This is a genomic window from Kribbella sp. C-35 (assembly GCF_046549195.1).
Classification (GTDB): Bacteria; Actinomycetota; Actinomycetes; order Propionibacteriales; family Kribbellaceae; genus Kribbella.
Window position 1 is genome coordinate 1 of the sequence record NZ_JAJPWG010000004.1, and the last position, 55130, is coordinate 55130.

The window sequence follows — 55130 nt, forward strand, 5'->3', positions numbered from 1 at the left end:
CCACTCGCCGGTCCGGTTCAGCCAGCGAGAGGCGAACCACTCGTCGCTGCGCCGGCCGAGCAGCAACGCCTCGGAGCGCAGCGCCTCGTCCGTCTCGTACTCGGCCCACGCCGCGCGATCCGCACCGGTGAACTGGTCGAACCAGCCGCCGTGCTTGAACCCCTCCTGACCGTCCGGGTCCTGGACGACCCCGTCCAGCGAGACGTTCGTCGAGATCACGATCTTTCCCATTGCAGTTCTCCTTGGCTTGGCTTGGCTTGTACCTGCTGGTTGGACACCGAACCGACCGGAAACTGAGCGCTGCCTAGCGTCCAGGAAGTGCCAGGGGCAGACCGAAGGCCTCGAACACGGTGCTCTCGAAGCGGGTCATCGCACAGATCCGGTCGCCGGCGACAGCCACCACGAACAGGCTGGTTCCACGGCGTACACCGTCGGCGCCCAGGACGTACGCGCCGAAGGCAGGCTGCCCGTTGGCGCGCGTGGGCACGAGGCTGTAGGCCCGGCCGAACCTCGTGACGATCGCATCCTCCTGCGGCGAACCGGCCGCGGGTGGCCGGTCCTGCCGTCGCCAGTCGGTTCGCTGTCGCTCCAGGGTCGATCGCGCGCGCTTGAGCGCGCTGTTGACCGACGGCACGGTGGCCAGCAAGCCGCACCCGCCGATCATGGTCGGCGGTGGTGGCGAGGAGAAGATGCTGCGCCTCGTCGCCAAATACGCACAGGCATGCAACGTCTTCAACACCCCCGATCTCGAGCAAAAACTCGACGTCCTCAAACAGCACTGCGAGAACGAGGGCCGCGACTACGACGACATCACCAAGACCGTCTACCACCTGATCGACACCGGGGAGAACGGCGAGAAGACCGGCGAACTGATCGACGAACTCGGCCGCCTCCACAGCCTCGGCTTCAGCGCAGCCATCGGCATGGTCCCCCAGGTCCCACGCCTCGACGTACTGGAGCGCATCGGATCCGACGTCATCCCAGTCGCAGCAGCCTTCTGACTGCCCACTCCATGCCCCTTGACCACCTCGGATAACCAGGCAAGGCACCTCTTTACGCACCTCAATCAGCGCGAAAGGATGGTGAGCGACGAGAACCGACGGACACGAGACCAGCCCCGAATCTCTTGCCAGTAAGAGTTTTCGCTCATAATCGACAAACGATGATCGGCCTCAGTTGGAATTCAGCGGGTTCGGGGTTCGAGTTCCCTGGCGGCGCACCAAAGGCCCAGGTCATGACGGTGACCTGGGTTTCTTCATGTCCGAAGGTCACCTTTTACTCGACCTTTTCAGCCACACATCTCCCCCGCTGACCTGGCCCTGGCCTTCAGATGATCGTGACTGTGCGTCACATCACACCGGTTGGAGGAGACACATGCCGAGGCCACCGCTGCCCATCGGAACCTGGGGAGATATCTCCACCAGGACCACGAAGACCACCAAGAACGGCAAACCCCTCAAGCACCTGGCCCACGCAAAGTTCCGCGACCGCGACGGCAAAGTCCGAGCCGTCACCGCCACCGGAACAACCAAGACTGAACCGCCCCGGGTCGGCTCAAACTAAGGGCGTCCACTCTCTCGCGCACCTATGATGGGGGTCTCTGTGGTGCACGAGGTGTGAGGGGAAGCAGATGGCCGGGCCGGTGGGCATTCGTGAGGTGGCTGCTCGCGCGATGGTGTCCGTCGGTACGGTTTCGCACGTCCTCAACCGGCCCGAGCTGGTCTCGACCGCCACTCTGAAACGGGTGCTCGCCACGATGGACGAGCTCGGCTTCGTGCGCAACGACCTCGCCAGGCAGCTCAAGATGGGCGGCGGTACGACGCTCGGCATGATCGTGCTGAACGTGGCCAATCCGTTCTTCGGTGGTCTGGCGCACGCCTGCGAGGCCGCGGCGGAAGCTCTCGGGCACACCGTGATCTTCGGCAGCAGCGATCAGCTGGACGGACGCGAGGACCGCTACATCGACCTCTTCGAGGAGCAACGCGTCCGGGGCATGATCATCGCGCCACTGGACGGCCAGACCGCGCGGATCGAACGCGTCATCCGGCGCGGGATGCCTGTCGTGCTCTTCGACATTCATGCCAACGAGGGAGACTTCTGCTCCGTCGCACTCGACGGCAACGCCGGCGGCTATCTCGCTGTACGTCATCTGCTGGACGCCGGGCGGCGGCGGATCGCCTTTCTCGGTGGTCCGCTCCATCAGGTCGACGACCGGTGGAAGGGCGCGCTGCGTGCTGTCGCGGAGATCGACGGCGCGAGCCTCACCCACATCGACACACTCGACCAGACCATCTCCGACGGCAGAGCGATCGGCGACCAACTGGCCGTGCTGCCTGCCGGCTCTCGGCCCGACGCGGTCTTCGCGGCGAACGACCTGCTGGCCCTCGGCCTCATGCAGTCGCTCGTGATCGCCGACGACATCGACGTCCCGCGCGACATCTCCATCGTGGGCTACGACGACATCGACTACGCGGCCTCCGCCATCGTGCCGCTGACCACTGTCCGGCAGCCGCAGGACGCGCTGGCCGAGGAGGCGGTTCGCCTGGTTCTCGACCACGCCTTCAAGGGCGAGGCGCACGTCCATGAGCACCTGCTGCTGCCCCCTGAACTCGTCGTTCGAGCCAGTACGACGTCGGCCTGAGTCACCAGGTTCGGCGGACGGTGCTGTAGCCGACGTCCCCGAGGTGGAACGCCAGGGGCACGTCGTCGTCCGCGGATGGCGGCGAGTCCGCCGCTGGCGCCCGAACGCGTACGCCGACCTCGACCGACTCGATCGCGGTCCGCGTGGCCAGAGCCGAGACGTCGACACTCACCCGGTTCCAGCCGGCGGGCCAGATCGTGCCGGTGCCCTCACTCGTGCTGCCGTCGGCACCGCGAACGACGAGGAACGGCTCCAGTGGCCGTTGCGGATTCTCCACACACAGGTCGAGCATCGCGTAGACGAACTTCGCACCGGACCGATCGGTGCCTGTAGCAACGACGGGAAGGCGTACCGACAGCGCCGCGCCCTCTCCGGCAGCGGTGCGTTCGCCGCCACGCACGAGCGCCACGGGTCCGCCCGGCTGCTCGTGAGGCACGGGCATGCAGCACAGGCCGTCCGGCAGCACCACGATGGGTTCGCTGCCTTGTGCCGTGATGGTGTTCTCGGCCAGCGCCCGCTGGAGCCAATCGCGCTCGCCGACGACATCCGGGGAAGGCGACGGCCGGGACGGCGGCCGCCAGGGTTCTTCGGCCGAGTACGTCCTGCGGCGCCTCGTCGTACGAACCAGGGCGGTAGCGATCGTGCGTTGGTGCCACCCGGGACCGAGGATGTCATTGTCCCGTTCAGCGAGTCGAAGGACCGCCTCCGAGCCCACCGGAACCGTGAGCTCGAGGACTGTCTCCGCTCCGCTGACCCGGTATCGCAGCTCGAGAGTCCCCCGCACCGTCCGCGACCTCAGGGACAGCGAGTCGACACCGTCGACGAACTGGGGCGCAACCTCGAACCGTGACCAGCCGGCGGCGATCGGCCGTACGCCGGCGAGCCACTGCCAGGCCCAGCCCGCGAACGGTCCACCGAGGCCGATGTGATCGAGCGACCCGGTGCCGGTGTTCCGCGGATCGATCCACCAACACTCCCAGAACGTGCCGGGGCCGTGGTCGAGCATCGCCCCGATTCCCGGCTCGGCGGGCTGGTGAAGGGCGTCGAAGATGGTCTGCGAGTGGCCGGTGCGCGCGAGTGCTCGGATCGTCGTCCTCGTCGCGGCGAAGCCCGAGGTCAGGCGATCGTTGCGAGCGCGTACGTCGTCAGCGATCCGCCCTGCCGCACGCTCTGCCTCGGCGCCGGTGAGAGCGCCAGATTCCACGGCGATGGCGTTCGCCGCCTGGGTGCCGTTGCCGAACACGTCGCGTTCGTCGTCGTAGTACGCCGTACGCAACGCTGTCCGCAGTACGTCGGCCTGAGTACGTCGTTCCGCGGCGGCGTTCGGACTGCCGGTGGCGTCTTCGAGCGTCGCGAGTGACTCCAGGCTGTCGATGGTCGCGGCCGTGTGGTGCAGGGGCGGCGGTGTCTGCTCGAGGGCAAGCCAATCCGATCCGTAGCTGATCGGAGCGTTGCCGACGACGCCGCCCGCGGTCCGAAGCGTGAGTTGGTAGTCCGCCCAGCGCCGTAGAGCCGGGAGTGTCTCCCGCACGACCCGTTCGTCACCGTAGTGCAGCCAATGGCCGAGGAGCACCCGCTGCAGCGCGGCGCCCCAGACAGGGTCGGGGCTGATCCGGTCGGCCCGGATGTCGGGCGAGATGGCCGGGATGCTGCCATCAGCTTGCTGGCTCGTACGCAGGTCAGCGAGCCACTTCGAGAAGAAGGTCTGCAGGTCGAAGGCCGAGAACTCGAACTCGGTGACCGACGCGGTGTCCCCCGTCCATCCCGCCTGCTCGCGGGTCGGACAGTCCTCCGGGATCCCGTGCACGTTGTTCAGCAACGTACGCCGTGCCGCCCGGACGAGGGCGTTGACCTGCGAGTCGTCGGTCTCGAGTTCGCTCACACTCACCAGATCGGAGTGCAGGCTCCAGGCCTCCACCGTCACGTCGGCGTCGGCCGGAAGCCCGAGGACCTCGAAGTACCGGAATCCGTGGTAGGCGAACCAGGGCTCGAGGACCTCGTGCACGTCTCCCTCGATAACGTACTCGACGGCCTGACGTACCCGTCCGTGGTCGAACGGCATCGTGAGATTGGTGGTGTCGAGCCTGCCGGCCTGGTCGAGGTGTTCGCCGTGGACGACTCGTACGACGGTGCCGGCGGGAACCGGCGACGCCACCGTGAGCCGGGTGCGACCCGCGATGTTGGTCCCGACGTCGTACACCCGGCTGGCGGTGGACCGGCTGAGCTCGGTCACCTCATGCCGTGCGACGCGGTGCAGCGCCGGTGAAGGGTCTGGTGCGATCGCGGTCGGCGGCGTCGCGAAGGAGACCGGGTCGACCTCAGGCGTGAGTACGCGCAACGCATCAGAGGCGCCGAAGACCCCCGCGTCGTCGATCCGTTCGTGGCGCTCGAGGTAGAAGGGCTCTTCTCGGGTGACCTCGGCGCCTGCGGTCTCCATCTCTGCGCCGGTACCCGCGCGGACGATCGTGCCGTCGGCGGCGTGTGCGACCAGTTCGGCCAGCAGGCGCGGGTCCTCGCCGGAACGTTCCCAGTCCCCCAGACCGAGCGCGAACTCGATGGTGTTCTCCCCGACGGTGAGGAGGTCGGTGACGTCATAGGTGCGATACAACGCTCGAGTCGGGTCGGTGCGCGACGGATCGGAGGCATCGGCGTTGACGGCCACTCCGTTGACGGATGCCCGCACCAGGCCCTGAGCGGTGAGGTGAAGTCGGGCCCGTTCCGTCGGCTGCTCGAGAAGCACCCTCCGCCGCAGAACCGTGAGTGCGGGCTGAGCAACCCAGTCGGCGGACCAGTCGTCGTACTGCCACGGTCCGGTTTCGCAGCTCGCCGGAGCTGCCCACTGCGACCACTCGCCGGCTTCGTCACGAGTTCGAACAGTCCACGAGTACAGGCAGTCCGCCGCGAGGTCGGTGCCGAGTTCAGCGAAAGGGTCACCAGCCCCGACCTCGCCACTGTCGAAGACGAGCGAGGTGTCACCACGGCGAGGATCCGACGTTCCCGGACTCACGCGCAGCCTGAAGGCGGTTTGGCGCTGGCCGTTGCGCTCGAGCGGCACGACCCACGAGAGCCGGGGCCGGCGTTCGGAGGCGAGCGCGACGAAGCGGTCGTCCGCTCTGATCGCGGACCCGCCGGGAGCTGGCTGCGCGGCGGCGCAACGCCCGTCCACGCGCAGCGTTGTCGGTGTCGGACTCGTCACTGTGGGACCCTTCGCTGTTGATCAGCCGCAGCCTGGACCAGAACTGTCGCAGCCAGGTCCCCGGTCGGTTTCGCGGTCGTCCAGCGACTCACGGCACGCACTCTTGACACCGTGACGCAACCCACACATCATAGCTTGAAAGCTTTCATCTGAAAGGTTTCAACGCCCGATAGACGCGCTCAGACGCAGTCGGAGCACTCGCTCGCCGAGGACTGGGTTCGGCCTTCGTTCGGCATTCACAGCAAGGAAGGAAGGCTGACATGACGTCACGCACAGCGCGCCGCCGTGTGCTCGTCGCCGCCTCGGCAGCGATGGTTGCCGTGCTCGCGGCGTGCGGCGGGAACGCCGGCTCCAGTTCCGGAGACGCCGGCAAGGTCGACGGAAGTTCCATCGTCCTGACCACCATCACCGCGCTCGAACCGCAGTTCAAGAAGTACGCCGAGGCGTACACCAAGCAGTTCCCCGACCGCAAGGTCGAGGTCCGCAGTACGACGGACAAGGCCGACGAGTACGCGCAGCAACTGGCGACTGCGCGTCTGAGCGGTGAACTGCCGGACGTCTTCTTCAACGTGGACTTCCTGGCAGACACGCTGGCGACCAACAACGTCACCCTGGACCTGTCTCCGGGGCTGAAGGAAGGCAAGCTCAGCGGCCTCACCGCGGACTCGTTCCTTCCGCAGTTCGTCGGCCAGTACCGGCCGCTCGCGAAGCCGGAGCAGATCACCGGCCTGCCGGTGAGTGCCGACTCGGTGGGGCTGTTCTACAACAAGTCCCTGTTCGACCAGCTCGGGGTCAAGGAGTACCCGAAGGCCGACTGGACCTGGGAGGACATGCTGCGGGTCGGGAAGGAGCTCCAGGCCAAGGGCGGCGGCCGCATCACGGGCCTGGCCGCTCCGCTCGGTGACGGCAGCGCGCAGATCGTCTACGGCCCTGTCATCAAGGCATTCGGCGGCTCGGTCTACGACGCGAAGACCGGCAAGTCCGGCATCGGTCAGCCGGAAGCCATCAAGGCATGGAAGCTCATGCTCAGCGCTTACGGAACCGCCTCCGGCGCCTACACCACGACGACGGACGACCCGAAGCTCAGCTTCGGCTCGGGCAAGGTCGCGATGGCCATCGCCTCGCGCGGCTCGGTTCCGCAGGTCAAGACGGCGCTCGTCAACGCGAAGTGGGATGTGCAGGTCCTCCCGACGATCGAGGGCAAGTCGACCGCCGGCGGCGGATCGTACGGACTGTCGATCGCGCAGACCAGCAAGAACCAGGATGCCGCGTGGGCGTTCCTGAGCTGGTTCTACGACACCAAGACCGGCATGAAGGTCGCCCAGGACGTCGGCGGCGTCATTCCGCCGACCGACGACGGCATCGACAACGGCACCTGGAAGGACGGCACCCCGCCGGACAACATCGCCATCTTCGGTCAGTCGGCACGGAGCGCGGTCCTGCTCACCGCCATGCCGGGCTCGACATCGACCGTCATGGCCGACGCCACGAAGAAGGCGACCCAGGAGGTCCTGTTGAAGCATCGCTCGGTCGAGGAAGCCTTCGCCGAAGCGGAGAAGACCGTCAACGCGGCGATCGCGAAGCAGGCCAAGTAACTGACGGATGACCCGGGCCGCCCCACCCGGGTCTCCCTAGCATCGGAGATCGTAGTGTCGACCCCAGCCCTGGATACCCAACCGCTTCGGCAGGACGAGGAGAAACGCCCCCCGGACCTCAGTTACGGCTACCGGCGCGGCAGACGCATCGACGCGCTCACCGCCGTCGCGTTCCTCACGCCGGGCATGCTGGCTTTCGCGCTCTTCGTGATCCTCCCTGCCGTGGGCGGCCTGGTGCTGACCTTCTTCCAGTGGGATCTGTTCGACACACCGCGATGGGTCGGGCTCGACAACGTCATCCGGCTGTTCGGTGACGCCGAGATGTGGCAGGCGCTCGGGGTCACCGCCCTGTTCGTCCTGATGGGCGTCCTGCCGACGATCCTGATCGGCTTCGTCCTGGCCGTACTGGTCAACACGAAGCTCCCGGGGATCGCGGCCGTCCGCGTCCTCTACTTCGCGCCGATGATCGCCTCGGCCGCGGTCTCCTCGCTGATCTGGGTCAACCTGTACAGCACGAACGGGCTGGTCAACCAGGCGCTGTCCTGGATCGGCGTCAACGGACCGAATTGGCTGTCCGACCTGACGTGGGCCCGCCCCGCCCTCGTCGTCATGATGATCTGGGGCGGCCTGCCGCTGGTCATCATCTTGTACCTCGCCGGGCTCCAGCGGGTGTCGGACGACATCTACGCCGCGGCGTCCCTCGACGGCGCGAGCAGGTGGCGGCAGGTCTGGTCGATGACGTGGCCGAACGTCTGGGGCACGACCGTTCTCATCGCCGTGCTCCAGGCCGTCAGCTTCGTGAGCGGTTCGTTCGAGATCGCGCTGATCATGACCGACGGTGGCCCGCTCGGCTCCACGCAGTCGATCGCGCTCTACTCGTACAAGGTCGCCTTCGGCCAGCGCGACATCGGCTACGCCAGCGCCCTGTCGCTGTTCCAACTCGTCCTGATGATCGCCATCGTGGTTCTCGTGCGTGGGATCGTGCGATTCCGGAAGGAGCGCAGCTGATGCGCACGCCTCGTTCTCACAGCGTCCTTCGTTACCTGGCGATCGTCTTCGCCGGCGTGGTGATGGCCACCCCGCTGCTGTTCATGGTCTCCGGCTCGCTCAAGTCCGCCGCGGAGATCAACGCCTTCCCGCCGCCGCTGCTGCCCGAGACTCCGATCTGGCAGAACTTCGTCGAGGCCTGGAACTACCTGACGCCCCGGGTGATCGTCAACACCTTCATCTTCAGCCTGGGCATCGTGGGTCTGCAGCTCGTGCTCTCGCTCCCCGCCGCCTTCGCCCTCGCGAAGATCCCGTTCAAGTGGGCGGCAGCGGTGGTCGCGACGCTCGTCGTACCGTTGTTCATCCCGGGCAACCTCACGCTGATCCCCCTGTTCGTCGTCACGTTCCAGCTGGGGTGGCTCAACACCTATGCCGGCCTCATCATCCCGATGGCCGCCCAGTGTGCGTTCGCGATCCTGATGTTCCGGGAGTTCTTCGCGGGTCTGCCGGTCGGTCTCATCGAGGCGGCGCGGATCGACGGGGCGAGCTGGGGGCGGGTGCTGACCGCCATCGGCATTCCGCTGGCCAAGCCCGCGCTCGCCACCTTCTGCTCGATCAGCTTCCTGACCGCGTGGAACATGTACATCTGGCCGCAGGTCATCGCCCCGAACCCGGCCAACCGGGTGATCAACGTCGCGCTCGCGCCACTGGCCGGCGGCGAGAACTCGATGATCTCCCCGTCCGTCGGTCTCGCCGGAGCGGTGATCGCCATGCTGCCGGTGCTGATCGTCTTCATCGTGTTCCAGAAGTGGTACCTCAAGGGCATCGTCGGAACGGGCCTCGAGTGAGCCCTCGGCCTGGAGATGAGTCTGGTACGACCGAGGCGCCTACGGGATCGTGGACGGGTGGTTGCCGGGTTCATCCACCTCGGTGGAAGTTGGCCACGGCAACCACCCGTTCAGCTCGGTCCTAGAGCTCGTCTGAACCGATCCGCACCGTCTTGCCCGACTTGTACCGGCGCTTGACCGCCATGCCCTTGCCTGTCACGGTGACTGTGTCGCGCGTGACCTGCACGTCGAGCTGCCGTCCGCGCCAGTGGAGGTTGCGGACGCCGGCGTCGGACAGGGCCGAGGGCAGGTTCGGAGTGATGACGAGGGCCTCCGGCTCGGCTTCGACCCCGACGAAGGCGTACAGGAAGCTGGCCGGCGCCAGTCCGCTCTCGGGGAACGGGATATCCGTTCCGACCGAGTGTGCTCCGCCCGGCGCGTCGACCGTTCCCTCGCCGCGGTACAGCGGTGCACCGCCGCAGATGTGGTCGGGTTCGCTCCACCGATCGAGTATGGCCGTCATCCGGGCCCACGCGTCATCGGCGGATCGGTAGCGGGCGCGCGCCATCACGTCGAATCCCGAGGTGTAGAGGATGGCTCCGCCGTCCTGCACCTCTTCTCCCCAGGGCGTCGTGAGGTGGGTCAGGAAGAACCAGTAGCTGTTGCGGCGCGTCGTCGACCTCGGAGCGAAGACCCACTTCGAGTAGATGTCGGCGGGCCCCTCGACGTACTCGCCGAGTGCCACCACGTACCTGTTCGACGCATCGGTCGCGGGTTTCCCGTCGGCGTACGCCCTCGCACCGGGCACGCTCTTTGCCGTCGACCACCAGGCGAGCGTGCCGGTGACCTGGGAGACCTCCAGGTAGTACACACCCGGTGGCTGCTTCGGCAGGTCGAGGTGCGCCACCCGGCCGTCGAACCAGTCGCTGAACTTCCGTTCCGCGATCTTGACCGGCGCCTCCTCCGGCAGGCCACGGTAGAGCGTCATGGTGAACGCGGCGCCGCGCTCGGCGTAGGTGGCGAACCGCGCCGCGACGGTGACGAACTCGGCATCCGCCGTGAAGCTCTGCCCCAGCGTGTGGCCGACGGTGATCTTCGGAGCCAGGCCGCCCTCTTCGATCTGGACGACCGCTTCCTGCAGCTCGGTCCGGCCGTGGTCCAGCCACTCGAAGATCCGCGCTGCCTGGTCCTGGGTGGGGAGGCCGAACGACGCCGCCTCGAGATTGACGTAGGTCGAGCCGTAGTCGTGCGCGACGCCGTCGGCGTCGATGGACTGCACGTACCGGCCGGCCGTCCGGTTCCAGAACAGGCTGTTGTAGCGCTGACGCGTCAGCCGGCGCACGGTCCGCAGCTCGTTGGCTCTCGCCGCGCCTCCAACGTGCTCCTCGAGCTGGGCCATCGCCTCGAGCGCGCCGTAGAAGTAGGCGTTGAGGAAGGCGTCCTGATACCCGAACGACGTGACGTCCCAGTAGTTGGAGGGCAGACAGCCGTCCCGGCCGCTGTGGTCGGGCGAGTCGATCGTGACGATCCCACTCTTGCCGTCGAGCGAGTCGAGGTAGAAGTTCATCGCCTGCCGCACCCGCGGCAGCATCGTGGCGAGGAAGTCGGTGTCACCAGTCCACGAGTAGTACCGCCAGGCGCCGAGGATGTACATCGCGTTGGACGTGAAGTGCCGGGCGTCGAACTGCTTCGGATCGGGGAACGGCCACCCCGCCGAGTTCGGCCAGGACCAGACGTACCCGTTGGGCTCCAGCTTGGTGCTCAACAGGGAGTCGGCCTGTGCGCCGCGTCCCGCCGTCGCGGTCCAGTCCAGGACGCGCCCGTTCCAGTCGGCCCAGTCCATCGCGTGCCCACTGAAGCGGAAGCTGAACGCACGCTCCCAGTAGAAGGAGGACACCTGCGACGCCCTGCGCTGATCGGAGGCCGTGAACACGGGGAAGACCGCCGGCAGCGCGTCCGAATGCGGTTGAACCTCCACCGCGAGCGATCGCGAAACGGTCTGCGCCGCGTCCGCGATCCCGGAGTTGAGCGACATCACCATCGACTGGGCAGTCATAGTGCCGTCGAGGACAGGTTCGTCGCCGATGAACCGCAGGTCGTACGGGCCGTTGCCTCCGGCCGTGACCGCGTGCGATCCCGACACGGGGTTCGTCCAGGCGTCCCGGCGCTTCAGCTGCTCCGACGGCATGTAGATGCCCTGGTCGCCGTAGAAGCGGTTGAACAGCACGCCGTCCGCCGCGGCGACGGAGTACCCGTCACGGCGCCACGAAGTGGTCAGCGTCAGGCCGGGATCGGCCCGTGCGTCGTTCTGCCACTTGATGTCGTACGCCATCGCCAGGTTCCGGCCGGACAGATCCAGCTTCCACGACGCGATGCCGTCGACGTCGAAGCCCGCCACCTCGATCGTCATCGTGCGATCCGTCTGCACCTGACGGTCCTGGTACGCCGAGCCGCCCACGCTGACCGTTGTCGCGCCGAGTTGGCTCCACCAGCCGGGGGTCCCCGCGGTGTGCGAGATCTCCAGGTAGTAGGACCCGGCGGGCTGATCCGGGACATCGAGGTAGGCCCATCCGTTGTCCTTCAGCGGGTTCACCTCGCGACTGGCGATCTCGGTGAGGCCGACCGCCGGAGTTCCCGCGAAGAGCGTCATTCGCAGCCCCGCGTTGTTGCTGCTCCAAGTGGGAAACTGGCCGCCGACGCGGGTGAACCGGTACATCGACGCAATGAATGACTGGCCGATCGTGTGACCGGCGTTGAGCGGGACGGGTGAGTTTGTCTGCGCCTGCTTGAGACTCTTTGCCGACGGCAACTGAATGCCCGCCAGGCTCAGCGACGTCCCGGTCGCCGTCCAGGTGACGTCCTTGTTGAACCCGGCGTCGAAGAAGTCGGTCGCGCCGAGGAACACCGAGCCGAACGACGTAGGTTGGTGCTGGCCGGAGCCCGTCGGATCGCAGGCGAACCGGGTCAGCTTTCCGTACGCGCCGGAAAGACTGATGAACCCGTTCTCGAGCTGGTAGGTCGCGGCCGTGGTCGCGGTGGCCTGGAGGGGTCGTGCCATCCCGCTCGCGGTCAGGAGCAGGCCACTGCCCGCCCCCTGGAGGAAGAGACGCCGACTCGGACGGAAGCGTTTGTTGCCCATGGCCATGGGGTCTCCAGTCGTTCGTTCGCGGAGTGATCGGTGGCAGGCCGAAAGCCACAATGACCGCGTCGGAAGGGGCGTCGGCACGCCAGCCACTGAGGTAATTGAAAGCTTTCAGGTAGAGTCACAGGCGAGCCTGACACTGTCAACCGCCTAGGCCCCGACTGTCCGACTGCGGTCAGAGGCAGGCAGATTCGTGGACCTCGTTGATAGGAAGACGTCATGATCACGCGCAGAACGTTCGTGTCCGGGTCTGCTGCCGCAGCCGCAACGGGCGTTGCCGCGTCCCAGACGTCACCCGCGGCATCGGCCGCCGCGCCGAACATTCCAATCGACAGGCAGGCAGTTGTGGCCCGACACCGGGTGGTGCGCGACGCGATCAACACGCACAGCCCCCTCCAGGTCGGCAACGGCCGGTTCGCGTTCGGGGTCGACGTCACCGGCCTGCAGACGTTCGTGCCGTTCAACACCATGTCGGAGTGGGGATGGCACAGTTTCCCGCTGCCACCCGGACAGCAGCCCTCGGACTTCCACGGCGAGGTCTGGGACACCCACGGCCGTGCGGTCGAGTACCCCATCCCGAACCCGACCCAACCTGAACTGTCCCGCTGGCTCTACGCCAACCCGGCACGCATCAACCTCGGCCGCATCGGTCTGGAACTCACCCTCCCTGACGGCCGCACCGCCGTCGCCGGCGACCTGACGGGCATCCGGCAGGAACTCGATCTGTGGACCGGCATCATCGACAGCCGCTTCGAGCTCGCCGGCCAACCGGTACATGTCCGCACCTGCTGCCACCCCGACCAGGACGCCGTCGCCGTGGAGATCGACTCGCCACTCGTCGCGGCCGACCGGCTGGCCGTCTTCCTCGACTTCCCGTACGCCGATCAGCAGGAGTTCGCCGAGCACGTCGGGACCTACGGCGAGCCGGACGCCCATCGGACGACGGCTACGACGCACCGCAACCGTGCCGACATCACCCACCGGATGGACTCCACCGAGTACCACGTCGAGGTCACCTGGCAGGGACGCGGCGTCTTCGCGAGCGAGGACACGAACGGCGGTGAGCTCGTCATCCGCACCGCCCAGTACGGCACCGACGGCCACTGGGCCGACGTCGCCGGCAAGCTCTCCGAGCTGGTCGTGGACGACTCGCTCACCGCGCTCGTCGACTACCGCCTCCTCGGCGACCCGGCTCCGGGCCAGGCCAAGCGCCTGGTCCTCGCCTACACCTACGGCGGCCGGGACTTCGAGATCGTTGTCCGCGACAACGAAACCCTCTCGATCGGTGCCGCGGCCGGCCGGCATCGCTACCGGCTCGCCGCGGCCGGCGGGACCGATCGGCTGCACTTCGTCTGCACGTTCGCGCCGGCTCCCGCGGCCCACTCTTCTTCGGCCCACTCTTCTTCGGCAGAGTCTCCTTCGCCACAGGCGTCGCCGGCCGCGACCTCGAGCGCGACCTTCGCGGCGAGCGTCCGCAGCTGGCGACAGTACTGGCTGTCCGGCGGCGCGGTCGACCTGTCCGAGAGCAAGGACCCGCGCTGGCGTGAGCTGGAGCGGCGGATCGTGCTCTCGCAGTACTTGCTGCGCGCCAACGAGGCAGGCTCACTCCCACCGCAGGAGTCCGGCCTCGTCAACAACGGCTGGCACGGCAAGTTCCACATGGAGATGTACTGGTGGCACGGCGCGCACTGGGCGCTGTGGAACCGCTGGCCGATCCTCGAGCGCAGCCTGCCCGTCTTCGACCGCTTCCACGACTCGTCGCGCGAACGCGCGCAGGAACAGGGCTTCCGGGGGGCGCGGTGGCCGAAGTGCACGACGGCCGACGGCAGCGAGGCGCCGCACGTCATCAATGCCCTGCTGACCTGGCAGCAGCCGCACCCGATCTTTCTCGCCGAGCTGGACTACCAGGCACATCCCACCAAGGCCACGCTGAGGAAGTGGCGGGACATCGTTGCCGACACCGCCGACTTCCTCGCCTCCTGGGCATTCTGGGACGACAGCACGAGCCGCTACGTGCTCGGCCCGCCGATACACCTCGTGTCGGAGAACACCGATCCCAAGACCACCCAGAACCCCACCTTCGAGCTCTCCTACTGGCGTTTCGGCCTCCGCGTCGCACAACAGTGGCGCGAACGTCTCGGTCTGCCCGGCGATCCCCAGTGGCAGCGCGTCCACGACGGGCTCGCGGCCCTGCCGGTCCAGGACGATTCCTACGTTCTGCACGAGGGCGTCGAGAACATGTGGACGGAGAAGAACTACGAGCACCCGGCGCTGATCGGTGCGTTCGGCTGGCTGCCGGGTGACGGCGTCGACATCCCCACGATGGACCGCACCGCCGACCGGGTCTTCACCGGCTGGAGGTTCTCCCGTACCTGGGGATGGGACTTCCCGATGCTGGCGATGTGCGCCGCGCGACTCGGGCGCTCGGACGACGCGGTGGACTTCCTGCTCCACCCGTCCGACGGCTTCCAGTTCGACGACGCCGGCCTCGCCACCGGCGGGCCGTTCCCCTACTTCCCGAGCAACGGCGCCTTGCTCTACGCCATCGCCTTCATGACCGCCGGCTGGCACGGCGCACCGGACCGCCCCGCCCCCGGATTCCCTGCCGACGAGCGCTGGCTGGTGCGTTCCGAGGGGCTGACCCCAGCCCTATGAGTCCAGCCGGCCGGAGGTCAGCGTCCCGAGCCGGGGAGCCCGCCTTGCAGGCCGGCGAGGAAGTACTTCGACAGGAACAGGAACAGCAACAGGAGAGGGATGCTGGCCAACGCGTAGCCGGCGAACAGCGGTCCGTACTCCGTGGCGTTCTGGGTCTGGAAGAACTGCAGGCCCGCCGACACGGTCCGCAGGTTGTTGTCGGCGATGGTGAGCAGCGGCCAGAAGAAGTCGTTCCACACCCCGATGACGGTGACCAGGGAGATCGTCCCGACCACCGGCAACGACAGCGGCAGCATGATCGACCAGAACATCCGGGGCCCCGACGCGCCGTCCACCCGGGCCGCGTCGAACAGCGCCTGCGGGATCTGCTCCACGAACGTCTTCATCAGCAGCGTTCCGAGGACCGCTCCGCCGGCGACATGGGGGATCACGAGCACCAGCCGGGTGTTCAGGATGCCGAGATCCCGCATCAGGACGAAGAGCGGGATCAGGCTGGAGATCCCGGGCACCATCAACAACAGCGCCACGAGGGCGAAGAGCGCTTTGCGGCCGAAGAACTCGTACCGGGCGAAGACGAACGCTGCCACCGTGCTCAGCAGCAGGGTTCCGGCGATCGCGGCCGCGGCGACGAGCAGTGAGGTGACGAAGTAGGGCTGGATCTGTTGCCAGGCGGTGCTGTAGTTCTCCAGTTGCAGCGGCAGCGTCGGCCGCCAGAAGGTGTCGTAGTACTGCTGGTTGGTCTTCAAGGACGTCATCAGCATGAACAGGAACGGGAACAACCCGATGAAGGCGATCAAGCTGAGGGCCAGAACCACCAGGGGCTGACCACTGCGCCGCCGTCCGCCGCTCGCGGTCTCAGAGCGACTTGACATCTGCTTTGTCCCCTCGCTTGATGAAGACCACGACGATGCTCAGTACGACGGTGATCAGGAACAACGCGGTCGACAGCGTCGCCGCGTAGCCCCATTGGCTGCCTTGGAACGCGACACCGAGCATCCGCAGGACGGGCACCTGGGTGGCGTTGTCCGGTCCCCCGCCGGTCAGCAGGTAGGCAGCGAAGCCGTACTGGAGAACGCCGATGGTCGCCAGGAAGACGAGCAGCTTGACCTGCGACGCCATCAGCGGAAGGTCGACGCTCCAGAAGCGGCGCAGCCTGTTCGCGCCGTCCAGCGACGCCGCCTCGAAGACCTCCTTGGGAATGCCCTGCAACGTCGCCAGGAAGATCAGGAAGGGCAGCCCGGCCACGAACGGGAATCCGATGAACAACAAGGCGAGCAGCGCGGTGTTCGGGTCACCGGTCCAGTTGTGAGCCAGGGAGTCGAGCCCGACCGATTGCAGGGCGCGGTTGATCACGCCGTTGTTCGGGTCGTACATCGCCGACCACAGCAGCACGGTGACCACGCCAGGGAAGGCCATCGGCGCGATCAGCGCGGTCCGGAAGAAGAACTGCAACCGTTCGCTGCGCAGCGAGATGACCAGCTCGGCGGCCAGCAACGGCAGCGCCCACGCGACGGTGACCTGGAAGACGAAGATGTAGCCCAGGTTGCGGAAGGACTGCCACCACAGGTCGTCTTGCCACATCGCCAGGTAGTTGCCGAACCCGACCCACGGCGACTCGAACCCCGGTCGCCAGTCGGAGAAGGAGTGCCAGATGCCCGATGCGGCCGGGTAGTAAGAGAAGACACCGAGGACCGCGAACAACGGCAGCAAGGCCAGGTAGGCGGCCCACGGCACCCGCCGCCGACGACGCCGAGGCGAGGTCGGCGGCGCAGGGGACGCGGGGGTGGCCGTTTCCACAGTCGGTGCGGTCATCGGCATTACTTCTTCGCCCAGGGCTCGGACTGCCACTTGTTGTCGGTGACGGCCTGTTTCTGGGCCTTGGTCCACATGTCCTGCAGGTAGTCGAGCTCCTTGTCCAGCGACCGCGTACCGAGCAGCCAGCCGTCCCAGAGGCTGAGTTGTGTCACCCCCGGCGGCGGACCGGGCAAGCTGAAGGGAATCGCCTCACCCCACGATCCTTCCGCGAAGGCGCTGGTCTTGGCCGCGCCCTTCGCCCCCTCGACCGCCGGGATACCACCGGTCGCGGCGAGCCAGGGCTGGATCTTGTCCGGTGCACTGACGAACTGCAGGAACTTGACGGCGGCATCGAGCTTGGCGCCCCTCGTCGCGCTCGGGATCATGTAGCTTGTCCCGCCGGGGCTGGCGCCGAACCGCGCGGGCGCGTCGGTCGCCAACGGCGACGAGGCGGTGGTGATCTTCGGGAACGGCATGCTGCCGACCTCGAAGGGGACCTCGGACAGCGCGCTGACACCGAAGTTCACCCCCCAGGCCATCGCCGCCTTGCCTGCCGCGAAGTCCTTGAGCCCGATCACCGCCCCGTTGTCACCGGCGACGCCGGACCAGTTCTTGTCGACGCAGGCGTCCCACAACCGCTTGAGCAGGTTGAGCGACTCGGTCACCTCGGGCTTGCGGCTGTCGAAGGCGCCGGACAGGACCGCGCGGGCCACGCCCTTCTCGGTCACGGTCGGGGCCTTGCCCGCCGATCCGTCCGGCGCATAGACGTTGTACTCCTGGGCGTACTTGTCCAGCAACATCCCGCTGATGGTCCCCATCGTCCAGCCGGGGCCGAGATTGGACGCGTCCATCGCCAGTGGCGTGTAGCCGCCGGCCTTGAGTTTCCCGCAGCCCGCGATCAGGTCCTCGTAGTCCTTGAACGGCGCTTGTACGCCGGCCTTCTGGAACGCCTCGTTGTTGGTGAACAGGCCGATCCCCACCAGGTTGAACGGCACGAACTCGATGTTGCCGGCGGCATTGCGGCTGTTGCCGTTGCCGAATCCGTAGAACTTCTTGCGGAAGACGTCGATCCACTGTTTGTTGCCTTCGACGTACGGGTTGGGCTTCTTCAGGTAGTCGTCCAGCGCGACGACCATCTCCGGCTTGTGCGGCGCCTGGTTGAACACCAACTCGGAGGCGGTGCCGGCCGCCAGCTGGGTGGAGATGGTCTGACCGAAGCTGTTCAGCGGCAGGACGACGGTCTTGACCTTGATCTTGGGCTCCTTCGCCTCGAAGGCGGCCACGAGCTCCTCCCAGGGTTTGCCGAAGCTCGACCCCGAGCTGTTCCACTGGTTCGGTCCGGAGATGGTGATGGTGACCTCGTCACCCGACTCGCCGGATCCGCTCGAGCCGCCGCAGGCCGCGACCGTCGTCATCGCGACGACCAACCCGATGCCCAGTGCCGCGCCGCGACGCCTGGATGCTGAGGGAGTTGCTCTCATCGGTGTGCCTTTCGGGTGGGGCTTGATCAGTTGGTGAAATAGCCGAGATCGTCGACCTGGAACTTGGTGCTCCAGTTCGGGTAGTCGGTGCCGACGGCCGCGAAGGACACATGGACCGACGTCACGGACGCTCGGGACGCCCACTGGCTCACGTCGATCGAGAGCTTGTTCCAGGAGTCGGGCGAGAACCCGGTGTCCGTCGTCGTCTTCGTGGTGCCGTCCGCCGCGGTCAGCGTGAACGTCGCCACGTAGCCCGTGGCGCCGGGAGCTCCGCCGTACGAGTCCATCCACACGAACACCGTTGTGGCCTTGCTCAGGTCGAGTGGAGTGCTCGGTGTCACGCCGACAGTCCGGGTAGCCGTCGCCGGGGCGACCGCGGCCGTGGCTTCGAGCGCGCCGGATCCCCCGCGCGGAGCGCCTGGCCCGTTGGCGAACCCGGTCACCCGGGCGACGGAGTTGACCCCGGCGCCTGCCTTCCATCCCTGGACGTCGGTCTCGAAGTCGTAGACGACGTGCTCGGGCGGAGGCGGAACGGTCACCGGGACCTTCACGGTCTGGCCGCGAAGCTGCACGCAGGCCGTCGTGGGACTCCCTCGTACGGCGGCCACCTGAAAGGTCACCTTCGCCACACCGCCGAACGGCGTAGCGGGAACCGTCACGCCGTTCGGTTCCACGTCGAAGTCGCCACAGCCGTCCGGAATCTGCGCGGCACCCTGGAGCGTGTCCATGTCCAGGTTGGTGATGCCGACCGTCAGCTTCGAGCCGACCACCTCTGAGCTGTCCGTCGCGGCGGTCATCAGCACGTTGGGCGACTGAGAACGGCTGACCCCGTCGGACTGCGTCACGGAATCCAGCTCGAACGAGGTCTGCGGTTCGCTGGTCCCGGTCCCCCGAACGCGGACCTTGACCTTGGTCAGCGTGTCCGCCGCGACCGCGGCAGGCAGCTGCAGCGCTACCGCGTGGAACCTACCGTCGGCGGGGACGTGGGCATCCCCCTCGACGATCCGTCCGGACGACGTCGTGGCGGTGATCCGGGCGATCGTGTCCGGCCCCAGTCCCGTCGCGCTCGGGATCTTCACCGCCGCGTTCAGCCAGCCCCGCGCGCGGGGAGCATCGGTGGCGGTGAACCTCTTGACGACGCCGCGGAACTGCTTGGCGAAGGTCTTGGGCGCATCGGCGACCTGCAGGACACCGCCGGCCGCGGTCGCCGACGACACGTTGTCGGAAGGCAGCCATCCATCGGTGCCGGTGTCGAAGGAACCCAGCGGACGGGAGCCGGACGCCACCCCGTCGAGCCGGGTCCCGGCCGTAGTCGTGATCGGGCGCTGGTCGAGCGCCGCCGGATCGAAACCGTCGATCACATCGGCCCAGTCCTTGATGCCGATGATCGACTTGGCGAAGTCCGTCACCTCGAGCGAGCGCGCGGTGTCGATGTACTTGAAGACGTTGTAGCTGTACTTCTCGCGCAGTGGCGCGTTCGGGTTGTCGATCGAGAAGTCCACTGCCCACAGCCCGAGATTCAGTCCACCCTCCAGCTTGTGATCGACGTGGCGATGCAGGATGAAGCTGTCGATCGAGGGCAGAAAGCGGATCTTGTAGTAGGCGTAGGCGAAGCAGGCGGCTTGCAGCTTCTCCGCATCGAGGGTCAGGTTGCTGCCCGATCCAGGAGTGTGGCACCCCTGCTCGGAGAGAATGATGCGCCGCGGTTCGCCCTTGTAGAGGAGCTCTTGCGACGACAAGTACTGCGGCAGAACCTCGATGTTCTTGAACGTGATCATCTCGGTGTCGACCGAGTCCGTCGCCCTGGTGTCGTTCCAGAAGTCGGGTTTGAACAGATCCTGCGGATACGGGTGGTAAGCGAGGAACCAGGGGAAGTCGCCACCCTGTTTCGAGATCGCGTTCAGCCGGTCGATCACGTCTCTGGCCGGGTAGAAGCGTTGGGAGTTCCCGCCGGCCGGTACGGTCCAGTGCTGGGTGAGCGTGGTGTAGGTGCGTGCTTTGTCGTAGTACTTTCTCGAGGCCAGCGACATCACGCGCAGCGCGCGTGAGTAACCGTTCAGGAACTCGTCGATCGTCTTCTCGCCGGAGTTCGACCAGATCCACTGCGCGTCCACCTCGTTGCCGACGATGAAGCCGACGGCGCGGCCGAACTTCTGGTCCGGGCGTGCCCAGCGACTGGCGATGAACTCCATCGCGGCGGTCGTGTAGCGCATGCCTTCGTCCGTGACGGTGTTGAAGCCGTAGACCGGGCCCGCACCGGCCTCGCGCGACGCGTCCGGATGAATCAGGATGTTGGCCGCGCTGTTCGGCTCGTTGTCGTGCCGGTACAGCAACACGATCAGGTTCACCAAGGTGCCGTTGTCGGACACCGCCTTGATCTGCGTGTCGAGAGCGGCCACCGCCGCCGCGTCGAAGTAATAGTCGATCCCGCTGCTGGCGAACGTGATGTTCTGCTCGCTCGTCTGCTTGTTCAGCATGATCTTGGCGAGATCGAGGTTGATAGCCGCGTGCTGGACGCCCAAGCTCTCGGCGTCGTCCGACATCTGAACCTGCAGGCCCTTCTTGTCCAGTACCTGGGGGAAGGGCGCCGTGTTGGGTGCAGTGAACCGCAGGTCGTCCGCGAAGTGCGGAGCACCGACGGCAGCCCCGCCGACGGCGAGCGTGAACTGTCCGAACAGCTGGTCGGTCCCAGTGGCGTCGACCCGAGCGCCTTGCACCGAGAACGCACCGTCGGCGCCGGCGACGGCGCGTCCGAACGACTTCGCGTCCGCTGCGGTGGCCGACGACTGCGCACCGGAGACGAACACCTCGACGTCAGTGCCCGCCTGGGCCGCGTCGACGGAGCCGGAGACCGTGATCACGTCGTCCGCCACTGCGACCGAAGCGATCCCATGCTCGGCGGCCGCCGCCGTCGGATGATCGGTTCGCACCACCGAATCGGGCACCGACACAGCAACCTGCGCTGTCAGACCGCTCAGCAACAATGCGGCTGCCGTTGCGACCGCAACGACACCCCATCGGCGTCTTCTTCTGGCATGCATCGTGTTTCCTCCCAGGGCGGCGTCAGATCACGGCTACACAGAGTGCCGATCCCCGTGGGGGCTGACAAGCCTTCACTGCCAAGGTGTCCGCATCTGGACACCGCCGGTCTAGTTGCCGATGGCAAGCTTGTGGAAAACGGGTGGGAACACCGCCACTGACCCGATTCTCCATACTTTGACGAGCTTGTCCCTGCCCTGCGATCTGCACTGATTCCTAGACTGCCGAGAAACCGCGGCATCTCAGCCCGGTCCTCGAACCGTCCTCTTCCAAAGGGAAATCAGAAGGAGCCGGACGGCCGGCAGTTCGATCACGAGGAAGTGCAGATGAAGTCATCCAACGCTCCGAGGCGCCTGGCCGCCCTGATCGGATCCATGGTGGCCGTGCTGTGTTCGGCGGCGTGTTCGGTCGGCTCCCTCGGCACCGGCGACGAAGCCGGCGGCGACACGACCATCAGCTATCTGGTGTTCAACGAACCCAGCACCGTCAAAGCCGCGAACGCGCTGATCGCCGCGTTCGAGAAGGACAACCCGCAGATCAAGGTGAAGCTGGACACGATGCCGACCGGTTCGGACGGCGACAACGTCGTGAAGACCCGGCTGAGCACCGGTGAGATGAGCGACGTCTTCTCGTACAACTCGGGCTCACTCCTGCAGGCGATCCGTCCGGACGAGTACCTGGTCTCCCTGTCCGATCAGAGCTGGGTCAAGGACCTCGACAAGTCGTACCTGCCCGCGGTCAGCACGGCGCAGGGACTCTACGGGGCTCCGACCGGCGGAACCACGCCTGGCGGCGTGGTCTACAACAAGGCGGTCTACGCCAAGCTCGGGCTGAAGATCCCGAAGACGTGGGACCAGTTCCGGGCCAACAACCTGCTCATCAAGAAGAGTGGGATCGCGACACCGGTCGAGCAGACGTTCGGCGATGCCTGGACCGCGCAACTGGTGATCCTGGCCGACTTCGCGAACATCGCGGCAGTGGCTCCGCAGTGGGCAGCCGATTACACCGCGAACAAGGTGCACAACGTGGACCAGCCCGCACTGACCAGCTGGCAGCATCTCCGTCAGCTCCACGACGACGGCCTGCTGAACAAGGACTTCGCGTCGGCGACGTACGACAAGGGAGTGCAGGCGCTTGCCACCGGCAAGGCGGCGCACTACCCGATGCTGGCCGGCGTGATCGACGCCGTACGTCAGAACCACCCGCAGTACCTCAAGGACATCGGCATGTTCGCGATGCCGACCGCGACCGGGACCGACAGCCACCTGACGCTGTTCCTGCCGTCGGGCTACTACATCCCCAAGACGTCGACCGGCGCGAAGCTCGACGCGGCGAAGAAGCTCGTCGCCTTCACCCAGACGGCGAAAGGCTGTGAACTGCTCATCCAGAGCGGTTCGTACGGGCCCTTCGTGAACCGGCTCTGCGAGGTCCCGGCGGATGCTCCGGCGGCGATCAAACAACTGCAGACCTATGTTGCCGCCGGCAACACCGGACCCGCCCTGGAATCCGTGAGCCCGATCAAGGGTCCGGATCTGCCGCAGCTCGCGGTCGAGGTCGGCTCAGGGATCCGGACGGCGGACAGCGGCGCGAAGCTCTACGACCAGAACGTGAAGCAGCAGGCCCAGCAGCTCGGGCTCCCGGGCTGGTGACTGCCGGCCGCGTCTGACGCGGTCGTCCATCGTGGCCCCGCTGCCCCAGGAGAGGTTCGCACATGACAGTAGGCACGACGGCAGTGGCGCCGGCCGCTCCAGCCCTGTCCGGGCATCCGCCGCGACGCCGGCAACGCGGCAGATCGACGAGATCGCGGTACCCGCTGTGGTTCTTGCTGCCGGGCGGCGGCCTCCTCGTCCTGCTGTTCGTCGTACCGACGGCGACGTCGTTCTACTTCAGCCTGACCCGGTGGACCTTGTTCGACTCGACCTTCATCGGCCTGGACAACTACGCCACGTTCTTCCAGGATCCACAGCTCTTCGGCAGCTTCGTCCACACCCTCGTCTACGCCGTGATCACCAGCGTCGGCAAGGTGGCGGCGGGGCTGGCGCTCGCGATCCTGCTGAACGGCAGAATCATTGCCCGCGGCTACCTCCGGGCCGTCGTCTTCTTCCCGGTGCTGGTCTCCGCGGTCGGCGTCGGCATCACGTTCAAGGTGTTGTTCGACCCGTTCGACGGGCTGATCAACCGTGCGCTCGGGGTCGTCGGTATCGACGGCCCCGGCTGGCTCACCAATCCGGATCTCGCGTTGGCCTCGGTCGCCATGGTCGACATCTGGAAGGGCGTGGGGGTGTCGACGCTGATCTTCATGGCCGGCTTGGTGGCGATTCCCAGGGACTACTACGAGTCGGCGCACATCGATGGAGCAACCGACTGGCAGCGGTTCAGGTTCATCACCCTGCCGCTGGTCGGTCCGGCCACGATGACCGTGGTCATTCTCAACGTGATCTCCGGCCTGCGCTCGTTCGAGCTGATCTGGACGATGACCGGAGGCGGTCCCGGATTCACCAGCGACGTGCTCGCCTCGGTGATCTACAAGAAGTACCAGGCGGGCCTGTACGGCCTGTCGACCGCGGGCAACGTGGTGATGTTCGTCGTCGTGGCGGCGATCACGATTCCGCTGTATCGCTGGTTCCGGCGCCGGGAGGTCGCGCAATGAGATCGCACAGCCACATCGTCCGCGGACTGGTGGCGCTCGCCGTCTCCACGATCGTGTTCCTGGTCCCTTTCGCCTTCATCGTGCTGACCGCGTCCAAGACCGCGGCCGACGCGTCGCGGTTCGAGTTCAGCTGGCCGGGCGACTTCGTCCTGCTGCAGAACATCGCGGAAGTGTTCAAGGTCCGCGACTTCGTCATCGTGCGCGCCTTCATCAACAGCACCACCTTGACGGTGTCGAGCGTCGTGGTGATGGTCGTCCTGGCCGCGATGATGGGGTACGTCGTCCAGCGCCGTACCGGCCTGTTCACGAGTGCGGCCAGGATGCTGGTCCTGGCCGCGTTGATCGTCCCGTCCGCGGTGGTGCCGACCATCTGGGTCCTGCAGGCGCTCGGCCTCTACAAGCAGATGCTCGGGATGATCCTGATCGAGGTCACCGGCGGCCTGCCGTTCTGCGTTCTGCTCTGCTCCGCCTTCGTCGCGACCATCCCGCGAGAACTGGACGAGGCGGCCGCCCTGGACGGCGCCGGCCCGCTGCGGGTGTTCTTCAGGGTCATCCTGCCGCTGCTGAAGCCCGTCGTGGTCACCATGGTGGTGGTGCAATCAGTTGCCGTCTTCAACGACTTCACCGGTCCGCTCTACTTCTTGCCCGGTGACCAGAACGCCACCGTGCAAGCCACCTTGTTCAACTTCCAGAGCCAGACCCTCAGCCAGTGGAACCTGCTGTTCGCCGACATCCTGCTGATCACCGTTCCGCCGCTGGTGCTCTACCTCTTCTTCAACCGCCAGATCGTCGAGGGCATGGTCAACGGCGCGGTGAAAGGTTAGCCAGGACGGTGGTCGTCACCAGGTGACCACCACCGCTCCTGCGCGGTAGGTGGGGACCACGTGCGCGAACGGCAGCGGCCGGAGTTGCTCGGCGTCGACGAGGGCCAGGGAAGGCACCCGGCTGAACAGCGCGCCGATTGCCTCGGTGATCTCCACCCGCGCGAGCTGCTGACCGGCACATCCGTGCGACCCGAACCCGAACGCCAAGTGGCCGAAGGCGTCCCGCCCGAGATCGAAACGCTCCGGTTCGGGGAAGCGCTCCGAGTCCCGGTTGGCCGACAGGGGAGACACCGAGACGCTCTCGCCGGCCTGGAAGCGCACGCCGTCGATCTCGAGGTCCTCGGTCGCGGTCCGGGGGAATAGGGCCACGAACATCGTCGAGTAGCGCATGAACTCCTCGATCACCGCCGGGGCCACGGACGGATCGCCGGTCAACCGCTGCCGCTGCTCGGGATGGGTCAGCAACGCCACCGTCGTGGTGGCGATGGTGTAGGCGACCGAGTCCCGCCCCGACGACATCAACACCGCAGCGAGCCCGACGACCTCGTCGTCGGTCAGCTCCGAATCGACCAGGTCGCTGATCACGTCGTCCCCTGGCTCAGTACGGCGGTACCCGACGATCTCGCGCACGAAGTCGACGGTCGCCTGCGCCGAGCTGCCGTGGACATAGTGCTGGATGTAGTCCTGGACCCGTTCCGCGGGAATGCCGAGGACATGGGCATGCACGCGCGCCGAGATCGGCTCGGCGACCTGCTCGGTGAGGTCGGCCGGTTTCGGCTGAGCGAGCAGGATGTCCACCTGCTCGGCGGCGATGGCGCGAACCGTCTCGCGGTGTCCGCGTGCCGCCTTGACCGTGAACCGGCTCCTGATCGTCTTCCGGATCCGGTCGTGCTTCGCACCATCGAGAATCAGTAGATCGCCACTCGTCAGCGCACGCAGGTCATCGGCCGTGACGGACGGCGGCGCCGGATCGGCCGGACCCAACGGGAACCGCCGTGGCAGCTGGCTGAAGCGTTGATCGGACAACACGGCGCGCGCGAGAGCGTGGTCGGTGACGAGCTTGCCGACATGACCGTCGGCGTACCTCAGCGGGTGGACCTTGGCTTCCTGTCTGCGCTCCGCGAAGAAGGGCGACGGCTGGAGCGGGGTGCCGTCGGACGGAAGCGTGTACCCGGTCACCGGGCATCGAAGGTGGTCTGCGGGGTTGGACAGGTCAGTCATGATCAACTCGTTTCAGGCAGGTGGGCAGTGGAGCCGGCAGCCGACTGCTCTTCGAGCAACGCGGCCCGGTGGGTTCGGAAGGGCTTCGGCATGTTCCAAGCGACCAGACCGCAGACACGGTCGCCTGCTCGGAACCCAAACAGGGCCTGGTCGCTGTCCTGATCACCGGCCAGGACTTCGACGGAGTCGGCGATGTCGAGACGGCCCGACGCCTGCACCCGAGCACCATGGATCTCCGACCAGAAGAACGGGATCGGGTACGGCGACAGGTGTCCCGCGGCGAGCAGCCGGCCGACCGACCGTCCTTGCTCCATCGCCGTCAACTGGTGTCCACAGGCACGGTGCGTGCCGGTCGCCGGATCGAGCCAGCTCGACGCGTCGCCGACGGCGAACACGCGATCGGCGACACGGCCGTGGCTGTCCGCGAGCAGGCTGCCGTCCGTGAGCAGCCCGGAGTCTGCCAACCACGCGACGGCCGCCTCCGCGCCCGTGGCAGCGATGACGACGTCGGAGCTCAACCTGGTCCCGTCGGCAAACAGGATGTCGTACCCGGGGCCGTCGGTCGGTCGCACCGCCGCGACCTCCGCACCGGTGCGCACCTCGACGCCGTGGGCGGCATGGAGGGCACGGAGCCGTTCGGAGAAGCGGAGCCCGGCGGCGCCCAGGCTCAGGCCGGCACTGCGTCCGACCAGGCTCACCCGCGCACCACGAGCGGTCGCGGCAGATGCTATTTCGGAGCCCAGGACACCCGTGCCGAGCACGGTCACCCGCCTGCCCCGAACCAGCTGACCAGCGATCCGGAGGGCGTCATCGAGGGTGCGGAGTAGGTGGATGGCCGGTGCCGGGCGAGTGGCTTCAGCACTGTACGACGCCCACGACGGCCGCCGGGCCGAGGCACCTGTCGCGATGACCACGGCGTCGTATCCGATGACGTCGGTTCCGATGGCATCGTGGTCGGTCTCGACAATCCGGGATCGACGGTCGATCCGCACCGCTCGACGGCCGGGGCGAAAGTCGACCTCCAACGCTCGCAGTACCGACGCCTCGACGAGTCGTGCCTGGTTAGGCTGCCAGGTGGCGAGCAGGATCTGCTTGGACAGTGCCGGTCGCCGGTAGGGATCCCAGTGCTCGGCTCCGAGCAGTACGACCTCGCCACCGAAACCCGCTTCGCGCAAGGACTCCACGGTCGCGAGGCCTGCCGTCGAGGCTCCGACCACCACGATTCGCTCGATCACTCCCGGACCTGGATCGCCCGGGCCGGGCAGAGGGACGCCGCCCGCCGGGCCGACTCGACGCGGTCCTCCCGGGGATCCTCCTCGATCAGCACTACCAGTCCGTCGTCGTCCTGGTCGAAGAGATCGTCCGCGACCAGCACGCACTGGCCGGCGCCGACGCACGCCGACCGCGTCACCTCGATCGTCATCCGGGGTCCTTCGGTTCGCAGGTGCAGATCCGTCATCGCGCGTCCACGCTAGGCGCGCGGAACCGTCGGACGACAGCGGAGCCGTGATCAAAACATGGAGTATCCGGTCAGTAGCGGGCTACTCTCGGGCCGTGGACGAAGTGCTCGCCGAGTCAGCTCCCGACGCCGCAGGTCGCCGCGGTGGTCCCGCGCTGATCGGCGCCAACCCCTACGCGTTCCGGGCAGGTGAGCGACTGCGGAACGACCTCGTCGGGAGTATCTGCATCGTCTGGGTGATGTCCGGAAGGGGGACGGTTCGCACCGGGCCGCTCACCCTCGAGCTGACCAAGGCGTCCGTCATGTGCCTACCCTGGCGGCACGACGTGCGGTGGGAAGCCGATCAGCGTGATCCGTTCCGGGTCGGTACCGTGCACGTGGTGCCCTGGCACGACGCGCGGATCGAAGTCGAACCGCATGTGCCGTGGCAGGACGGTGATCCACTGCTCGACGCCGAGTACCGGCAAGGTGAGCGTGGTGAGGTGATCGAGATTCCGCTGGCCCACGCGGACGCACGGCAACTCGTCACTCTCGGCGGCTACGCGATCGATCGCTTCGATCGCGGCCTCACCTCGGACATGTCCCTGCGGGCGATGGGCACGCTACTGCTCGAAGAACTCACCCAGGCGTCCACGACAGCATCGGACAACGGTCCGCAGCCACCCCTCGCCTTCGAGCAGATGCGTGCGTTCGTGGAGCAGAACCTGGATCGCCGGTTCACCGTGGCTGAGGTCGCCCGAGCAGGCGACTGCAGCGCGTCGACCGCCGAACGGCTCTTCGTACGGTGGACCGGATCATCGATCGTGTCGTGGTCGAAGGACCTCCGGATGGAGCGCGCCTCGGTCCTCCTGTCCACAACCGGCCTCCGCGTCGGCGAAGTAGCACGCGCCGTCGGCTACCCCGACGCCCTCTACTTCTCCCGAGTCTTCGCCGCCAACTTCGGCATCCCCCCGAGCCGCTACACCTCAGTCCGCATCCGCCCTTGATCCTGCGGCCGCTCCTGGCCGGGTGGTCAGGTCGAATGTCGTGCTGGCCTCAGACGCCAGCAATCGCGACGAGAACCTCGACGACGACCGCCCGTTCCCCAGCATCACCACCACGACCGGCACATACGCCGTCTTCGACCGCATCAAGCAACTCGCCTACTCCCCCGGCGGCGACGCCGAGTCACACCTAGCTGCGGACGGTGCCCCCACGATCAGGTCCGCCACTTCCCTCGCGATGCGATGCCGCTCGGTCTTTGGCCGACGGATCACCTTGCGACCAGCTTCACGGATGCGGTCGCGTTGATCACACCCTTCGCGGACCCACTGATCAGCGGCGAGGGTCGCGGTGAGGACTGGGATCCAGAGAACGCTCGGTGGACGTGACCAACGCGTCAAAGCCGTGGACCATCAGGTCGACGTCTTCGACCCATCCGTCAGCAGGCCGACCGACCGGGCTACGCACCCTTTTACGCACCTGCATCAGCGAGCAGTACTGCACAGGCACGCGAGTGCATGCGCAGTCCGACTTCGAGAAACCGCAGTTCACAGGCAACTTTTGCGGGCCAACAGCAACCATCGATCAGTCTCCAGTGGAAATCAGCGGGTTCAGGATTCGAGTCCCTGGCGGCACACCTGGCGGCGCACCAAAGGCCCAGGTCATGACGGTGACCTGGGTTTCTTCATGTCCGAAGGTCACCTTTGTTCGACCTTTCAGCCGCGCGTCTCTCGCCGTGGCTCGGCCGGCGGCCGTCGGCTGATCGTGACTGTGCGTCACGTCACATCGGCTCGCGGCATGCCGCTTCCGCGAGCTCGTCAACACCTCCAAACCCAGCTGCATCCCGTTCGATCCGTGGGCTGGACGGACGACGGCCCCTCGGCGCGGGGTGTGCTGAGGGGCCGTCTGCCGTCTACTCGCCGTTGAGCGGCGGGGTCAGGTCCGGGCGGCCGGTCATCCGGAAGTAGACCGGGTCGGCGAACTCAGCGTCGACCCAGTGGAGTTCGTTGATGACGGTCGCTGTGCCGTTGACGTGGCCGATCGCGAACATCTCGGCGTTCTGGCCGTTGCGGTCGATGCCGACCAGCAAGGTGCCGTACTGCCCGCAGCGCTCCGCGACCAGGTTGATGGGCTTCTCCCACCGGCTCCCCGCCGCCCGCACCAGCTTCACCACCGGCTTGAACGCGCCGGTCGTCGGCACGTGGACGGAATACAGGGCGCCGCCGCGGGTCGTGGCCAGGAAGGTGTCGTAGGTGGCGGTCTGGCTGATCAGGGCCATCGCCCGGACCGACGAGAAGCCAGGGGCGCTGACCTTCGCCGCCCACGTGGCGCCACTCATCGTCCACCGGAACAGCGTGCCGTCCGAGCGGAGTGCGTACTGATTCGTCCGCTTGGTGGTGCGAGAGGTCTCGAAGTAGCTGTACCCGTCCCAGCCGCCGCCGACCCGGGCCGTCGTGGTCGTGCCCGCGATCGGCTTGTTCTGCGCGTCGACCTGGTAGCTCACGTCCCACATGACGTTGCCGAAGACCATCCAGCCGGAGTACCGCGAACCGGCGGCCACCGGCTCCTTCACCATCGAACTAGCCATCCCGGCGTCCAGAAACGTCGCCAGGAGACCGGGGGTCTCACCCGTCATCGACGGCGGAGTGGTCGCCGTGTACTCGCGGATGTAGTGATCGCCCGCACCGGTCACCGAACCGACCGACATCTTGCACGCGGCAGTCACCTGCTGAGCCCCGGTCGGCGCCACTGCCGGGGAGGCGCTCGCCGGCACGGCGCCGAGCCCCGCCACCAGCACCGCGGTCAGTGGCAGTACGCCGGCCCACCGCGACCTCGAGCCCTTCATAGTCATCACCCTCCAGATCGTGTCGAAAGTATCCAGAGGACGTGATGCAAGAAGAGGCTGCGAAGTTATCGCGATCGCGGGGATCACCGCCGGCCTGCGGAAGCGGACGAGAGCGTCGAATACGAAGGACGTGGGGCGCCGGCGTCAGCCGTCGCGTTCGTGGCTCGGACGGAGCCGCGTACGTCACCGGGCAAGAGATCGTGGTGGCTGGCGGTCTGACCGCGAGGCATGCCTGGTCAGGTGCCTGGAGCGATCGCACAAGCTGACACGCAGACCCAGGTGCCCTGGCGCTTCTGATACGCGTCCGTGTACAGCGCTTCCTGTTCCGTGCCGTCGGCAAGCATCGTGTACGTGCTGCGACCGTGGATCAGCGCGACATCGCTCAGGATGCGGACTTTGACGTCATGGACGGCGAGATCCTTGAGGGGCCGCGGCCTGGGGTGTGTGTCCGGTCCGCTGGTTCTCATGGGTGTGTCGTGCAAGTGATGAGTGTCGGTCCGCCAGGGCGTCTTACCGACACGCACAACTCGTTCCTCCGCCACTGCAGGTAAGACCGCACGGCGGGATCGACGCTGATCAGAGGTACGAGGGCGCCATGGCGGTACTGCGTGGCGCGGGCAATCGACCTGGAGAGAGGCACGGCTCGATGCACGACGTGGCACCGGTGAGCAATCTGCACCGCCGGGACAGGACGCTCACGCTGGCGTTCGTCTCCGCGGTGATCGCCCTGGTGGCGACGTTCTCCGCGGTGGGGTCGACGATCCCGCTTTTCAACATCTACCGCGCCGAGGAAGGGTTCACCAACGCCGGCATCTCGCTGACCGTCGTCGCCTACTCCGCCGCGACTCTCGGCACACTGCTGGTCCTGGGGCGACTGTCCAATCACGTGGGCCGACGGCCGCTCGCGATCGCCGGCCTCGGACTGCTCGTACTGGCGTGCCTACTGCTCTTGAGCGTGCACGACATCGGGATCCTGATGGCCGGGCGGCTCCTGATGGGCCTCGGCGCCGGGCTGGGAAGCAGCACCCTCACCGCCTACATCGTCGACGCTGCGCCGACTCGGCCGGCCTGGCTGGCCTCCGTTGCTTCCAGCCAGACAGTCATGCTCGGTCTGGCCGTCGGGGCCGTCACGTCGGGCGCCTTGGTCCAGTTCGGGCCGTGGCCACGTGACCTCATCTACCTGGTTGTCATCAGCCTGCTTCTGCTGTCCGCCGCGCTCGTCGCGATCAGCCCGGAGACCGTGATCTCAACGCCGGGTGGTTGGCGATCACTGCGCCCGAGCGTTCGCCTACCGGTCCGAATCAGGCATCTGCTGCCCGTCGCGGCCGCCGTGTTCCTGGCCACCTGGGCGACCGGCGCCTTCTACCAAGCCTTCGTGCCCGCACTGGTCGAGGATCAACTGCACACCCACAACTCACTCATCCTCGGCCTGGTGTTCGCCGCATACATGGGCCCCAGCGCTCTGGGCGCTCCCCTAGGCGGCCGGTTCTCACCGGCAGCAGCGCAACGCCTCGGCATGATCACCTTCCTGGCTGGGTGGATCGGCATCATCACGGCGATCGCCACCGGAACGCTGGTGCTGTTCATCGCCGCAACCGTCGTCGGAGGCGCCGGCCAAGGCATCGCCATCAGCGCGGCCACCCGGGGCCTGCTGTACGGCAGCACCCTGTCCGACCGGGCACCAATCTTTGCGGTCGTGTATCTGCTCAGCTACAGCGGCGCGACCGTTCCCAGCCTCATCTCGGCCCGGCTCTCCGGCACCTTCTCCGTGCCACACATTTCCCTCGGGTACGGCGGACTCGCCCTCATCGCCACGCTGTTCACCGTCTTCGCAGCACGCAATCCGCAGACCCACAGTGTGAAAGGCTGAGTTGATGAGCAACAAAGAACAGACGTCGGCGGCCGAGGACCTGATCGACAACACCGAGCAAGGCCGCTTCGAGCTCTACCGCGGTGGCGACCTGGTCGGATGGCTCTACTACACCCGTCTGAGGCCCAACCGGTACGCCCTCCGGCACACCGAAGTCGAGCCGAGTCATCAGCACCAGGGCGTGGCCGGCGCCATGGTACGGCGAGTGCTCGACGAGGTCCGCTCCCGCGAGGGCACGATCACCGCAATCTGCCCCTTCGTGGCCGACTACCTCTCGCGTACTACGACGTACGCCGATCTGCTCGACCCGAGGCACCCGGGCTACCCCGACCGCGCCACCGCTGAGGCAGCGCAGGCGAAAGCCGCCGGCAAGAACTGACGCCGGCCGCAGCTTCTACGCCGTGTAACCCGGCGTACCCACCGCCGATCGCCAAGATCCTGCGCATCGGTTCCCCCTTCGTCCACTCACTCGAGTTCGGCCGCCCGGATGCGGTAGATCTGCATCGGCAGGCCGTAGTACTTGTCGGTCTCGCCGACCCACGCCATCCCGAGACGCAGTGCGGTCGCGCAGGCGCGACGGTTCTGCGGCCGGGCGACCGCGTACAACTCGTCGATCGTCCCGGTTGCGAATGCCCAGCGCATCAAGGCGCGGCTCGCCTCGGTCGCGAACCCCTGACCCCAGGCCGCCGGTTCGAGTTGCCAGCCGATCTCGAAGTCTTCCTCGTACGGCGGTAACAGGCCGATCATCAGGCCGCCGACCACGGCACCGTCGGCTCTGGTGACGATCGCCCATCGCCCGGCAGGTACGACGAGACTCTTGCCGGCCTCGATCCAGGCGCGGAGCAGCAGGCGCATGGTCGCCTTGTTCGGAACCTGGCCCATCGCGGGCGACAGCCACCGTGCCACCTCGGCAGACCCGTAGATCCGCAAGGCGGCGTCCGCGTCAGCCTCGGTCCACTCCCGAATCACGAGCCGGTCGCTTTCGATGATCACTGTCATTTCGCCGTCCTGTCGATCGAGATGTTCCCCGCGCCACTGGCTCCTCCGATGCCACAAAGAGGTCCTGTCAGTCCATCTATGGCTGCTCCCCCACTCGACTTGCCCGCATTCGAAGAAGATGGCTGTGAAACGCAATCCACTAGAGGACTATATAGTCCTTTCATGGAGGCGAGCGCCACGCAGTCTCTTCAGAGCGCAGCACAGAGGAAGTAGCGATGACTGATCAGGTTCTTCGGCCCGACGGAACGGGCTTCTACCTCGCCGGTGGCGAGCTGTCGGTGACCGGCCCGGACGAGCAGACGACCGGCAACCCGCCGGTCGACTTCAGCGTCACCGCGGGCTTGTTCGGCAACCCCGAGATGGACTTGGTGCTGGCCAGCTGGAGCAGCGCGCGGACGGACGACCCGGACAGTGTGTGGTCGGACGAAAGGCACCTGGTCCTGCCGTTGCGGACACAGCCGGTGATACTCAACTCGCTTCCGAGCAAGGTCCGGGTGCAGTTGCGTACCGGAGCTGGCCTCCAAGAAACCGAGGGCGCCTGGCAGCTCGTCCTTCACTTCCGCAACCACGCGGGATCGAGCCTGACGTTGCACGCCAATCTTCCCACCGAGGCGTTCGGTACCGGTTGGCTGGCTCCGTTGGCCGACCTGCTGACCATCGACGACGCGGGGCCCGTTGCGCAAACGCCCACCAGCACGCCGGCTTCCCCGACGATCACTGTGGTCCACCACGCAGACGACGAGTACTACGAGCTCCTCGTCGACGGTCAACAGGCCGGGCTCCTCGTCTACCACCTGATCGGCTCGCACCTGTCCATCACGCACACCGTCATCGAGCAGACATACCGCGGGCGAGGACTTTCGTGGGTGCTGGTCAGCCGCGCTCTCGACGACATCCGCACGCAGCCCGTGACGGTGTCGAACTACTGCGCCGTCGTCAGCCGCTTCATCGAGAAGAACCCGGAGTATGCCGATGTCCTCGGCGCGCCCCGGCCTGCCCCTACCTCGTGATCAGGACGGGTGAAGGAAGCGTGTGGACGGCTACTTCTTCTTGCCGGCCGGCTTCGCGTACGCGCGGACCGAGTTCATCGCCAGGTCGAGGGCGACCTGCATCGGTCCGGGGTCACGGGCGGCCTGGGCGAGAACGTACCCACCCTGGAGAGCAGCCATGATTCCTGTTGCCAGCGCTTGTGGATCAGCGGCCTCGGTCAGCGTGCCGTTCGCCTTCATCCGCTCGAGCGCTCCGGCCAGCAGCGAGATCCAGGATGTCAGGTGCGCCTCGAGATCGATGCGTGCTGCCTCATCCTGGTCGGAGAGCTCGGTCGACAGTGAGCCCAGTTCACAGCCGAGCGCCCCACGGCGCGCCGTGACTCGCTGGAGGATGGCCCGGCACCAGCGATCGAGTCCGCTGAACGAGTCGACCCTGCGGAGATACTGCTCCTCACGCTCGAGTACCCGGCCGCCCCGCAGTGCGACCACTGCCTGGACCAGGGCACTCTTGTCGCTGAAGTGCCGGTAGAACTGTGACTTGCTCGTCCCACTCGCCGCGGTCACCTCGTCGAGCGTGGTCGCTGCGGCGCCCTTGAGAGACATCAGCTCGTCGGCAGCGGCGACGATCCGGGCGCGCGTGGCCGCGCCGCGGGCGGTCAGGCGGCGATCGAGCTCGTTCACTGTCTCGGGCACGGAACGAGCTTATCGGGACCGAGCAACGATTGCTGCCGCTTCTGGAGACGAACGGTCCGTGGTCCTGCTCGACGGGTAAGAACGCGGGCCGTGGCCGACGCGAACCCATGAGGAGCCGGCACGCCGCCGGCCGGTCGGCAGGAGGACGGATGAGCGAGGTCAGCCGGGAGTATTACGGCAGTTACAGCGTGGACGACGAGGACCAGCTCCAGTTCTCCGACACGCTGGACGGGCGCGGGGTCTCCGACCTTCTCGACGAAGGTTACTCGCCGCCGGAGAGGTGGTCGGCCGGCGAGGGCTTCGGTACGACGGCGGCGGAGGCGTTGCGGGGTGAGACCTTCGAGCAGCGGCTTGCTCAGGAGGAGCGTGACATCGACCCGTACGCCGTACCGCCGGAGTCTGTCGACGGCCCGGAGGTCGGCCGGGAACGCGCCGGACGTCTGGTAGCTCCGGACGAGGGGTCGCACTTCGATCTCGAAGAAGAGCTCGTCGCAGCCGACGTCGGGATCGACGGAGGCGCCGCGAGCGCCGAAGAAGCCGCGATTCACGTTGTCGACGACGAGCCGCTGGAACTCGACGAGGTCAACTGATGAGGACCCTGCCGAGCGACGCCCAGCGCGAGCTGACCGTGGTCGAGGACGGCGAAATGCGGAGGTACGAGTTACTCGTCGCAGGCACGACGGTAGGAACCCTCGACTTCCGGGTCGTCGGCCGGCGGCGTGTTCTGGGGCACACCGAGATCGCGGCCGATCAGCGGGGACGTGGACTCGCCACGACACTGATCAAGGCGGTCCTCGACGACCTCCTTGCCGAGGGCATCCGGGTGACGAACTACTGCCCCGCGGTCGAGCGTTTCCTTCAGGTCAATCCGGAGTACGTCGTGGTGCTCGATCCGTCGCACCCACCGATGCATCCGCACTCCAGGACCCCGGCAGGCGAGAAGACGCCAGTGGATCGCGCCGCGCCACTGCAGCAGCTCGTCCATGCCCAGCACTCCAGACTTGGAGAGCTCGCCGCGCGTTCTCAGGACCCGAGCATGGACGGATTCGAACGGCGTCGCATCACGGACCAGTTCACGGCCGTTGCCGCACAGCATGCCGCCGCCGTCGCCGATGTCTTGCTCACCGCGGCCAGGACGTTGCCCGGTGAGGACGCCGCAGTCCTGCTCGGCAATCTCAAACAGTTCGAGCAGGCGCTCCGGGTGCTCAAGGGCAGGGCGTACGGCGACGCGCGCTTTCTGAATCTCAGCGCAACCGAGACCTGGCGTGAGGCCGAACGGCTACTGGCCGAGCACGAATCGACCGAGACACGGATCGTGTCCGGCCTTGAGCGACTCCATGGGGCCGGCGGTGCCCTGGATCTGGCCCGGGCCTTGGCGCAACGGCAATGGAGTTCGCCGACGCGGCCGCACCCCAACTCGCCGCATGCCGGACTCGCCGGACGATTGGCACACCAGCTGTGGCGCATCGCCGACACGACCTGGGACGAACTGGAAGGACGCGGGCTCCCGACCGAGCCGACGGAGCACGCGAATCGGCATTCGGCCTTCTCTCATTATCTGTTCGGAACGCCCGACGATGCCGGCTCCACGGGCGGAACCGATACACCTCACATTCATCAGGACCCCGGGAAGCAGTAAGGCCGAACCCCGATCGCCACACAAGTAGGACGTCCGGGTCACTCGGACCCGGCATGGATCGAGGGAAGCTCATGAGTGGATATTTCGAGGGCCGCAAGCTCATCGTGGTCGGTGGCAGCAGCGGCATGGGGCGACAGACTGCCGCGGACGTTGTCGGGCAAGGGGGCAAGGCCGTCATCGTCGGGCGGCAGAAGGCGAAGGTCGACCAGACAGTCGCCGAGCTCGGTGAAAAGGGCGAGGCCTGGGGGATCACTGCCGAACTGGCGGATCGCAAGCAAGTAGAAGACGTACAGGAGCAACTCGCCGCAGAGCACGCCGACGCGACGCTACTGGTCAACGCGGCCGGATTCTTCATCCCCAAAGAGTTCCTCGACTACAGCCAGGAGAACTACGACGCGTACCTGGAGCTGAACCGAGCCACGTTCTTCCTGACCCAGACGGTGGTGCGGGGAATGAAGGCGGCCGGCTCCGGTGGTGCGATCGTCAACATCGGCAGCATGTGGGCCCATCAGGCGGTGGCGGCGACGCCGGCGACCGGCTACTCGATGGCGAAAGCCGGCCTGCACGCTCTGACCCACAACCTGGCCATGGAACTGGCGGCCGACGGCATTCGCGTCAACGCCGTAGCTCCCGCGGTGGTGGCCACGCCGTTGTACGAGGGCTTCATCCCAGCCGACCAGCTCGAGGAGACCGTGAAGGGATTCGACGGCTTCCACCCGTTGGGACGGGTTGGAACAGCCCAGGACATCGCCTCCTCCATTGTCTTCCTCCTCTCTCCGGAGGCCAGCTGGATCACCGGAGCGATTCTCAACGTCGACGGCGGCGTGATGGCCGGACGCAACTGACGGCCGAGCAGGCGCACGATCAGGTCCCTGTGGAATGAGTGTGGAGAGCCCATGACGAGTTTTCAGACCGTGTCCGCCGGCGGATTGGAGGTCTTCTACCGGGAAGCGGGTAAGCCGGGAGCACCGAAACTCCTGCTGCTGGGCGGATTCCCCTCCTCGTCTCACCAGTTCCGGAACCTGATGCCGGCACTGGCCGACAGGTTCCACCTGGTCTCGATCGACTACCCCGGCTTCGGGAACACCGAGATGCCCGATCCTGCGGTGTGGGACTACACCTTCGACCACCTCGCGGAGATCGTCGACGAGGCGATGCTTGCGATCGACTTCACCGGACCGATGGGGCTGTACATGCAGGACCACGGGGGCCAGATCGGGAACCGGCTGATCTCGCTTCATCCGGACTGGCTGCAGTGGCAGGTCATCCAGAACTCCAACATCTACGAAGAGGGGTTCACCGAGATCTGGGACGGGATGCGTCACGCCTTCTGGACCGATCGCAACGCTGACAACGAAGCGCCGCTCAACACATTGCTCGAACCGGAAAGCGTCAAAGCGATCTACCTCACCGGCCATCCCGATCCGACGAAGATCAGCCCGGACAACTGGAACCTCGACCTGCACTTCCTGGCCCGGCCGAACGCGCGCAGGGTGCAACTGGATCTCTTCTACGACTACCGGACGAACGCCGCCCAATACCCTGCCTGGCAGCGACGGCTGCGCCGCGACCAGCCCAGAACGCTGATCTTCTGGGGTCAGGGCGACATCTTCTTCACCCCGGCCGGCGGCGAGGCCTACCTGCGCGATCTCCCTGACGCGCAACTGGTCCGCCTCGACTCCGGACACTTCGCCACCGAGGACTGCCTGCAAGAGATCGTTGACGGGATCAACAGTTTCTACGACGAGACCGTGAAGTAAACGCGGCAGTCAGCGAGTACGCAAGGAGTGACCGCGGCCAGTAAGGCCGATGGTCGACGTCACCGGGTACGTCGCCTTCGACACCACGCGGGTGATCGTCGAATAGACCGCGGCCACCCGCACGTACTCATCCCGCAACAACAGGTGCAGTCCGTTGATACTGCTCATGCGATCTGCTGCTCCGGCAGGTAGCCGGCGTCGACCAATGCGGCGCGGAGCTTGCGGCGGGCATCGAACATCGTCTTGTAGATCGCATTGGGTGTCGCGCCGAGCTGATCAGCGAGCACATCGGTGGGCATCCCGTTCAGCACCAGCGCGACGAAAACCATCCGTTGCTTCGCCGTCAGATTCTCATCGACGGCTCGATGTACGGCGTTCATCAGATCCCGGCTCTCGGCCTGCGCCTCCGGCTCGATCCCCAGCCGTGCGGGAAGACGGTCCCAATCCTCTTCGTCGAACGCAACGCCGGCCCGCTGCCAGAAGTGCCGGTTGACCTTGGCCGCCACGTCGAAGATCACGAACTTGTACGCCCAGGTAGTGAACTTGCATTCACCGCGGAAGGTCTCGACCTTGCCACAGATCGCCAGTAAGGCGTCCGCGGCCGCCTGGTGCGCAATGTCGTCCAGCTCCGGTCCGACGAGGCGCAGCCTCGCCGCCCGCCGACCGACCTCCGCTCTCGCGGCTCGCAGGAGAATCTCGTACAAGCGTCGGCTCGCAAGCTCACGCCGATCGCCACAGCTGCTCAGGTCGCGAACCCAGGCACGGTTCTCCCGTGCCACCTCTGCGGAAACGATCCGTACCTGCGACAACGACTCGGAACCTTCGCTCTTCATGGATCTCCGGCGATCAGCGGAACGTGGCGATCACAGGTCCGGCACGTCGGTGTGTCGAACGATGGAACGACATGGACGATACCGTCCATTCCTGGCTCCGTCCACTCAGCGCCGAGCGGCGCAACTCGCTCCACACTCGAAGCCAACTTGGCGGGCGACTTGGACGGTCTCACCGACCAGTTCGGATGACTGGTGACTAACTGGTCGATCTCGTCCTGTTTGTCGTCGCCGTTGATTGGCAGCCACAAGCCTCGGAAGGTCGACCAGGTCATCCGACACGAATATGCATCGGGGGCATCAGACCCCGGACGTGAGAAGGGATCCCCCTGTCGATGAGCGAACGCGAAACACGGTGCGGCGCCGATCCTCATGGACGAGTGGAGATCCGCAGGGACGACCTGACAGCAATACGTCACGAGATCAGGACCCACGCCTCGAACGCGTGGGCGACGGAGCGTGGGTACGAACCGATCTACTCCGCATCGCCGCGCTCGAAGATCGTGGTCATCGGCCAGGCGCCCGGGCGGCATGCTCAGGACACCCAGATCCCCTGGAACGACGCCAGCGGCGTCAAACTGCGGCAGTGGTTGGGCGTGACCGAGGCGCAGTTCTACTCCCCGGACACGATCGCGCTGCTGCCGATGGACTTCTACTATCCGGGCAAGGGCACACACGGCGATCTCCCGCCGCGGCCGGCGTTCGCGTCCAGGTGGCACCCGAGGATCCTGTCGTTGATGCCGGCCGTTCGTCTCACCGTCCTCATCGGGAGCTACGCCCAGAAGCACTATCTGGGAACCAGCGCCCAGAAGAACCTCACCGAGACCGTCCGCGCCTATCGTGACTATGCGCCGGACCGGATCCCGCTGGTGCACCCCTCACCCCTGAACTTCCGGTGGCAGGCGAAGAACCCCTGGTTCGAGACGGACGTGATTCCCGCTCTGCAGACCCTGGTCGCGGACGCTATTCGTAGCGGCCTTCGAACGTCACGCCATCGCTGAGCCCGGTGAATCGCATCGACGTACCGGCTCGCGAGGATCTCCGCGGCGCCACGGAACGAGCGAGGGTGTGCCCGTCGCGTCGGCGATGGGCACACCCTCGGGGTCGGATCAGGCGGTGGTCGCGCGCCGCGGCAGCACCCAGTCCGGGCGTACGAAGTGGCACGTGTATCCGGCGGGATACTTGATCAGGTAGTCCTGGTGCTCCGGCTCGGCCTCCCAGAACGGACCGGCAGGCTCGATCGTCGTCACGGCCTTGCCCGGCCACAGACCCGACGCATCGACGTCGGCGATGGTGTCGCGAGCGACCTTCTCCTGTTCCGGGGTGAGCGGAAAGATCGCCGAGCGGTAGCTCGCGCCGATGTCGTTGCCCTGACGGTTCACGGTCGACGGGTCGTGGATCTGGAAGAAGAACGCCAGGACGTCGCGGTATGTCGTCTGCGCCGGGTCGAAGACGATCTCGACGGCTTCTGCGTGCCCGGGATGACTGCGGTACGTCGCATGGTCGTTCTGCCCGCCCGTGTACCCGACACGCGTCTCGAGGACGCCGGTCTGCCGGCGAATGAGGTCCTCCATACCCCAGAAACACCCGCCGGCGAGGACGGCTGTCTCGGTGCCAGGCTTGCGGGTGACCTGCCCGGTGTCGCCGATTCCACTGGTCATGACGCATGCTCCTCTGTGCTCGTGATGTCGCTGGGCGTGTCGGCCGTCTCGAACAGCGACCGATACTCGCCGTACCCCTGACCCTCCAGTTCGGAGGCCGGGATGAAGCGCAGTGCGGCGGAGTTCATGCAGTACCGCTGGCCTCCCGCCGCGGCGGGGCCGTCATCGAAAACATGACCGAGGTGGCTGTCGGCTCCAGTGGACCGCGCTTCCGTGCGGGTCATCCAGAGCGACCTGTCCGTCACTGTGCGAACCGCGTCTCCCGCGATCGGCCTGGTGAAGCTTGGCCACCCGGTGCCGCTGTCGTACTTGTCGGTCGACGAGAACAGCGGCTGGCCGGAGACCACATCCACGTAGATCCCGGGCTCGTGGTTGTCCCAGTACTCGTTCCGGAATGCGGGTTCCGTCCCGTCCTTCTGCGTCACCCGGAACTGGCTGTCGGTGAGGCGACTGACCGCCTCCGGAGTCTTCCTGTAGTCGTGTGACACGGTTTCTCCTTTTCTGACGTCGCTGGCTGCGCCGTCACTGGGAACAACATCGCAGGCAGTCGATTTGGTCCCGGGTTCCGCAGAACTTGCTGTGACCGCGATCTCAGTTCAGATCGTGGTCCCGCACGGCGGCCACGAGGCCGTCGGCGTCTTCCGCGCATGCTTCACAGGCGGCAAGGTGCGCCGCCAGTCCGGGACAGTGATCGGCAGCGTCGAGTCCGGCCGCGAGTAGTTCCGCACAGAGGTGCAGAGCAGCCATCGCCTCGTCACACCCGACGTCGTTCGGGTCAGTGGCGAGGAATCGCTCGAGCCCCTCCCTCCACCCGGTCAATGGATCTCACCTCTGCCTGTTGATCAGAATCCGCCGGCGCTTGCAGATATCCGTTGGTGGTTGGACAGGCACGGATCTTACGGTCCGCATCGAAACAATTTCGCGATCTGCCCGGCTCCCATCCCTCGCGTGGTAAGACGTCGACGATGCGGTGCTGCGAATGGATACGAGCCGAAAGTGCCGAGTAGGCGAAAGACCGGACACAAGGAGGTGCCTGATGAAGGCGATCGTGGTGACGGACCAGACAGCGGGGACGGCAGGGATGACGCTGGCGGAGCGTCCCGAGCCGCCGGCGGCGATCAACGACGTCGTCGTCGAGGTTCATGCGTCGGGCTACGTCCCGACCGAGCTTGAGTGGCCCTCGACCTGGACCGACCGTGCCGACCGGGACCGGTCACCGTCGGTCCCCGGGCACGAGCTGGCCGGAGTCGTCACCGCGCTCGGCTATGGCACCACAGGACTTTCCGTCGGTCAGCGGGTGTTCGGCCTTGCGGACTGGCATCGCGACGGAACCCTGGCGGAGTACGTGGCGATCGAGGCACGCAACCTCGCACCGCTCCCGGGCGACGTCGACTTCACCGTCGGCGCGAGCCTGCCGATCTCCGGACTGACCGCCTGGCAGGGACTGTTCCAGCACGGCCGCCTTCAATCCGGGCAGACCGTCCTCGCGCACGGTGCGGCCGGCGCGGTCGGCACCATGGTGACGCAACTCGCCCGCGAGGCCGGTGCGTACGTCATCGGCACCGGACGCGCCGCCGACCGGGAGAAGGCGCTCGACTACGGCGCGAACGAGTTCGTCGACCTCGCCACCGACTCGCTCGAGGACATCGGGCAGGTCGATCTGGTGTTCGATGTCCTCGGCGGCGACATCCAGAAACGGTCCGCGACCCTGATCAAGACCGGAGGAACGCTGGTCACCGTCGTCGGGCCGCCGGAATCACGACCCGCGGACGGCCTGGCGATCGACTTCGTCGTCGAGGCCGATCGCGCCCAGCTGACCGAGGTCGTCCGGCGGGTGCGGGACGGGCGACTGCGGACGAACATCGGTACCGTCGCATCTCTCGACGACGCCGTCGCCACCTTCAACTCGACCGAGCGGCTCAAGGGGAAGACCATCATCAGCGTTCGTCCGTAGTACACCTCTCGTCGGTACTGCGCTGACGACGGAGTCAGGGAGCGATCTCGAGCTTGGCGATCAGACCGTCGGCGAGGGTGAACCGGTAGATGATGTCGACGACACCCCCGGGGAAGTCACCCTCCAGGTGATGCGTGACGACGTACCGGGAGTCGTCGAACTTCTCGACGTGGCTGATCTCGACCGTAGAGGTGTACTCGCTGGTCTCCATCTCCCGCCAGCGGTGGATCTCGTCGTGACCGGTGTAGGTAGTGCCGTCGTCGTCGACCACCGTGGCGTCGGCGGCGAAGGCGGCCAGCAGGTCGTGAGCGTTCGCCTTGTGCTGGGGATCGGCCTCGCGCAGGTACCTCGTGATCGCCGGCGGCAAACGCTTCGCCATCTCGGCGGCGGTCGGGTCGGGCGGGTGCTGGATAGTCATCAGGCGCCTCTCATGGTGAACGTGGTGCGGCCTTGCACTGTCTGTGGCATTCCGGGCAGGTCGACGCAGTACATCCCATGGCGTTCGGTGAGCAGCAGCAGAATCGTGTCGCAGTCCCTGCATCGCGCCACCGTGCCGGGTCCTGACCTGTACACCACCATCTCCGCCATGACCCCGGTACGGCCACAACCCGTGCACTTGTAACCCATGGTCGTCATGTCTCGTGCGAAGAGGTCATGCATCACGCCCGCTATGGCATTGCCGTCGAGAGGTCCCATCCTCGTCACCCTCCTGTCCCGCCGAAGCGTTCGGTCCGGATCCGCGCCGCGTCGTACCCCAAGGCCACCAAGCCGGCCGCTGCCGTCTCGACGAACGCGGTCGGTCCGCAGATATACGTGAGCGGCAGGTGATCGGCTGCCCACCCGGCCATACCCAAGAGCATCGGGTCGATGCGTCCGCGATGGCCACGCCAGCCACTCGGGGCCTCACGAGTCAACGTGATCGAGACATCGACGAGGTCGTACGCCGCCATCTCCATCAGCTCTTCACGATAGATCAGCAACTCGAGCGAGCGCGCCGAGCACAGGACCCGGACAGGCACCCGGCTGCCGATCGCACGGTGATGCCGAAGCATCGCCCGCAGCGGCACCATGCCGGATCCCCCGCCGACCAGGAACAACGGACCACCGAAGTCGTCGTCCCAGACGAAGTGCCCGCCGACCGGACCACGGAACTCGAGCTCGTCGCCTGCTCGCAACTCGTCCACCAGATAAGGCGAAACCTCGGCGTCGTCGAGTCGCTCGACGGTGAGCGACAGGTACTCGTCCGCCGGCGCCGACGCGATCGAATAGCTCCGTTCCGTCTGATACCCGTCCGGCGCCGTCAGCCGCACATCCACGTGCTGACCTGCACGATGCCCGGGCCAATCAGGCACGGCGAGCGTGATGGTCTTCACCCGCGGAGTCTCGAAGACCGTCGAGATCACCGTGCCGGTCTGCCACGTCAGTCGCCGTAGTAGCGCTGCTCTTTCCACGGGTCTCCATAGTTGTGATAGCCGAACATCTCCCAGAAGCCGGGTTGATCTGTGGGCCGCAGGTCCAGACCACGGATCCACTTCGCGCTCTTCCAGAAGTACAGGTGCGGTACCAGCAGTCGCGCCGGACCGCCATGCTCCGGATCAAGCGGCCGCCCGTCGTACTCGTCGACGATCCATGCCTTCCCACCGCGCAGGTCCGCCAGCGGAATGTTCGTCGTGTAACCGCCGTCGGAGAACGCCAGTGCATAACCTGCCTGGGTCGGCACCTCGTCGAGGAAAGTGTCGAGAGAAACGCCCGACCAGGCCATGTCCAGCTTGGTCCACTTCGTCACGCAGTGGATGTCGACGGTGAACTTCTCGTGGGGCAACGCCTGGACTTCGGTCCACGACCACGAGACCGGCTTGTCGACGGCGCCACGGATCGTGAAGTCCCACGCGTCCAACGGCGTGTACGGGGTCGGCCCGGCCGACAACACCGGGAAATCCCGCGTGACGTACTGCCCGGGCGGTACTCGCGAAGAATCCGCAGTACGCCGGCCGACGAACCCTCTGGTGACAGCCATCAGGCCTTCTCACCAAGCTGCACACGCAACAGCCACTGCTGCTTCTCCAACGTCCCGACCACCCTGACCAGTACGTCTTGCGTCACCAGATCCGCGGCCCCGATCGACTCGAGTCGCGCCCGGATCAGCTCAGCCACCGCCGCCACCCTCCGGCCCAGCTCCCAGACCACCGCATGATCAGCCAGCGACCGCACCGCCACAGGTTCGACCCGCGACCCGGCCGCCACCGCCGAGCTCTGTCCATCGGGTACGAAACCCAACGTCACCGCACGCTCAGCGACAACATCTGCCAGCTCGCGCCACTCCCCCACCAACTCATCAAGGAACAGGTGCACACCATGGGCGGCCGCCCCGACCACACTCCAGTGCAACTGCTTCCCGACCAGCGACAAATCGATCAGATCCTGCAGCACCACCTGCAATTCCGCACCGACCGCCGCCCGCTCGTTCGGATTCCCCAACGGCGGCAACTGCACCGAATTAGCAACAGCTTCCATAGACATACCTCGTCAGTGTCACGCCCGCCGCCGTACCTTTCCTCCCCACCCAAACCAATCGCAGTCCCGGCAGCACCGAATGCGATCCGCAAGGGCTCGATCAACCAGGCGACACCGACGGCCAGCACAGCCGGGCGTATTGGAAGGCCGAGCGTGCAAACTCCCGTCGGAAGGCGTGCGGGTCCGGGACCCGTGAAACTTCTCGAACCTGCCGCGCATGTTCAACACCTTCGTCGCCTGGCGGCACTCCCGAGGAACCCGCCGTCGAGTCACCGGATCAGAGGAGCGCCGCGATATCGGGCCAGGAGTAGAAGATCTCGTCGGGTGAGGCGTCGCCCGCGAGGACTCCGCCGAGGCAGACGTAGAAGCGGCGGGCACGTTCGTTGACGGCCAGGACCCGGATCGCCAGCGAGCCGAACCCATCGGCGGACAGATCCGCCGCCGCTGCCCGCAGCAGGGCGCGGCCGTCGCCACGACCCTGGTGATCTGGACGGACCGCGAGGGCGTAGATCTCGGCGTCATGGCCGAGCTCAGGATCCGCAGGGCCGGCCATGACCAGACCGATGACCGTCCCGTCCAGCAGTTCGGCGACCCTGGTGTGGTGTGGCCGAGGCCGTTCGGCCGACTCTCGGAGTAGATTCCGGCGCCAGTTGGCGGCGGACTGCTCGAGGGTCACGTCGAAGTCCTCGAACTCGGCGAACGCGGCACAGGTGATCTCGGCCATGACGTCTGCATCGGGCGGGAGGGCGTACCGGATCGACATGAGCGGAGACTACGACGGGAATGGGCTGACAGGGGAGACATCAGCACCGTCGCCGGCCCGTTGACGATCACGCTTAACCATGGCGGACCCTCGGCGACGGCCAGCGGGCCGTGCGTGGAATACCGCGGGGTCCTGCCGCCATCTCCCGGGCCGACAGGTGCCGGGAAGCGTGTTGACGGGTGCGTCACAGGTTCGTAAGGACGTCGGAGGTTTCACGAGGGATCCCCGCGTCCTACCGTGAATCAGGAGGAGTCGTTGCGGAGGTAGCCATGAGGGAAGCCTGGGAGGTTCTGACCGCGGGACCGGAGGATGCCGACCGGTCGGTCCTGCTGCTGCCGGGCGGAGCCAACGCGGCTCGCTCGTTCAACTTGGTGATGGCTGAGCAGGCGCTGTCCGGTGTCCGCTTGGTGGCTACGACGCTGCCGGGCATGGCGGGTGCGCCGCTGTCCGATGACGTCTCCGTGCCTGCCCTGGCCCGTCGGGCCGGCGAGCTGGCCAAGGAGCACGGGTGCGACGTGGTCGTCGGCTTCTCCCACGGTGCCACGGTTGCCTTGGAGATGCTCCTGTCCGGTCACTTCCAGGGTCCGGCCGTACTCCTTGGCATCAGCCTGACGACTGAGGACGAGGCCGGGTTCTTCCGCGCCGCGGTACGGGCGTCGGAGAAGGTGGGCAGCTGGCCGATGGCCGTCCTGCTGCGGCTCCTGCCCCTGATGGCCAAGTCTGCCAAGACACCTGAGGCACACAAGCGGGAGCTGATCGAGGACCTCAAGCAGAACAGCGCCCGCGACTCGGTCCGAGTGAGCAGCGTGTACCTCGACTACATCGCCGCAGACCGGAACTACGCCGCCCTGCTGGCCGCGTCGGGCAACGCGGTATGGGTGGTTCACGCCGAGAAAGGGGATGGTGGCCTCACCGACGCCGAGCGCGCCACCCTCCAGGCCGCTGCCAACGTGACCCTGGTGACGGTACCCGGTGCGGTGTTCCTCCTCCCCGACGAGGCGCCGCAACAGACCGCCGCAGTCATCGCCACCGCCCTGTCGCAGGCGACTGACTGATGACCGCGTCAACACACAACCGTGAGTAGCGAGACGCCGACCGTCGCAGACTCGTCGAACCACAGCTCGCGAACTCCACCGGTGCTACCGCCCACATCAGTTGAGGCGTTCACAGACCAATCAGGAACAGTGCACCTGCCGCGAGGAGACCAATCTCGATGAGGAGGACGAAGATCCGGTCGCTGATGCGGCCGACGATCTTCTTGCCGGTCCAGGCGCCGAGCAGGGTGGCCGGGGTGAGTACGACGCCGTACAGCAGCACGCGTGTAGTGAGCAGGCTTCCGGCGCCGTACGTCGCGATCTTGGTGATGTGCATGGTGAGCGCACTCGCGGCCTCCGTGCCGATGTAAGCAGCGCGGGTCAGTCCTGCAGCGAGAAAGAACGGCGCGGTGAGCGGTCCGACCGAACCCAGCAGCGCGGAACCGAGGCCGGACGCGGCACCGACAGCGGCGAACGCGTGCTCCGAGGGAACCCGTGGTCGTCGTCGGAGATGGCGCCAGAGGACCACCCCGATCAAGAACACGCCAAGCAGCCGCTTCAACGGAGCGAGCGGCGCATGCGCAAGCAACAGTCCACCGATCACGGCACACGGCACGGCACCGACAGCGAACCAGGCGATGATCGATCCACGCAGCTCGTGCCGGTTGAGCCAGACGCGCGAACCGTTGCTGGACAGCTGTGTCAGGGTGAGCATCGGTACGGCGGCCCGCAGTCCGAACAGGATGGTGAACACCGGCAGCAGCAAAACTCCGCCGCCGAACCCGGCAACCGCAGACAGCAGCGCGAGGCCGAACGCGGCCGCCGAAGCAACCAGCAACGTCAGCAACAGCCCTGTCATCGCGCGGAATCGCGCAGACCGGTGAGCCTGACGACGGCGGCGAACCCGTCGTCGGTGCCGGGCCAGTGCGCGCGGACCGCTTCGATGCCTGCATGCCGGACGACGCCACGCAGTACGACGGTGACGATGATGGCGTCGTCGGCGTACCCGAGGACCGGGATGAAGTCCGGGATCAGATCGATCGGGATCGCAAGATAGACCATGAGCAGTCCGAGTCTGACCCTGACGCCGCGTGGCAAGGTCTTGTCGGCCGCGAGCCGGCGCAGCAGACGCAGTACGTCGGGCAGCACCCGGAGGGCCTCGCGCAACAACCCGCCCCGCGGACGAGCGACGATCAGTACGACGACCAGCGCGAGCCAGACCAGGATGAGCGCAGACACGACCCCGATCAGGACGTCGCCCCACAGCGAACCCGTCACGATTGCCCCACGGCGCGCGGGGCCTGCCGTGCACCAGCCTGACCGACGTCAACGACGACATCCGGCACCGGCGACGCCCGCCCGGACGACGCCCCGCTCGACGGCTCTTGGCCGGGCGAGTCCTGCACAGGCAATTCGTCGGCGCGCAGCGGGGCTTCCTCGAACTCGGCGAGCTCGGCGGCGGCCTGCACAACGTCGTCCCGAGCCGGCAGCAAGCACGCCGACTGCTGCAGGTACAGCGCCCCGAGCGAACGCAACATCACGACTGGAGCGACCATCGACCCAGCCGGACCTGCACCGTCAACTGCCGGCCGACGTCTGGTCCCTCGGTCTCGTGGACGATGACCAGGAACTGCCCTGACCCGAGCCGTACTGCCTCGACAACGGCGGTCTCATTCATGGCTACACCTCGGTACCCGACAGGCTGTCTCGCCATCGTCTGAACGGAGCCGCCTGCCGCTCGGCACGAAGCGGCGATCGCGACCAAAGCGGCCAGCCGCGGGAGGGGACTGCAACGGGCTATGGGGATCGAGCCCGCAGGAGCGACTGGTCACTCCTCCCATGAGTGTTGCTCACAACACCGCAATGCAACAGCCCCAGCACCGTCTGATGGTGTCGCCCGCCCCGGATGGACTGCCCGGTGGCACTCAATGCTCGAATACGTCAGGAAAGGCGAACACCGCTAACAGGGCGGGATCGTGGAACTTGACCACGCGAGCGACGCCGGTGGCAGTAGTGGCCAGCACGACCACGCCGTCTCCCCGGAGCGTGCCGTCGGCGTCCCGGTGGTACACGACGGCGGCGGGCTCGCCGTTGGCGGTGGTGGCGAGCATCCGCCAGTCGCCCGGCGTACCCAGCACGTAGGCGTCGAGCACGTGGATGCACATCGTCCTGCCCGACTGCCAGTCGCGGAACGGCGTCGCCTCGAGCGTGGCGTCCGCGCGTAGCACCTGTTCCAGCAGGCTCGCGTCCGAGCGCTCAAAGGCCGCGATGTAGCCGTCCAGCAGCGCGCGTGCCCGCGGGTCAGTTGGCTCGAGCAGCTCCGCGGGCTCCGGCTCCAGTTCTTCGATCCGGGCTCGGGCGCGCTGCAGACCGCTCTTCACCGCCACCGTCGTCGTGCCGAGGATCTCGGCGGTCTCGGCCGCGGAGAACGCCAGTACGTCGCGCAGGATCAGGATCGCGCGCTGACGAGAGGGCAGGTTCTGCAGGCTGGCGATGAGTGCCAGCCGCAGTGACTCGCGTTCGACCACCACCGCGGCCGGATCGTCGGCCGACGGAGCGATCCATGCGTCAGGCAACGGTTCCAGCCACGACACGTCACTCGCTGGACTCGGTGGGCGATCTGGACCCTCGTACGGGCCTGTCAGCCCAGAGGGCAACACTCGGATCCGGCGTCGCTCCAACGCCCTCAGGCAGACGTTGGTGGCGATCGTGTACAGCCAGGACCGAATCGATGAACGGCCCTCGAATCCGGCGTACGACCGCCACGCCCGCAGATAGGTCTCCTGCACCAAGTCCTCCGCGTCGTGCGCAGAGCCGACCATCCGGTAGCAATGCGCCAGCAACTCCCGCCGGAACCGCTCGGTCTCGGTGGTGAACTGGTCTTGACTCAGCGCTCCCCGCAGGTGGGACGTCACGCCATGAGCCTAGTCATCCGCACATCAGACCTCGTCGAGTTGCAGGATCAGGGCGCGGAAGGTCGTGTAGCGGCGCAGGTTCGTCAGAGCATCCTCAGCGGTGCGCCGGCCGATCTCGGATCCGAGCGCGGCTTCGAGCGCAGCCATGTCGTCCCAGTCCAGCATGACGACCATGTAGCAGGGCTCGCCGATCGCGGCAGCCGGGTCGTGAGTGCGGGTGTAGCGACGCAATCCCGGGTACTGCTTCGCCAACGGGACATGCACGTCGTTGTAGTGACGTTCGAACGCGGCCACATCGGACGGGGCGTCGTACAGCACGACGAATCGCGCCATCTGCTTGGCGACTAGACCATGGTCGGCTGCTCTTGTCATCGGTATCTGCGGCGTCACGGGAGCAGGGCCAATTTGCCGGCGGTGGCCCTGGCCTCGAGCTCGGCGAGCGCCTTGGGACCGTCGGCCAAGTCGTAGGTGGTTGGCCGACCGGGTGTAAGCACACCGGTAGCAATGAGTTCGAACAACTCGCCCATCACCTCGCCGAAGATCTGCGGCGCGGCCTGAATCAGTACGCCGATATTCAGCCCGATGACGTGGATCTGGTGCTTGTACACGAGGTCCCAGTTGGTCATCGATGCGCCGCCACCCGCGACGCCGTACACGACGACGCGGCCAGTGATCCGCTTGGCAGCGGCCAGGCTCGCCTCGAAGGTGGCGCCGCCGGCCGACTCCAGCACAAGATCGACGCCGTCGGTCAGCCGCAGCACCTCGGCCGCCAAGTCGCCGGCGCGAGAGTCGAGCACGTGGTCAGCGCCGAGTGCGAGCACCGTCTCGTGCTTGCTCGGCGAGGCCGTGCCGATGACAGTCGCTCCGTAGTGCTTGGCCAACCTCACCGCGGCCTGACCGGTCCCGCCCGCCGCCGCATGGATCAGCACCGTCTGCCCGGGAGCGATGGCACCGAGAGGCCGGAGCGCGGCCAGCGCGGTCGGCCAGCTCACGAGCAGTCCCAGCGTCTGCTGCTCCGTCCAACCTTCGGGCAGCGGCACCGCAGCGCCGGCGGGTAACACCATGTATTCCGCGAACGCGCCGCTTCCGACCCCGATGACACGATCACCCGGTTGCAGACCGCTCACTGCGTCTCCCATCGCGACGATGACGCCAGCGGCCTCAAAACCGGCCAGGTACGGCGGCTGCGGGCCGCTCAGGAAGGTGCCGTGGGCCTTCGAGATATCGGCGAAGTTGACGCCGGCCGCGGTCACGCGGATCAGGACCTCACCTTGCCTGGGGCTTGGCACCGGCACATCGGTGATCAGCTGCATGTCCTGCGGTCCGTTCAGGGAGGTCTGCTGCAAGGCGCGCATGGTCGCGGGAGTGCCCATCGGCGATCAGCCTTTCGTGCTCGACGTACATGACGACAGGTAGATCCCGGCCAGCACGCAAAGGAATCGGCATCGCGACGGGCGATCCATGGGGGTGCACACCGTCGGACCGGCCAGAACCACGATCCGCTGGTGGCGCTGGGCGGCTGACGCTGCGCTCGTTCTCGGGCCGGCGGCAGGGAGGCTCGCCCTGGATGAAGTCCGTAATGAAGCTGACATCGAAGGCAACGACACGGCCTTGCGAGCCTGCGTCCGGACGTTGCCCATCGTCGACTGGAACAGTCACCGCGACCGGTGCGGTGGCCAGGCTGTGCAGGATTCCGTTGCCACGACTGGCTGTCTGTCAGGATCAGTCCAATTGCCCGTGGTGGCCGGCCTGGTGGGTGAAGTAGGGGGCCGGGTTTCCGGCGGCCCGTGGACCGGAATCCAGCCACTCGGCGAAGGCCGCCGGATCGCGCCGTTCGAGCTCGCCGAGGACACCATCCCGCACGCTCACCACCGCGAGTCGATCCTTGTCTGTCCGGGACTTCGACAGCTCGGTGAAGCTGCTGCGCCAGGCCAAGCAGAGTTCCTCAACGGAAAGGTCGGCAGGATCCTTTCGCCGTTTCGGCACTGGTACGGCGTCTTCCTCGCCCTCACGAGTCGCACGCGCACCAGGGGCTTCGCCGCGATCCGGTGTCGAGTCCGACAGGTAGTGCACCGCAGGTGGCGAGGTACCGATGATGACCAAGAGGAGCAGGAATGTTGAACCGCCGACAGTTGCGACGTACCCGCAGGCAGCCAGCACCAAGAGCCCGACGCGGAGCGCCCCGTCCAGAACAGAACCGATGAGCGCCAAAGGCTTCAGCCCCTGCACCAAGCCGATGTGAACCTGGATCGAGCCGTACATACTCGCGGCGATCGCGAGCACGGTCAGGTTGATCGTCAAACTGATGAATACGAGTGAGCTGACCACACCGACGACGGCGAGCCCAGTAACGCCTGCCATCCAAGCGTTGCGGTAGGGCGATCTGGGTCCGGCAAGACTCTCGATCACGGCCATCGCACACTCACCGCCGATGCGTTCGACCTCCCCCGCAGAGGTCAGTTCCATAGTGCAGCCCTCGGCTGGAGCAAATCAACCGGCGGAGTGCATCCCGCGTCCCCGGTACGCCGGGCAGACCGCGCCGTGCCAGTGTCATCTACCACCGGTACGGCCCTGACCTTCCCACCTCACCCCGGTCGCCGGCAGGCTCTACGCCAAGATCGCGATCGCCACCGCTGACGCGACCAGCAGCGCCAGGAACACCAGGAACGCCACGCCCAGCGCTCCCCACGCGCCAGGCTGCTCCTCACCCACGAGCATGTCCTCTCTCGCCAAGACCCCCGAGGTCCACCGCCATCATGACCAATCCCAGCGACCGTTTGAACCGATGGACTCGAATCTGCAGCTAATTGCCAGCCTCCGGCGTGCAATCATGAAACACCTGCACGTCGTGAAGCGAGAGACCATGACCGAGTTCGCCACCGAACTGAACCGCAGGATCGCTGCCGCACGGGAGTCCGTCCGGGCGGCGCGGGACGCCGACGACCTCGACGCCGAGCGCGTGTACGCCGGTGAACTCGACAGCCTCCTCCACATCGCCGCGGAGAACGGCGTCGACGTCCCGTCGGACATCACACGCGGTACCACCACCTGACCCAGCACGGTCTTGAGCTGCGGCCGTGGGATCTCGGCCACGTCGGCGCGCTGGTCGCCGCCAGCGATGACCCGGCGATCCGGCAGTGGCAATCTGGGCCATCGGCAACCAATCCGGCGGCTCGGAAGACCGGCTACACCTTCGAAGCGACGCTACGCAGCGCACTCCTCCACGCCGACGGCTGGCACGACCAGCACCTCCACGCCCGCATCGCACCCTGAGCCTGAAGGGCACCGCTGAGCCAAACAGCGCCGCAGCGCCTGGGCGGGTCAGGCAGTGGCTTCGCAGGACTACATTGATGGAATGACTACGTACGAGGAACTTCTGCAGGAACAGATCCGTAACGAATTCACGGCCTCGCAGCAGTACGTGGCAGTCGCTGTCTGGTTCGACGACCAGGATCTACCGCAGTTGGCCGCGCACTTCTACAAGCAGTCCCTGGAAGAGCGCAACCACGCGATGATGATGGTCCAGTACCTGCTCGACAAGGACATCCGGCCGCACATCCCGTCCGTCGGCGAGGTCGTGTCGGACTTCAAGACCGCGCTGGAGCCGCTCGAGTTCGCGCTCGCGCAGGAGATGACCGTCACCCAGCAGATCGAGACGCTCGCGAGGACCGCGCGCGACGAGAGCGACTACATGGGTGAGCAGTTCATGCAGTGGTTCCTCAAGGAGCAGGTCGAGGAAGTCGCCGAGATGAGAACGCTGGTGAATGTCGCCAGGCGCGCCGGCGACGACCTGTTCCACCTCGAGGACTTCCTCGCCCGCGAGTCCGTCGGCGTCAACGGCGACGACCCCACAGCCCCACCGGCCGCAGGCGGCAACCTCTGAAACCTGCCGCACCCAGCCGAAACCTGCCTTTAGCAACCTTGAAGGAGCCATCCGCCCGATTGAGCATGGCCACCGGGACGCCTGGAGCTCGGTCTTTCCCGCGGCCCACTTCGGCTCTGGACGCAACAAGCCAGCTAGAGCACGCCCGCTGGCACCAGTCCGGCCACCACGAGTTGTGCACACTGGCTTCGTCGAGCCGCTTCCCACCGAGCTCACACCCGAAACCCAGGCACGCACGTAGTTCAGAAGGTCGCTGTCATGCCGCCGTCCACCGCGATGGTTTGGCCGGTGACGAAGGATGCCGTCTCCCCCGCGAGGAAGACCACGACTCCCGCGATCTCTTCAGGACGTCCCCAGCGACCGAGCGCAGTGCGGGTCCGCAGCCACTGCGACCACTCCGGGTCCGTCGCGAGGTGCGAGTTCACTTCGGTGGCGAAGGTGCCTGGAGCAACCGAGTTGACCGTGATCGCATACCGCCCGAGGTCCGCCGCCAGGGCCCTCGTCATTCCGTCGAGACCTGCCTTCGCGATCGAATACCCGACATCACCCGTTCGGCCCAGCTGGCCCATCACCGAGGACACGTTGATGATCCGGCCCGGCTTGCCAGCCGCAATCAGCCGCTGCGCGACGTCCCTGCTCAGCGAGTACGCCGCCGCGATATGGACATCGAGCAGGCGCATCAGGTCAGCAGGCTCGAGTACGTCGAAGCCGCGCCGATCCCGATGTCCGACGTTGTTCACCAGGATGTCGAGGTCCAGGCCACCAACCATCTCTCGGGCGGCCTCCCGATCCGTCACATCGAACGCCGCGCAGGTGATCTCGAGTCCGTCGTCCCGCAACCGTGCCGCCGCTTCGTCCAGTGCCGCCTGGTCGCGTCCGTTCAGGATCACCCGAGCGCCGGCGGCCGCGAGACCCCGGGCCATCTCGAGGCCCAAGCCGCGCGCCGAACCGGTCACCAACGCGGTCCGTCCGGCCAACGAGAAGCCGAGCATCACTTCACCTCCGCTGAAACGAATGTGTCGCCGGCGTCGTGCTCCCAGCCGTCCGGCAGTTCGTCAGTGGTGCGGCTGCGCCGTCACAGCGAATGGTGTCGCCGGCGGCGATGAACCGACTGTCAGCCAAGAAGGCCCGTCGCACGTCGCCGAACAGGTCAGCGTTGCTGCCGAGTACGAGCACATATCGGGACATGCGCGGAGGCTATCGAGCCGGGCCGGCAGGTGATCGGCATGGGTACTTTCCGCTGATGTCAGGTCGTTCTGAGGCGTCACTTAGCGATGTCTGGAAGAGG

Annotated in this window: 59 protein-coding genes and 1 pseudogene (1 of these 60 running past the window's edge); 24 read left to right on the top strand and 36 right to left on the bottom strand. The window is 66.7% G+C overall.

Annotated elements, in window-relative coordinates; translation table 11 throughout:
* Together ACLJOO_RS25800 and ACLJOO_RS25805 are read right to left on the bottom strand one after the other, a co-directional pair.
* Positions 1-231: pseudogene (locus ACLJOO_RS25800) on the bottom strand (deaminase); the annotation flags it as partial.
* Between the two features lie 73 nt (positions 232-304).
* A complete protein-coding gene (locus ACLJOO_RS25805) occupies positions 305-646 on the bottom strand; it encodes a hypothetical protein (protein WP_410789966.1) in 342 nt (113 codons plus the stop codon).
* On the opposite strand from ACLJOO_RS25805, the gene ACLJOO_RS25810 reads away from it, so the two are divergent.
* Positions 636-1001, top strand: coding sequence for a hypothetical protein (locus ACLJOO_RS25810; protein ID WP_410789967.1), 366 nt, complete (start codon positions 636-638; stop codon positions 999-1001). The genes ACLJOO_RS25805 and ACLJOO_RS25810 overlap by 11 nt on opposite strands.
* Before the next feature lie 629 nt (positions 1002-1630).
* Positions 1631-2641, top strand: a complete 1011-nt coding sequence (locus ACLJOO_RS25815; protein WP_410789968.1) for a LacI family DNA-binding transcriptional regulator — start codon at positions 1631-1633, stop codon at positions 2639-2641.
* Position 2642: 1 nt separating this feature from the next.
* Here ACLJOO_RS25815 and ACLJOO_RS25820 read toward each other — a convergent pair whose 3' ends face one another.
* Complete coding sequence (locus tag ACLJOO_RS25820; RefSeq protein WP_410789969.1) at positions 2643-5837, bottom strand: family 78 glycoside hydrolase catalytic domain; 3195 nt, start codon at positions 5835-5837, stop codon at positions 2643-2645.
* A 260-nt stretch (positions 5838-6097) separates the two neighbouring features.
* On the opposite strand from ACLJOO_RS25820, the gene ACLJOO_RS25825 reads away from it, so the two are divergent.
* Genes ACLJOO_RS25825 through ACLJOO_RS25835 form a run of 3 tightly spaced genes read left to right on the top strand, consistent with a single transcriptional unit; the run spans position 6098 to position 9267 of the window.
* Positions 6098-7432, top strand: a complete 1335-nt coding sequence (locus tag ACLJOO_RS25825) for an ABC transporter substrate-binding protein (protein WP_410789970.1) — start codon at positions 6098-6100, stop codon at positions 7430-7432.
* 54 nt (positions 7433-7486) lie between these two features.
* Positions 7487-8440, top strand: coding sequence for a carbohydrate ABC transporter permease (locus ACLJOO_RS25830; protein ID WP_410789971.1), 954 nt, complete (start codon positions 7487-7489; stop codon positions 8438-8440).
* On the top strand, positions 8440-9267 hold the full coding sequence (locus ACLJOO_RS25835; RefSeq protein WP_410789972.1) for a carbohydrate ABC transporter permease: 828 nt from the start codon (positions 8440-8442) through the stop codon (positions 9265-9267). Before ACLJOO_RS25830 ends, ACLJOO_RS25835 begins: the two co-directional genes overlap by 1 nt.
* Positions 9268-9388: 121 nt before the next feature.
* Here ACLJOO_RS25835 and ACLJOO_RS25840 read toward each other — a convergent pair whose 3' ends face one another.
* The gene (locus ACLJOO_RS25840) at positions 9389-12304 is read right to left on the bottom strand and encodes an MGH1-like glycoside hydrolase domain-containing protein (protein ID WP_410789973.1); all 2916 of its coding nucleotides are present in this window, start codon (positions 12302-12304) and stop codon (positions 9389-9391) included.
* 303 nt (positions 12305-12607) lie between these two features.
* Between ACLJOO_RS25840 and ACLJOO_RS25845 the strand changes: the two genes are divergently transcribed.
* Positions 12608-15043 (top strand): DNAJC11 domain-containing protein, encoded by a 2436-nt coding sequence (locus ACLJOO_RS25845; RefSeq protein WP_410789974.1) that lies wholly within the window; start codon positions 12608-12610, stop codon positions 15041-15043.
* Positions 15044-15060: 17 nt separating this feature from the next.
* On the opposite strand, the gene ACLJOO_RS25850 is transcribed toward ACLJOO_RS25845, so the two are convergent.
* The 4 genes from ACLJOO_RS25850 to ACLJOO_RS25865 are packed head-to-tail and all read right to left on the bottom strand — an operon-like array spanning position 15061 to position 21248.
* Positions 15061-15915 (bottom strand): carbohydrate ABC transporter permease, encoded by an 855-nt coding sequence (locus ACLJOO_RS25850; RefSeq protein ID WP_410789975.1) that lies wholly within the window; start codon positions 15913-15915, stop codon positions 15061-15063.
* Positions 15899-16855, bottom strand: coding sequence for a carbohydrate ABC transporter permease (locus tag ACLJOO_RS25855; RefSeq protein WP_410789976.1), 957 nt, complete (start codon positions 16853-16855; stop codon positions 15899-15901). Before ACLJOO_RS25855 ends, ACLJOO_RS25850 begins: the two co-directional genes overlap by 17 nt.
* A gap of 5 nt (positions 16856-16860) precedes the next feature.
* Positions 16861-18318 (bottom strand): ABC transporter substrate-binding protein, encoded by a 1458-nt coding sequence (locus ACLJOO_RS25860; protein ID WP_410789977.1) that lies wholly within the window; start codon positions 18316-18318, stop codon positions 16861-16863.
* Positions 18319-18344: 26 nt separating this feature from the next.
* Positions 18345-21248, bottom strand: a complete 2904-nt coding sequence (locus tag ACLJOO_RS25865; protein ID WP_410789978.1) for a DUF5722 domain-containing protein — start codon at positions 21246-21248, stop codon at positions 18345-18347.
* A gap of 435 nt (positions 21249-21683) precedes the next feature.
* Here ACLJOO_RS25865 and ACLJOO_RS25870 point away from each other — a divergent pair, with 435 nt between their 5' ends.
* The 3 genes from ACLJOO_RS25870 to ACLJOO_RS25880 all read left to right on the top strand — a co-directional run bounded on the left by ACLJOO_RS25870 (position 21684) and on the right by ACLJOO_RS25880 (position 24831).
* On the top strand, positions 21684-23006 hold the full coding sequence (locus ACLJOO_RS25870; RefSeq protein ID WP_410789979.1) for an ABC transporter substrate-binding protein: 1323 nt from the start codon (positions 21684-21686) through the stop codon (positions 23004-23006).
* Positions 23007-23068: 62 nt separating this feature from the next.
* Positions 23069-24007, top strand: a complete 939-nt coding sequence (locus ACLJOO_RS25875) for a carbohydrate ABC transporter permease (RefSeq protein ID WP_410789980.1) — start codon at positions 23069-23071, stop codon at positions 24005-24007.
* Positions 24004-24831: a carbohydrate ABC transporter permease gene (locus ACLJOO_RS25880; protein WP_410789981.1), complete on the top strand. Its 828-nt coding sequence runs from the start codon at positions 24004-24006 to the stop codon at positions 24829-24831. The genes ACLJOO_RS25875 and ACLJOO_RS25880 overlap by 4 nt, the downstream gene beginning before the upstream one ends.
* 15 nt (positions 24832-24846) lie before the next feature.
* On the opposite strand, the gene ACLJOO_RS25885 is transcribed toward ACLJOO_RS25880, so the two are convergent.
* Genes ACLJOO_RS25885 through ACLJOO_RS25895 form a run of 3 tightly spaced genes read right to left on the bottom strand, consistent with a single transcriptional unit; the run spans position 24847 to position 27475 of the window.
* Positions 24847-26052: a cytochrome P450 gene (locus ACLJOO_RS25885; protein ID WP_410789982.1), complete on the bottom strand. Its 1206-nt coding sequence runs from the start codon at positions 26050-26052 to the stop codon at positions 24847-24849.
* Between the two features lie 2 nt (positions 26053-26054).
* Positions 26055-27287, bottom strand: coding sequence for an NAD(P)/FAD-dependent oxidoreductase (locus ACLJOO_RS25890; protein ID WP_410789983.1), 1233 nt, complete (start codon positions 27285-27287; stop codon positions 26055-26057).
* Entirely contained in the window at positions 27284-27475 is a 192-nt protein-coding gene (locus ACLJOO_RS25895) for a ferredoxin (protein WP_410789984.1), read from the bottom strand. Before ACLJOO_RS25895 ends, ACLJOO_RS25890 begins: the two co-directional genes overlap by 4 nt.
* Positions 27476-27606: 131 nt before the next feature.
* On the opposite strand from ACLJOO_RS25895, the gene ACLJOO_RS25900 reads away from it, so the two are divergent.
* Positions 27607-28497 (top strand): helix-turn-helix domain-containing protein, encoded by an 891-nt coding sequence (locus ACLJOO_RS25900; RefSeq protein ID WP_410789985.1) that lies wholly within the window; start codon positions 27607-27609, stop codon positions 28495-28497.
* A 40-nt stretch (positions 28498-28537) separates the two neighbouring features.
* Entirely contained in the window at positions 28538-28801 is a 264-nt protein-coding gene (locus ACLJOO_RS25905; RefSeq protein WP_410789986.1) for a hypothetical protein, read from the top strand.
* Positions 28802-29405: 604 nt separating this feature from the next.
* Here ACLJOO_RS25905 and ACLJOO_RS25910 read toward each other — a convergent pair.
* Together ACLJOO_RS25910 and ACLJOO_RS25915 are read right to left on the bottom strand one after the other, a co-directional pair.
* Positions 29406-30338, bottom strand: a complete 933-nt coding sequence (locus ACLJOO_RS25910) for a hypothetical protein (protein WP_410789987.1) — start codon at positions 30336-30338, stop codon at positions 29406-29408.
* A gap of 236 nt (positions 30339-30574) precedes the next feature.
* Positions 30575-30805 carry a nuclear transport factor 2 family protein gene (locus ACLJOO_RS25915; RefSeq protein ID WP_410789988.1) on the bottom strand — a complete coding sequence of 77 codons (231 nt, stop codon included), beginning with the start codon at positions 30803-30805 and terminating at the stop codon, positions 30575-30577.
* A gap of 179 nt (positions 30806-30984) precedes the next feature.
* Between ACLJOO_RS25915 and ACLJOO_RS25920 the strand changes: the two genes are divergently transcribed.
* Complete coding sequence (locus ACLJOO_RS25920) at positions 30985-32208, top strand: MFS transporter (RefSeq protein ID WP_410789989.1); 1224 nt, start codon at positions 30985-30987, stop codon at positions 32206-32208.
* A 4-nt stretch (positions 32209-32212) separates the two neighbouring features.
* Positions 32213-32587 carry a GNAT family N-acetyltransferase gene (locus tag ACLJOO_RS25925; RefSeq protein ID WP_410789990.1) on the top strand — a complete coding sequence of 125 codons (375 nt, stop codon included), beginning with the start codon at positions 32213-32215 and terminating at the stop codon, positions 32585-32587.
* Between the two features lie 86 nt (positions 32588-32673).
* Here ACLJOO_RS25925 and ACLJOO_RS25930 read toward each other — a convergent pair whose 3' ends face one another.
* Positions 32674-33207 (bottom strand): GNAT family N-acetyltransferase, encoded by a 534-nt coding sequence (locus ACLJOO_RS25930; protein ID WP_410789991.1) that lies wholly within the window; start codon positions 33205-33207, stop codon positions 32674-32676.
* Between the two features lie 215 nt (positions 33208-33422).
* Between ACLJOO_RS25930 and ACLJOO_RS25935 the strand changes: the two genes are divergently transcribed.
* A complete protein-coding gene (locus ACLJOO_RS25935; protein ID WP_410789992.1) occupies positions 33423-34217 on the top strand; it encodes a GNAT family N-acetyltransferase in 795 nt (264 codons plus the stop codon).
* A 30-nt stretch (positions 34218-34247) separates the two neighbouring features.
* Here the strand turns inward: ACLJOO_RS25935 and ACLJOO_RS25940 are convergent, their stop codons facing one another.
* Positions 34248-34889 carry a TetR/AcrR family transcriptional regulator gene (locus tag ACLJOO_RS25940; RefSeq protein ID WP_410789993.1) on the bottom strand — a complete coding sequence of 214 codons (642 nt, stop codon included), beginning with the start codon at positions 34887-34889 and terminating at the stop codon, positions 34248-34250.
* Positions 34890-35038: 149 nt separating this feature from the next.
* On the opposite strand from ACLJOO_RS25940, the gene ACLJOO_RS25945 reads away from it, so the two are divergent.
* The 4 genes from ACLJOO_RS25945 (at position 35039) to ACLJOO_RS25960 (ending at position 38288) form a co-directional block, all read left to right on the top strand.
* A complete protein-coding gene (locus ACLJOO_RS25945) occupies positions 35039-35479 on the top strand; it encodes a DUF5709 domain-containing protein (RefSeq protein WP_410789994.1) in 441 nt (146 codons plus the stop codon).
* Entirely contained in the window at positions 35479-36528 is a 1050-nt protein-coding gene (locus ACLJOO_RS25950) for a GNAT family N-acetyltransferase (RefSeq protein WP_410789995.1), read from the top strand. The genes ACLJOO_RS25945 and ACLJOO_RS25950 overlap by 1 nt, the downstream gene beginning before the upstream one ends.
* Positions 36529-36599: 71 nt before the next feature.
* Positions 36600-37373: an SDR family NAD(P)-dependent oxidoreductase gene (locus ACLJOO_RS25955; protein ID WP_410789996.1), complete on the top strand. Its 774-nt coding sequence runs from the start codon at positions 36600-36602 to the stop codon at positions 37371-37373.
* A gap of 51 nt (positions 37374-37424) precedes the next feature.
* Positions 37425-38288, top strand: a complete 864-nt coding sequence (locus ACLJOO_RS25960; protein ID WP_410789997.1) for an alpha/beta fold hydrolase — start codon at positions 37425-37427, stop codon at positions 38286-38288.
* A 9-nt stretch (positions 38289-38297) separates the two neighbouring features.
* Here the strand turns inward: ACLJOO_RS25960 and ACLJOO_RS25965 are convergent, their stop codons facing one another.
* Genes ACLJOO_RS25965 through ACLJOO_RS25975 form a run of 3 tightly spaced genes read right to left on the bottom strand, consistent with a single transcriptional unit; the run spans position 38298 to position 39393 of the window.
* A complete protein-coding gene (locus ACLJOO_RS25965; RefSeq protein ID WP_410789998.1) occupies positions 38298-38456 on the bottom strand; it encodes a hypothetical protein in 159 nt (52 codons plus the stop codon).
* Entirely contained in the window at positions 38453-39121 is a 669-nt protein-coding gene (locus tag ACLJOO_RS25970; protein WP_410789999.1) for a sigma-70 family RNA polymerase sigma factor, read from the bottom strand. Before ACLJOO_RS25970 ends, ACLJOO_RS25965 begins: the two co-directional genes overlap by 4 nt.
* Positions 39118-39393: a hypothetical protein gene (locus ACLJOO_RS25975; protein WP_410790000.1), complete on the bottom strand. Its 276-nt coding sequence runs from the start codon at positions 39391-39393 to the stop codon at positions 39118-39120. Before ACLJOO_RS25975 ends, ACLJOO_RS25970 begins: the two co-directional genes overlap by 4 nt.
* A gap of 105 nt (positions 39394-39498) precedes the next feature.
* Between ACLJOO_RS25975 and ACLJOO_RS25980 the strand changes: the two genes are divergently transcribed.
* Positions 39499-40119 carry a uracil-DNA glycosylase family protein gene (locus tag ACLJOO_RS25980; protein WP_410790001.1) on the top strand — a complete coding sequence of 207 codons (621 nt, stop codon included), beginning with the start codon at positions 39499-39501 and terminating at the stop codon, positions 40117-40119.
* 108 nt (positions 40120-40227) lie between these two features.
* Here ACLJOO_RS25980 and msrA read toward each other — a convergent pair whose 3' ends face one another.
* Entirely contained in the window at positions 40228-40779 is a 552-nt protein-coding gene (gene msrA, locus ACLJOO_RS25985) for a peptide-methionine (S)-S-oxide reductase MsrA (protein WP_410790002.1), read from the bottom strand.
* Complete coding sequence (msrB, locus tag ACLJOO_RS25990; RefSeq protein ID WP_410790003.1) at positions 40776-41267, bottom strand: peptide-methionine (R)-S-oxide reductase MsrB; 492 nt, start codon at positions 41265-41267, stop codon at positions 40776-40778. The genes msrA and msrB overlap by 4 nt, the downstream gene beginning before the upstream one ends.
* A 91-nt stretch (positions 41268-41358) precedes the next feature.
* Between msrB and ACLJOO_RS25995 the strand changes: the two genes are divergently transcribed.
* Together ACLJOO_RS25995 and ACLJOO_RS26000 are read left to right on the top strand one after the other, a co-directional pair.
* A complete protein-coding gene (locus ACLJOO_RS25995) occupies positions 41359-41499 on the top strand; it encodes a hypothetical protein (protein WP_410790004.1) in 141 nt (46 codons plus the stop codon).
* A 316-nt stretch (positions 41500-41815) separates the two neighbouring features.
* Positions 41816-42733: an NADP-dependent oxidoreductase gene (locus tag ACLJOO_RS26000; RefSeq protein ID WP_410790005.1), complete on the top strand. Its 918-nt coding sequence runs from the start codon at positions 41816-41818 to the stop codon at positions 42731-42733.
* Positions 42734-42767: 34 nt separating this feature from the next.
* Here ACLJOO_RS26000 and ACLJOO_RS26005 read toward each other — a convergent pair whose 3' ends face one another.
* The 6 genes from ACLJOO_RS26005 to ACLJOO_RS26030 form a co-directional block, all read right to left on the bottom strand.
* Entirely contained in the window at positions 42768-43151 is a 384-nt protein-coding gene (locus ACLJOO_RS26005; protein ID WP_410790006.1) for a nuclear transport factor 2 family protein, read from the bottom strand.
* Complete coding sequence (locus ACLJOO_RS26010; protein ID WP_410790007.1) at positions 43151-43429, bottom strand: DUF6510 family protein; 279 nt, start codon at positions 43427-43429, stop codon at positions 43151-43153. The genes ACLJOO_RS26005 and ACLJOO_RS26010 overlap by 1 nt, the downstream gene beginning before the upstream one ends.
* A gap of 5 nt (positions 43430-43434) precedes the next feature.
* Positions 43435-44184, bottom strand: coding sequence for a ferredoxin reductase (locus ACLJOO_RS26015; RefSeq protein WP_410790008.1), 750 nt, complete (start codon positions 44182-44184; stop codon positions 43435-43437).
* Positions 44154-44750: a sulfite oxidase-like oxidoreductase gene (locus ACLJOO_RS26020; RefSeq protein WP_410790009.1), complete on the bottom strand. Its 597-nt coding sequence runs from the start codon at positions 44748-44750 to the stop codon at positions 44154-44156. Before ACLJOO_RS26020 ends, ACLJOO_RS26015 begins: the two co-directional genes overlap by 31 nt.
* Positions 44750-45247 carry a Dps family protein gene (locus tag ACLJOO_RS26025; RefSeq protein ID WP_410790010.1) on the bottom strand — a complete coding sequence of 166 codons (498 nt, stop codon included), beginning with the start codon at positions 45245-45247 and terminating at the stop codon, positions 44750-44752. Before ACLJOO_RS26025 ends, ACLJOO_RS26020 begins: the two co-directional genes overlap by 1 nt.
* Before the next feature lie 277 nt (positions 45248-45524).
* Positions 45525-46010 carry a GNAT family N-acetyltransferase gene (locus tag ACLJOO_RS26030; protein WP_410790011.1) on the bottom strand — a complete coding sequence of 162 codons (486 nt, stop codon included), beginning with the start codon at positions 46008-46010 and terminating at the stop codon, positions 45525-45527.
* Positions 46011-46279: 269 nt separating this feature from the next.
* Here ACLJOO_RS26030 and ACLJOO_RS26035 point away from each other — a divergent pair, with 269 nt between their 5' ends.
* Positions 46280-47065 carry an alpha/beta fold hydrolase gene (locus ACLJOO_RS26035; protein WP_410790012.1) on the top strand — a complete coding sequence of 262 codons (786 nt, stop codon included), beginning with the start codon at positions 46280-46282 and terminating at the stop codon, positions 47063-47065.
* Between the two features lie 109 nt (positions 47066-47174).
* On the opposite strand, the gene ACLJOO_RS26040 is transcribed toward ACLJOO_RS26035, so the two are convergent.
* The 8 genes from ACLJOO_RS26040 to ACLJOO_RS26075 form a co-directional block, all read right to left on the bottom strand.
* Positions 47175-47903: a sulfite exporter TauE/SafE family protein gene (locus ACLJOO_RS26040; protein WP_410790013.1), complete on the bottom strand. Its 729-nt coding sequence runs from the start codon at positions 47901-47903 to the stop codon at positions 47175-47177.
* Positions 47900-48322 (bottom strand): YkvA family protein, encoded by a 423-nt coding sequence (locus ACLJOO_RS26045; protein WP_410790014.1) that lies wholly within the window; start codon positions 48320-48322, stop codon positions 47900-47902. Before ACLJOO_RS26045 ends, ACLJOO_RS26040 begins: the two co-directional genes overlap by 4 nt.
* Positions 48319-48600, bottom strand: coding sequence for a hypothetical protein (locus ACLJOO_RS26050; protein WP_410790015.1), 282 nt, complete (start codon positions 48598-48600; stop codon positions 48319-48321). The genes ACLJOO_RS26045 and ACLJOO_RS26050 overlap by 4 nt, the downstream gene beginning before the upstream one ends.
* The gene (locus ACLJOO_RS26055) at positions 48582-48722 is read right to left on the bottom strand and encodes a hypothetical protein (RefSeq protein WP_410790016.1); all 141 of its coding nucleotides are present in this window, start codon (positions 48720-48722) and stop codon (positions 48582-48584) included. Before ACLJOO_RS26055 ends, ACLJOO_RS26050 begins: the two co-directional genes overlap by 19 nt.
* A 247-nt stretch (positions 48723-48969) precedes the next feature.
* The gene (locus ACLJOO_RS26060; protein WP_410790017.1) at positions 48970-49959 is read right to left on the bottom strand and encodes an RNA polymerase subunit sigma-70; all 990 of its coding nucleotides are present in this window, start codon (positions 49957-49959) and stop codon (positions 48970-48972) included.
* 24 nt (positions 49960-49983) lie between these two features.
* Entirely contained in the window at positions 49984-50331 is a 348-nt protein-coding gene (locus ACLJOO_RS26065; protein WP_410790018.1) for an EthD family reductase, read from the bottom strand.
* A 14-nt stretch (positions 50332-50345) separates the two neighbouring features.
* Entirely contained in the window at positions 50346-51332 is a 987-nt protein-coding gene (locus ACLJOO_RS26070; RefSeq protein WP_410790019.1) for a zinc-binding dehydrogenase, read from the bottom strand.
* 349 nt (positions 51333-51681) lie between these two features.
* On the bottom strand, positions 51682-52320 hold the full coding sequence (locus tag ACLJOO_RS26075) for a hypothetical protein (RefSeq protein WP_410790020.1): 639 nt from the start codon (positions 52318-52320) through the stop codon (positions 51682-51684).
* A 502-nt stretch (positions 52321-52822) separates the two neighbouring features.
* On the opposite strand from ACLJOO_RS26075, the gene ACLJOO_RS26080 reads away from it, so the two are divergent.
* Together ACLJOO_RS26080 and ACLJOO_RS26085 are read left to right on the top strand one after the other, a co-directional pair.
* Positions 52823-53011 carry a hypothetical protein gene (locus ACLJOO_RS26080; protein WP_410790021.1) on the top strand — a complete coding sequence of 63 codons (189 nt, stop codon included), beginning with the start codon at positions 52823-52825 and terminating at the stop codon, positions 53009-53011.
* A gap of 303 nt (positions 53012-53314) precedes the next feature.
* The gene (locus ACLJOO_RS26085; protein ID WP_410790022.1) at positions 53315-53842 is read left to right on the top strand and encodes a ferritin; all 528 of its coding nucleotides are present in this window, start codon (positions 53315-53317) and stop codon (positions 53840-53842) included.
* Positions 53843-54084: 242 nt separating this feature from the next.
* On the opposite strand, the gene ACLJOO_RS26090 is transcribed toward ACLJOO_RS26085, so the two are convergent.
* Together ACLJOO_RS26090 and ACLJOO_RS26095 are read right to left on the bottom strand one after the other, a co-directional pair.
* Positions 54085-54834: an SDR family oxidoreductase gene (locus ACLJOO_RS26090; RefSeq protein ID WP_410790023.1), complete on the bottom strand. Its 750-nt coding sequence runs from the start codon at positions 54832-54834 to the stop codon at positions 54085-54087.
* Between the two features lie 272 nt (positions 54835-55106).
* A protein-coding gene (locus tag ACLJOO_RS26095; RefSeq protein ID WP_410790024.1) for a hypothetical protein crosses the window boundary here: on the bottom strand, positions 55107-55130 show its 3' end. Its footprint extends 186 nt past the window's final position; 24 of the gene's 210 nt are visible here — the last part of the coding sequence; its start codon lies beyond the right edge, outside the window; the stop codon is at positions 55107-55109.

Coding starts and splice junctions, on each gene's coding strand:
- ACLJOO_RS26090 (WP_410790023.1), bottom strand. CDS start 54,834: ATGCTCGGCTTCTCGTTGGCCGGACGGACCGCGTTGGTGACCGGTTCG.
- ACLJOO_RS26035 (WP_410790012.1), top strand. CDS start 46,280: ATGAGGGAAGCCTGGGAGGTTCTGACCGCGGGACCGGAGGATGCCGAC.
- ACLJOO_RS25870 (WP_410789979.1), top strand. CDS start 21,684: ATGAAGTCATCCAACGCTCCGAGGCGCCTGGCCGCCCTGATCGGATCC.
- ACLJOO_RS26005 (WP_410790006.1), bottom strand. CDS start 43,151: ATGACTATCCAGCACCCGCCCGACCCGACCGCCGCCGAGATGGCGAAG.
- ACLJOO_RS25825 (WP_410789970.1), top strand. CDS start 6,098: ATGACGTCACGCACAGCGCGCCGCCGTGTGCTCGTCGCCGCCTCGGCA.
- ACLJOO_RS26025 (WP_410790010.1), bottom strand. CDS start 45,247: ATGGAAGCTGTTGCTAATTCGGTGCAGTTGCCGCCGTTGGGGAATCCG.
- ACLJOO_RS25925 (WP_410789990.1), top strand. CDS start 32,213: ATGAGCAACAAAGAACAGACGTCGGCGGCCGAGGACCTGATCGACAAC.
- ACLJOO_RS25975 (WP_410790000.1), bottom strand. CDS start 39,393: ATGACCTGGTCGACCTTCCGAGGCTTGTGGCTGCCAATCAACGGCGAC.
- ACLJOO_RS26010 (WP_410790007.1), bottom strand. CDS start 43,429: ATGGGACCTCTCGACGGCAATGCCATAGCGGGCGTGATGCATGACCTC.
- ACLJOO_RS25910 (WP_410789987.1), bottom strand. CDS start 30,338: ATGAAGGGCTCGAGGTCGCGGTGGGCCGGCGTACTGCCACTGACCGCG.
- ACLJOO_RS26000 (WP_410790005.1), top strand. CDS start 41,816: ATGAAGGCGATCGTGGTGACGGACCAGACAGCGGGGACGGCAGGGATG.
- ACLJOO_RS25920 (WP_410789989.1), top strand. CDS start 30,985: ATGCACGACGTGGCACCGGTGAGCAATCTGCACCGCCGGGACAGGACG.
- ACLJOO_RS25930 (WP_410789991.1), bottom strand. CDS start 33,207: ATGACAGTGATCATCGAAAGCGACCGGCTCGTGATTCGGGAGTGGACC.
- ACLJOO_RS26020 (WP_410790009.1), bottom strand. CDS start 44,750: ATGGCTGTCACCAGAGGGTTCGTCGGCCGGCGTACTGCGGATTCTTCG.
- ACLJOO_RS26040 (WP_410790013.1), bottom strand. CDS start 47,903: ATGACAGGGCTGTTGCTGACGTTGCTGGTTGCTTCGGCGGCCGCGTTC.
- msrA (WP_410790002.1), bottom strand. CDS start 40,779: ATGACCAGTGGAATCGGCGACACCGGGCAGGTCACCCGCAAGCCTGGC.
- ACLJOO_RS26030 (WP_410790011.1), bottom strand. CDS start 46,010: ATGTCGATCCGGTACGCCCTCCCGCCCGATGCAGACGTCATGGCCGAG.
- ACLJOO_RS26085 (WP_410790022.1), top strand. CDS start 53,315: ATGACTACGTACGAGGAACTTCTGCAGGAACAGATCCGTAACGAATTC.
- ACLJOO_RS25960 (WP_410789997.1), top strand. CDS start 37,425: ATGACGAGTTTTCAGACCGTGTCCGCCGGCGGATTGGAGGTCTTCTAC.
- ACLJOO_RS25850 (WP_410789975.1), bottom strand. CDS start 15,915: ATGTCAAGTCGCTCTGAGACCGCGAGCGGCGGACGGCGGCGCAGTGGT.
- ACLJOO_RS25835 (WP_410789972.1), top strand. CDS start 8,440: ATGCGCACGCCTCGTTCTCACAGCGTCCTTCGTTACCTGGCGATCGTC.
- ACLJOO_RS25965 (WP_410789998.1), bottom strand. CDS start 38,456: ATGAGCAGTATCAACGGACTGCACCTGTTGTTGCGGGATGAGTACGTG.
- ACLJOO_RS25840 (WP_410789973.1), bottom strand. CDS start 12,304: ATGGCACGACCCCTCCAGGCCACCGCGACCACGGCCGCGACCTACCAG.
- ACLJOO_RS25955 (WP_410789996.1), top strand. CDS start 36,600: ATGAGTGGATATTTCGAGGGCCGCAAGCTCATCGTGGTCGGTGGCAGC.
- ACLJOO_RS26050 (WP_410790015.1), bottom strand. CDS start 48,600: ATGGTCGCTCCAGTCGTGATGTTGCGTTCGCTCGGGGCGCTGTACCTG.
- ACLJOO_RS25875 (WP_410789980.1), top strand. CDS start 23,069: ATGACAGTAGGCACGACGGCAGTGGCGCCGGCCGCTCCAGCCCTGTCC.
- ACLJOO_RS25915 (WP_410789988.1), bottom strand. CDS start 30,805: ATGAGAACCAGCGGACCGGACACACACCCCAGGCCGCGGCCCCTCAAG.
- ACLJOO_RS25895 (WP_410789984.1), bottom strand. CDS start 27,475: ATGACGATCGAGGTGACGCGGTCGGCGTGCGTCGGCGCCGGCCAGTGC.
- ACLJOO_RS26055 (WP_410790016.1), bottom strand. CDS start 48,722: ATGAATGAGACCGCCGTTGTCGAGGCAGTACGGCTCGGGTCAGGGCAG.
- ACLJOO_RS25855 (WP_410789976.1), bottom strand. CDS start 16,855: ATGACCGCACCGACTGTGGAAACGGCCACCCCCGCGTCCCCTGCGCCG.
- ACLJOO_RS25945 (WP_410789994.1), top strand. CDS start 35,039: ATGAGCGAGGTCAGCCGGGAGTATTACGGCAGTTACAGCGTGGACGAC.
- ACLJOO_RS26080 (WP_410790021.1), top strand. CDS start 52,823: ATGACCGAGTTCGCCACCGAACTGAACCGCAGGATCGCTGCCGCACGG.
- ACLJOO_RS26075 (WP_410790020.1), bottom strand. CDS start 52,320: ATGGCAGGCGTTACTGGGCTCGCCGTCGTCGGTGTGGTCAGCTCACTC.
- ACLJOO_RS26065 (WP_410790018.1), bottom strand. CDS start 50,331: ATGACAAGAGCAGCCGACCATGGTCTAGTCGCCAAGCAGATGGCGCGA.
- ACLJOO_RS25885 (WP_410789982.1), bottom strand. CDS start 26,052: ATGACTGACCTGTCCAACCCCGCAGACCACCTTCGATGCCCGGTGACC.
- ACLJOO_RS25970 (WP_410789999.1), bottom strand. CDS start 39,121: ATGAAGAGCGAAGGTTCCGAGTCGTTGTCGCAGGTACGGATCGTTTCC.
- ACLJOO_RS25935 (WP_410789992.1), top strand. CDS start 33,423: ATGACTGATCAGGTTCTTCGGCCCGACGGAACGGGCTTCTACCTCGCC.
- ACLJOO_RS25845 (WP_410789974.1), top strand. CDS start 12,608: ATGATCACGCGCAGAACGTTCGTGTCCGGGTCTGCTGCCGCAGCCGCA.
- ACLJOO_RS25815 (WP_410789968.1), top strand. CDS start 1,631: ATGGCCGGGCCGGTGGGCATTCGTGAGGTGGCTGCTCGCGCGATGGTG.
- ACLJOO_RS26070 (WP_410790019.1), bottom strand. CDS start 51,332: ATGGGCACTCCCGCGACCATGCGCGCCTTGCAGCAGACCTCCCTGAAC.
- ACLJOO_RS25880 (WP_410789981.1), top strand. CDS start 24,004: ATGAGATCGCACAGCCACATCGTCCGCGGACTGGTGGCGCTCGCCGTC.
- ACLJOO_RS25860 (WP_410789977.1), bottom strand. CDS start 18,318: ATGAGAGCAACTCCCTCAGCATCCAGGCGTCGCGGCGCGGCACTGGGC.
- ACLJOO_RS25950 (WP_410789995.1), top strand. CDS start 35,479: ATGAGGACCCTGCCGAGCGACGCCCAGCGCGAGCTGACCGTGGTCGAG.